Genomic DNA, 56898 nt, shown 5'->3' with positions numbered 1-56898 from the left:
GAAGCCGTGAAAGAGGAAATCTTTTCCGCCATAGCGACCGCGCTGGTGCTATGCAAGAGTTTCGTGCATCTGGAAAATGTTCTGGCTCATAGCCGGATAGATATCATGTATAAACGGAACGGGAAAGGCGAAGTGACCGGGATCAGCTTCAGGAAAGGGAAGTATGCATTCAAGGGAAGCGATATCCACCGGAATTTCTCATTTGCGGGGTTTCAGAAGCGATTCAACGGGGAGCGGGTCGATTTGGCCCGGAGGGTAAAGAGGAGCCGCGGATTGGGCCTATGAGGAAGAAATTTGTTCGCCTGCCGCGGGCTTGCGCCCTTTAGGCAAGGGCCAGTCGGCATTAGTTCAGGTCATCGGCGTTTGATCGGCCCTTGCCCAAAGGGCGCGACTTGCCTACTTTTTGCCAGTGAGCGTGTTCATGTCAACTTCCAGCGCCTCCGCCAGCTTTATGAGGGTGGTCAGCGTGGGATTGGTTTCCCCGGCCTCCAGCCTGCCGACCGAGCTATGTGAAATCTCCGCCTTGTAGGCGAACTCGCGGGTGCTAAGTTTCTTTGCCGTCCGCAGTTTCTGCAGGCGCGCGCCAAACTCAATCAGGAATTTATCGTCGGAATTGGGCATAATTCCCGGAAATTCCGACACTTCCCAAAAAATAATGTACCCAAGTATGGGTACAGTGAATTATTTCACCTATATTGCATACAGAATTAATAGCCGTCCACCTTATACAAGCGGGCGGGAAATCATTAATTTTGTTGCTTTCAAGTAATTGAGGCAATCGCTTTTGATTCTAGTCCAGGGTCTGGAAAACTAAGGATACTAGAGACAAGGGTGGTGCTCACGCTACGGCGTGGGTGCTCGCTTACGTCATCCGGTATTCCAGACCCTGGGGCGGCAAGTAGAGGCTCACGCTTTTTTTATTTCCTCCCCCGCCTGCCGCCTTCACCGTATAAAACAACCACTATGGCGAAGCAAGCGAAGTTCCGTTACAATCTCCCTAAAGTCGTTGCCGTCCTCAACCTGATCGGTGACATATTTCAAACCCGGATTTGCATTGAATGCGGATGGGAGGAAGATACCCTCGATTTCTACATGAAACACCCGGAGCTAATCTCCCGTTCCGACAGGGCAAAGATTAACCAAATCCTGAAAGAGCATCTTTCCAACCTTGCGCAAAATCCTCCACAAATTCCCGCGCGGAAGCCTTTTCCCGTTCACCTCACCCGTTCCGTCAATTCAAAAACCAACCATAAACCCATTTATCATGGAACAGAACCAACCTGATACGCTGGAACTCCACGCCCTGCAAACGTTCGGGCAAATCAAACAATTACATCCGTTAACCTTCGAGAGAGCGGCGGAAATCATTCAATCCGGCCTTACCATCAATATGGTAGAAGATTTCCTGATTGTAACTGAAATGGATATTACTGATTTGTGCTTTGTCCTGAATATTACCGGCGATGGCTTCCGGGAATGGAGGGATGCAAGGATTTTCCCGGTAGAGGCCAGTAATACGATTTTACAGTTGGCTGATATCTATGCCTTCGGGTACGACTTATTCGGCCAAAGGAGAACGTTTAACGGCTGGATGAAGGAGTGCAATCAGTCGCTGGGAGACATCCCTCCATTTTCACTTCTATGCAACGCCCACGGATTGAAGGAAGTATTGTCCGTATTAAAGCGGATCGATCACTTTATGCTGTAGCCATTTTCTTTATATCGTATATATACTTTTCCATGGAGGGGGGCAATCTTGCCCCCTTAGTTTTAGGTAGAGAGGGATTAAATAATTTCTAAATATTTGTTCGTGGATTCCTAAATTTACTTTTCGAAACAACTATACCAAACACCTGAAATCCCTTCAATGCCCTTCTTTAAAAACCTTTTTGGAAAAAGCAATAATCATAAAAAGCAGGATCCCTTAGCCGACATCGAGGTTGTTTCTGGCTTTATTATCCCTCAGGCATTTGTCGACCATTGGCACGAAATAAAGAAAACCGAGAAGGAATTTATTTCGATAAATGCAACTCCCTCAGATAATTTAACGCTTCAGCAAAGCAAATTCGGTCATTATCCGTGTATACCTAAAGGTTTTCCCTATCCATTAGACAGGCTCGGTAATTATATGTTTCCATTGGCCCAAATAAACTGTAGCGAGCTACCGCCGCAATCCGTTTTGCCTGAATCGGGGTATTTGCAGTTTTATATTGGTGGGGGTGATTCCTATACGTACGGCTTGGAGTTGGATAACGGAACCGAAAGTGATTTCAAAGTATTATTCTTTACAGAGCGGCAAGTTGAAAAGCCTGAGGATGATATGTCATTTCTCGATGAGGTGTTAAAAAATAGTAATTCACCCGTTTTTGAACCGCATGAACTTAGATTTCAGCTAAAACATGAGTATGTTGGATATGGTGACTATGAGAGCCGATTTATGTCTGAATTTGATCTGGAGAGTATCATCAGTAAATACCCCACACTCAAGGAAACGTTAGAAGAAAAGGCTCAAAATATATTTACGCCGTTTGGACATAAACTTGGTGGTTACGCATATTTTACTCAAACTGATCCACGGGAGTATGATAATTCAATTAGGGATTTCAAGTTATTATTCCAGATGGATTCAGACGATCGCATAATGTGGGGAGATTTGGGAGTGGGAAACTTTTTTATACATCCCGATGACTTGGCTAAACGTGATTTTTCCACAGTGTTCTATACATGGGACTGTTCGTGAGAAAAGCGGGAAAGGAGTATCCTTCCCCGCTTTTAATCAAGCATCGATTATTTCGCCGCGCTCTAGCCATATTGCCTTGATTTTTTGCCCTGCTTCCTCCGGCGTGATCCGGATATACCGATAAAAATCCCGGAGGCTCTTGTGGCCGCTTATCCGCATAATCAATTCAACCGGCGTACCCGCCAAAAACTCATTCGTACAGAATGATCGGCGGCAGGTATGGGAAGTTACCCAGCCCCATTTCGGGCGAACCGTCACTATATCCTTGTTTCCTTTCTTATGAGTGAACCGCACCGGCTCCACGATCCCCGCCAGCTTCGCTACTTCCTTTATCAGCCGGTTAAACATCACGTTACTGAAAACCGGAACTCCCTCCCGGAACCGTTCCACAAATATTTCTTCCGCCTGTTTCCGTAGCGGCACCACCACCCAATGATCCGACTTCTCCTGTTTCTTATGTAGCATCCCTTTCCGTATGTCGCTACCCTTCAGTGAGGTGAAATCCGAGAAACGTAGCCCCGTAAGGCACCCCAAAACGAACAAATCCCGGCAGGGGGCCAGGTCTGGCCGGTCAGCCAAGTCTAGCCCGTAAATGTGCATGATCTCCGCCGAGGTGAGGTAAATAGCGTCTGCATCCTCGTCCAGTATCTTGAAATCCGATAGGTCAATGGGAGGGATGATCTTCCGGCGCATCCGGTCGCGGAGGAACAGGCGGAGGTGTTTCACGGTTTTGCCAATGGAAGCTAGCCGCAGCCCCTTTGTAGGGATTTTCCGGCGGGGTTGGATGTACTCGTAGGTCAGGAAGTCCACGAACCCCTCGTAAAACGAGTAATCGAAGCTATCAAAGGTGATCGGGGCTTCCCGGTAAGTCTCGTAAGCCAGTACATGCTCCTTCATGGTCTTGAACACGTTGATAGTAGCCGGAGACACCTTCCCGGTCTTGCATTGGATATAATGCTCGATCTGGAAATAGATATCGAGGTTGATACCGGGATTGGTTTTCGCCGCCAGCTCCGCCGCCTCAAATAGACCGGAAGGATCAAAGTCCGGACGGAAGGTCTGTTTCAGGAATGCGCCTACATCCGGAATCTTCTCTTTCACCGCATAGGAAATAATGTCCTCTACCATCCGCAGCAGGGAGGCCAGCCGCGCGCCCAGGTCAGCGGCCCTTCCGTATCGGGCCGGTAGGTCAGGCATAACCCGGAGGAATTTCCGGTTCCAAAATTTGGGAGGGATGGCGATTTCCGTATTCAGCAGCACCTTTTTATTGTCGGCGCCGCAATACTGGATGAAGATCAGCCCCGTGCCATCCCGGCGTACCTTGTTCTTTGGGCAGATCGGTTTGATTGGTAACAACATAGTTTAGTCGATTTTTTAGTCGAGTTCAATGTTGTCAACCTCAATAAAGGTACTATGAAAGAAAAGAGAACGGTGTTATAGAATGTTGAAAATCAACACCGTAACGGTAGCTTATGTAAACCGCTGCATACTTCGATTTGATACCCGTAGTCCCGTCCGGTCCGCAGAAGGGGACAAATCATCTAAAAAGTGATTGTCCCCTTTTTCGTTTTTAGTCAATTCCCTCTGCAGCTGCGCGATTCGGACGAAAAGCGGATTGATATTTTCGGTTCGATAGCCGAACAATGTATCAATAAGAGAAGTGCGATAATCGCCTCCATCCCGCAAATCTTCTCCGACACCCCTGCTTGGCGCTGATTTTATTTATTAAGTCGAGTTTCCTTTTGTTTTCAATGATCCTGAAGTTGTCTGACTGCTGCCTGGATTATCGCTTAATAGATAAAATAATGCTGCATATTCAACGGTTGCCTTGTACGGAAAAATTTAACAGGATTACGATAATCCCGACATTTCCCGGATTAAAATGTAAATCCCCATCACCAGTACAAACCATCCAAATGTTTTTTTCAGCTTTCCTGCCGGGATCAACTGGTTGAGGTAGCTTCCCACCAGAATGCCTGCTATCGCCAAACCGGTTATGGTAAGTAGAAAACGCCAGTCGATATTACCTGCATGTACATCTCCTGCAAATCCAATCAGCGAGTTCAGCGCTATCACGAGCAGGGAGGTGCCAACCGCTTCTTTCATCGGCAAATGCAATAGCAGCACCAATGCAGGAATTAGCAGAAAGCCACCTCCAGCACCCAATAACCCGGTTACCAAACCAATGCCCGTCCCATACAGGACGAGCTTAAAAATATTTGTATGACCGGAGTCGAATTTAGTCTTGGCAGCCTTCCTTTGTTTCCGTACCATGAAAACGGACGAAATCAACATCAGTACGGCGAATAACACCATAGTAAGCCAATCCTCCGTAACCTGAAATCCATGAATATCGGCTATGTGCTCAGGAATATGCGGCACCAGCCATTTCCGGGTGAGAAAAACAGTGATCATGGAAGTTGCCGCAAACAATAATGCCATCCTGACGTTTACTGCTCCCTGCCTGTATTGTTTGGCGGCACCTACCAGGCTGGTGGAACCTACTACGAACAATGAATATGAAATCGCAGTCACAGGAGACAACCCAAAAAAATATACCATCACCGGCATCGTCAATATTGATCCGCCTCCGCCTATCAGTCCCAAAGACATACCGATCAGCAAAGAGGCTATGTACCCAATCCATTCCATGTAATGATGTTTTTTGCAAAGTTGACAATCATCGCACTTTTCGTCAGTGACCCAAGTCACCACGCCCCATACCGGTATTGATGCCCGGTGTGTGACACATATCACCGACGGTAAAAGAATGGTGTTCGATCTTTGTGGAAACAAAAAATAATTGACGATGTATTTTCAACATATTTATGATCGGGGCCTCGCACAGGGGAGCTACTTCATCGGTTGTCAGAAGGCTGGTATCGCCGCGGTAATCGACCCTAAAAGGGATGTAGACACTTACATACAAATCGCACAGGAGCAGAAAATGAAAATCACCCATGTTATGGAAACGCATATCCATGCCGATTTCCTCTCTGGAGCGAGAGAATTGTCTGCACTCACCGGTGCGGACCTGTATCTGTCCGATGAAGGCGGACCTGACTGGCAATATGAGTTTGATCACATTGGGCTGAAAGACGGCAGCAGGATTCAATTGGGAAACCTCACATTTGACGTACTGCATACACCCGGACATACCCCGGAAAGCATTAGCTTCCTGCTAACCGATCATCCGGCAAGTGAAGCGCCCGTCATGTTGTTTACCGGGGACTTCGTATTTGTAGGAGATATCGGCCGGCCCGATCTTTTAGAAAAGGCCGCCGGTCTTAAAGGGACGCAGGAGGCGGGAGCGCACCAGATGTTCGCTTCGCTTAAAAAATTCAGTGCCTTACCACCTTTCGTTCAGGTATGGCCCGGCCATGGAGCCGGCTCTGCCTGCGGCAAGGCGCTGGGAACAGTGCCTTCCACCACTACCGGATATGAAATTGTAAGAAACTGGGCATTCCGGTTTGAAGAAGATGAAGCAGGTTTCGTCCGGTATCTGTTGGCGGACCAACCCGAGCCACCCCGTTATTTTGCGAAGATGAAGCAACTCAACAAGGTGTCCCGGCCATTGCTGACGAAGGTGCCGGAGATCAGGGAATTAAATTATACAGAACTGAAATCCGCGCGCGAAAAAGGATATATAGTAATCGATACCCGGAATAAGTCTGAGTTCGCCAAAGGATATATCCCGGGCAGTATCAATATCCAGCACAATAATTCCTTCAATACATGGGCTGGCTGGCTGTTGGATTATGATACGCCGTTTGTATTAATTGCTGCGCCCCACGAGTTGGATGATCTGACCCGTAAATTGATGCGTATTGGGCTGGATAACATATATGGTTATATACCTTCCCTGGAAATCTGGCAGCAGGCGGGTGAGCGGCTCGATCACGCACAGTTAATATCGTTGCATGAATTTGAAAGCCTGTATGAACAAAACGGAATACAGGTGGTTGACCTGCGGGGAGCAACCGAATATAATGCCGGGCACATTCCGCAGGCTGAACATGTTTTTGTCGGCAATCTGTTGAATAATCTCGACAAAATCAGCAAGGATAAGAAAGTAATTATTCATTGTCAGGGAGGTGACCGGTCATCTATCGGGTATTCCCTGCTGGCAAAAAAAGGCTACACGAACATCCTGAATTTCGCATCAGGTATGCATAAATGGATAGAAGCAGGAAAACCTGTAGCCCAATAAAACCCATTTAAAAATCATTTATCAACATGTTTATAGTTAAAATTATGAAAATAGCAGAGTTAATAGACGATACAACAATTTTCGTCGACGTCAGAACACCGGATGAATACCAGGAAGGCCATATTCCGGGTGCCCTCAATATTCCGCTCCCTGATATTTTCAACAGAAAGCAGGAGATACGCGGCCTCGGTGAAAAGCCGGTAATATTTTATTGCAGAAGCGGCAGCCGGAGTGGAATGGCTGTTTCTCAATTACAAAAAGAGGGTTATAAAGAAATCTACAACGGCGGCGGTATAGCGGCATTGCAGTCTGCCTTGTTGGAAAAAGGAAACCATTAAAGCACTATCAATGAAAAATTTATTCCAATTAAAGAACTGGACAATTATGCGGTTCGTCAGGTTGGCGGTCGGTTTGGCTGCGGTGATTTATGCTATTGTCGACCAGCAATTGCTGCTGGGTGTTGCAGGCGTGATGCTCATGTTGATGGGTATTTTTAACGCAGGCTGTTGCAGCGGTGCGTCGTGCCCGGTGAGAGGCCGGTCGCGTTGCCGCTGATGTGCCGGGCTGCCGGTCAGTGATTCAGGTCACCGACGGCGCCTCATTTACCCATTAACTTGCAAAATAAACACAATAAATAATGCATGTCTTACAACAACCCTGGCCATGGTATATTGCTGGAGCCTTGATCGGGCTTATCGTACCGGCGCTATTGATACTGGGCAACAAACATTTTGGTATTTCCGCCAATCTCCGCCATGCATGCGCGGCCTGTTTCCCTTCCGGTATCAAGTTTTTTCAATATGATTGGAGAAAGGAAATATGGAATTTCTTCTTTGTGGGAGGGATCATCGTGGGGGCCATTATAGCTGCTCAGTTGATTCCCAACATCAGTCCGGTCGAAATCCATCCCGCGCTCGCCAGTGAACTGGCTGGTTACGGGATATCAGATCACACGGGCCTGCTGCCGGCAGAACTTTTTCCTTCGGGAGCCTTTTCAGTTTGAGGGGGCTGATTATGCTGGTAGGGGGCGGATTCCTGGTAGGATTCGGTACGCGATATGCCGGCGGTTGCACATCCGGGCATTCTATAATGGGATTGAGTAATCTTCAATGGCCCTCGTTAGTTGCCACGATCATGTTCATGGCTGGCGGTTTTATCATGGCAAATCTGATCTTGCCTTTCATCCTTCAATTGTAAAATTAGAAAACATGGATTCAACTACATATAAGACAGCGCAGCAAAGCGACATGGAAATACGTTCACAGGATACGATTTGCATTAACGAATCCCAAAAAGTGCATCCCTGGTGGTATAATCTTAAATACCTTGCAGTGGGAATACTGTTTGGTGTCGTTTTCGTAAAGGCTGAAATCATCAGCTGGTTCCGTATCCAGGAGATGTTCAGGATGCAAAGCTTTCATATGTACGGGGTTATCGGTACGGCCATTGTGGTCGGTGCCATTTCCGTTTGGCTGATCAAAAAATTAAAAATAAAAACGATTCATGGAGAGCAGATCGAATTTCATCCCAAGAAATTCAATAAAGGGCAGATCTATGGAGGATTCATTTTCGGTTTGGGATGGGCGCTCACCGGCGCATGCCCCGGGCCTTTGTTCGCCCAGATCGGAACCGGGGCCCTGGTTGTGGCGGTAGTCCTGCTGAGCGCTATCGCCGGCACATGGACGTACGGATATTTTAGGGAGAAACTACCGCACTGAGGTGACCGGGGAAATCGGTAATCGTTCCAAGGTGCTCGCCCTGCAACTCCAGGGGCCGCAGGCGGCTGAGTTATATGATAATGAAATTTTCGGCGAACAGATCCGCATGTTGGAAAGTCGTGTACTTTTAGGCGGCCTTTTCCAATGTTTTGTTTTTATGCAGACATGCGCGCTTACTGATTTAGATATATGGCAACGTGTCCGCCAGGACGATGGCGCTGCCTTTAAAGTCCTGTTCGACCGGTACTGGGAAAAGCTCTACGTGTACGCCCTCAACCGCCTGCCATCCGAATCCGATGCGCAGGATGTTGTGCAGGATGTAATGATCAGCCTCTGGTCGCGCCGAGCGACCGTCAACATAACCACCACCCTGGCCGCTTATCTCCACGCTGCTGTGCAATATGAAGTGCTGGCCTTCCTCTCCAGGGCCAGTAAATTGGCAGGCAGGAAGGAAGAACTGGAGAAAACCGTCCTGCCTGCCTTCATCTCATTCCTCGATCCCCTTCAGCTGAAGGAATTCCAGTCGCTCGTAGAGGCGGAAGTATCACGACTGCCGGAGAAAATGCAGCAGGTGTACCGCCTCCGGCAGGAAAAAGACCTCTCCGTCAGGGAAATCTCCCGGCTCCTCGACGTCTCCGAACAAACGGTCCGTAACCAGCTGAATGCCAGCTATCACAAACTCCGCAAACATCTCAAAGAAGCCATGCTCACGGCTATTTTCTTCCAGCATTTCTAAGCCATCCATTTTGGTAATGATTTGGTAACATTTGCCGATGGTTGAAATCACCCCTTTCACACGCATATAGGTAGGGACGAAAACCTTCCTTGCCATATGAACATCGAACAATTGGGAGACATCATCGACAGGTACCTCGCTGGTACGGCTACCGATCCGGAAAAATCCTGGGTGGAGCAGTGGCTGCAGCAACGGCCGGAAGACCTCCAATCCCTCGCCCCCGAAACCCAAAACGCGGTACATGACCGCTTGTGGCAGTCCTTCGCCGCGCGCGCCGGTTGGCAGTCCGCCAGGCCCGCGCGGATTTTCCCTGTTTCCAGCAAATGGCTGGCCTATGCGGCAGCCGTGGCAATCCTGATCGCGTGCGCCCTTTGGCTGCGGCCTGCAACCGACCACCTGCCCGTAGTCCAGACTATTTCTGCCCAACCGGGTTCCCACAAGAAAGTAACCCTGCCCGATAGCACCGTGGCCCATCTGTTCCCCGGTGCCACGCTGACCATTCCCGACGATTACAATACCAAAGACCGGCGCATCGCACTAACCGGACGGGTGTTCTTCGAAGTGAAGGCCGATGCTGCCCGGCCATTCCAGGTGACATCGGGAAAGATAGTCACCAAAGTACTGGGCACATCCTTCGAAGTGATGGCGACCGACAGCCTGCATGCCGCCATAACTGTGCGAACGGGTAAAGTTGGCGTGCATTTCGACGGTCGCCCGCTGGCTGAGCTGACGCCCGGCAAACGGCTTAGGCTGCATGTGCAGCGGCAAGACTTCTCTATCGATGACGTGAATGCCGCCATGCTCTGTGAATGGTGGAATAAAGGCATGGTCTTCCACCAGGAGCCGCTGGAAGAGGTAGTGCAGGCATTGTCCGGCTGGTACAACATCCCCATCACCATTACCAACGAAAAATGGAAAACGGAACCCGTCACCATCCGCCTCAGGAACCTTTCTGCCGGGGAAGCGGTCTCGTTACTCTCGCAGACGCTGGGTTTCCGCTATAAAAAGGACCGTAACAACATCATTATTTACTAACCACGCTAAAAGCTATCGAACGCATGCACTGAGAATTACGCCAAAAAGAAACCGGCCTGTGGTAGCAGGCCGGCTCACGCTGCCGGGGTATCTCACCACCCAGGACAGCCATTGTTAAACGTACCGCACCAAAAAGCGAAGCAACATTTAATCACCTAAAGTTATGCAAATCAAGATACATTGTATCGTTGTTTTTATTGCCGGTCTGCTGGCTTCCGGCGGCTCAAGGGCCCAGGATATGGCCCGGCTGATCACGCTGCCCAGGACTGAGCTGAAAGGGAAGGAAGTGATCGCCCTGATCGAAAAGGCGGAGTCCGTTCAGTTTACTTTCGGAAAGGAAGTGAGCGGACGGCTGGAGCAACCCCTGCATTTTAAAAACGGCCATCCTTCCATCAAAGAATTATTGAACACCCTGCAATCTGCGCTGGGTATTACACACAGCGCCAGCGATATGGGCGCTATCATTCTCAAACCGGTTGCCGTTAACGACGCACCGGCGCCGGTTACGCAACGGGCGGACGGCCGCATCTCTGGCAAGGTGATCGACGAATCCAGCGGTGAGGCACTTCCTTTCGTAACCGTTCGCGTGGGGAATAAGGGTACCACCACCAAGGCGGACGGCTCTTTCGTCATTGCCCTGCCGCCCGGGAAGTACGAGGCGGAAATATCTTCCATCGGCTACGGCGCCAAACGCATCACGGATATCGTAGTGAAAGACGGGCAGACCTTCGATCTGAACGTAACGCTGAAAAGGCAGAAAAGTACCCTGAGCGGGGTGGTGGTTACCTCTTCCGCCAGCCGTGAGTCTGTAGCGTCGTTGTACGCCCGGCAGAAAAATGAAGCCGGTATTTCAAACGGTATCAGCCGCGAACAGATCTCCGTGCTGCCCGACAAGCATATCGGCGAAACCCTCAAAAGGATCTCCGGCGTCAGCACCAATGATAACCGCCGCGTCGTGATCCGCGGTATCGCGGAACGGTACAACCTCGCGATGATGGACGGGGCCATCCTGCCCAGTACAGACGTGCAGGTTCGGGATTTCGAGTTTGATATCATTCCCAATAACCTGATCGATAACGTAGTGGTGTCCAAGACCTCCACGCCAGACATGAGCTTCGGCTTCGGCGGCGGTCTCGTCCAGGTAAATACTTTCGCCATCCCTCATCAGAACTTTACCACTATCAGCGTAGGCAGTAAATATATTTCCGGCGTTACCGGGAAAGAATTCCTGGGTTACGGACGCGGTAAGACCGACTACCTCGGATTCGACGATGGCGGCCGTGAACACTTTCCCGACAACATGATCCTGTTCGACGGCAGGAACTACAACCCCAATAATCCCTACGCTACCCCGGAACCCGGTCAGACGCTGATTAAACCGGAGCAGATCGCGGAGCAGAATAAGAGGATTGGTGGACTGGAGCGGATGGGAACCCGCCGCTACAAAGCCGCACCTGGACAGAACTACCAGTTCAGTCTCGGAAGGAGCTACAATATCAAAAATAGCCGCATCGGTTTCGTTGGTTCCATCAGCTACCGGAATGAGCAGTCGATTGATGATATCTCCCATTTTGAAAGGGGGAATTGGGAGAAGCTGAATAACCGTGTATATGACGCTGTTACAGGCGCGGAAATAGATCCGACCTATTCCACCCAGTATAATTTTAATACGACCTGGGGGGCTTTGCTGAATGCGGGCTGGAGTTCCAAAAAACACAAGATCACCGTACGCAACTTTTACTCCCGCGTTTTCAATAACCAGTTCTCCCGGATTGTTGGCTGGGGCAATGAGATCGGTTACGGCGAGCTTCCTGCTATCCGTGAGTATGATCGCCCTAAGTTCATGGATATGTTGCAGAACCGCATCAACGGCGATCATACCTTCGGCAATTTCCGATTCGAATGGAACGTTGCGCGTAACAAGCTGACCAACGTGGAGAAGGATGCGGTGGAAGCCTGGCTGGCACCCATTAAGACCCTGAACGAGACGGTCTACAATGTAGGCCCTTCCGCTATCAACCAACCCGGCACCGGTACCTTTAACCGTGCGCAATACCTGTATGAAGAAACCAACCGTATCGCGGAAGGCGCCCTCAGCTACCAGGCCAAATTGTTGGGACATAAACAGATCGCCAAAGCGGGATTTCAGTATATGCACCGTCAGGGATTTTATGACTGGATGGTGCTCCCGATAGGTGTATTGCCCACATCCAACGGAGTATATGGATTTATGCCAGTACAGGAATGGAATAAGTTCCTGGAGTACAAAGACCCGCTGAATGACCTCCTGTATTACCCCGCTGCTTTCTCACGCAGCGGTTATGAAGGGGAAAATACCAATAAGGCGGTTTACCTCATGCTCGATAACCGCTTCACCGATTGGCTGCGCCTGGTATGGGGTGTGCGTGCCGAATATTATAAATATGAACGCATCCGCAACGGCGCCAACGATCTCCTGATCGAAACGCTGATCAATGAAGGCGCAAAGACCCGGTATGTAGACCCGGAAACCGGGAAGATCGTCAGCGCCTTCGCCGACCCGACCAACGAAGAAACGGCCTGGCGCTACCTGCCTTCTGCCAGCCTGACTGTCACCCCGTTCAGGGATTTCAACATCCGCGGGGCATACGCCCAAAGCGTAGTACGCCCTTCGCTGATCGAAAACTCCCGCATGATCCGCTATGACCCCACGCTGGGGGCCTATCGGATGAACGAAGGCGTACTGTCTACCCTCATCGACCACTATGACCTGCGCCTGGAATGGTATCCCAATCCTGGTGAAGTCATCTCCTTCGGCTATTTCTATAAATACTTTGATAAACCGGTTGAGATCTATCGCGACCAGCCCGATGCCACCGGCAGGGTATATGTTAAAACCAATAACTCCGAATGGGCTAAAGTGCATGGATGGGAATTTGATATCCGCAAAAACTTCGGATTCATCAATCCCGCCTGGAAGTTCCTGCAGGATATCTACCTGAGCGGCAATATAACGATGCAGACTTCGACGGTACAGGCTGCCCAGTTCGGCGGGCAGGGGCTGGCGGACGATAAATATGGTTACAAATATTCCTACCGCACCAAGAAGCTGATGAAGGAAAAACGGCCCCTCTATGGTCAGGTGCCCGTGTTGTATAACATCGCCATGCAATACGCAGGCAAGCGCCTCGGCGCCAACCTGGCGTTCAACCACATGGGCTACAAAACCTTCACCACCGGTTTGTCACCCAATATCGTGGAGTACGAACGCCCCCGCGATCAGCTCGATGCACAGCTGAGCTACGCCTTCCTCAAAAACAGGCAGCTGATGGTGCGCCTCAATATGAGCAATCTTACCAACAGCGCTTACCGCTTTTACATCAACAGCGACGATACCTACAAGTTTCAGGATAAATGGGCCGGCATGGCAACTTCCGCGATCCCCGCCACAGAGTGGAACGATATCTATGAATGGAAATTCGGCTTCTCGCAGAAGTACGAAGCAGGATACCTGGAAAGCGCGGACGGCGGGAAAACCAAACGCAGGATCGGCGACCAGGACACCTTCATCCGTAAAGTGGGTACCTCGTTCAGCCTCTCTATCGGTTACACATTCTGATTTTCCGGACTTACAAACATCAAACCATGAAAACGATCAATTTACGTATTGCATTGCTGGCGTTCCTCGCGTTTTTCGCTTCCGCCTGCAATAAAAGCGATGATTTTCTCTATAATCCCGATATGACGCCCATCAGCTTTTCAGGTTTCAACGGCAGCGGGCAATCGCTACGGGTGCAGGTGGATACCCTGTCCAAAACAATCGAACTCGTTAACGGGAGATTTAATGTTAGTGACGCCTATACTTTCCCTGAAGGGCAGAAAAGCGTGAAGGTGACCGTTCGGGAAGGAACGGGGAAGGTGATCATGGAAAAAGAGCTGAGGAAGGATGATGGTTCCCTGAAAGTCAATTTCTCTTACCTCAATGGTAAAGTCGGGGATATGCCCGAACCGCCCACCTTCGAGGAAGGGAAGATCAAGCTCACCTATATGTGGATGCCCGTTATGACGAAGTACGACGGCCCGGTGGATTTTGCGGTAGGTAAGCTTTACTTTACGCCAAAAGTATTCGAAGAGCTGGCGCGGGTAAAGAATGTAATGCCGGGTGAATTCTGCGAAACGATCACCATCGATCCGTTCCCTACATCCGGACAAACTTACAATGGCCAGCCTACCGCCGTTTTGCTTGTTATCTATATCTATAAGGCCGGTACCAACGAGTTCTATACCGCGGGAACCGGTTATAACTGGAACATTACAACATCCGCACCGAAGCCCAACGCCAACCTGGCCTCCTCCAAACTATATATTATCACTGAAAATCCTTCCGGATCGACGATGACTTTCGTGAAGAACCTGGAATTATAAATATGATTATCATGCAAAAGATCCTTAGAAACAGATTGATCGTTTTACTGCTTGGCTTGATGCCACTGGTATTTCTCGCCTGCGGTAAAGACGAAATGGCCATGGGAAAGGCGATGCAGGTTGTCGTGACAGGTTACAACGGCTCCGGGTATGCGTTGCAAGTGTCGGTGGATACGTCCGTGTATGACGTAACGGTGAGCAACGGAAGCTACATTATAAAGCCGGCTTCTATCCTGCAATTTTATGCCGTTCACCGCTATGATCCTAAACGGAAGGACATGATGTTGGTTATCACGGATACCGTGACGAAGGCCGTTGTTCTCAGCAAGCCGCTTCCTGCTGCCGGCTCAAAAGCACATTTTAATTTCGTGTATATCGATGGAAAGGAGATACCCTCTCAGCCGCCTGTCCCTGATCCGAATACGAACAAGCTGGGTTTTTATGTGCGGTATATGGAAGGGGATGAACCGTTCGATATTTTTCTGTACCGGCTGGATGAGACCACCGGGCAGGAGCACCGCGTTTACTTCGCTAAAAACGTTAAAGCGAATGGGTGGGTATATGGAGATTTCGCGGGATCGGAATGGTTCGCCGACAAGACCATGTACGATAAGGCTTATGTGTGCTTCACCAAAACCGGCACCACGGATCAATGGGCTTTCCGCGACTCCGAAAACCAAAGCCGTCTTTCGGCAGGCGGGATGCTTTTGCCCCTGTTGGCAGAGCGGGGCGTAGTGCAACAATTTTTCGTAACGCCCGGCGAATACGGCCTCGAAGTTTCCAGGATGTTCTTCATTCCGGACAGGGTGAGGTAACGTAATCCCGTTCAGTTTATCCTATGTGCCAGGTCGCCGCAAGGCGGCCTTTTTTATATAGCGGCCGCGCTTACCTGATCATCGCAAGCACCTGCTCCCTTCGCGTCTTCACATCGCCTGCTACTTCGATCATCTTCATATTGAAATCCGGCAGCCAGTCCTGCAGGATATCATCGACCGCGTACCTTAATTCCGCCAGGTGCGTTTCTTCGTTGGTACAGAAATCCTGTTTTTCAATCGGGACATATATCAGCACATCTATCTGTTCCAGCCGCTTCCAGTTCATGGTAGGGCTCGATCACCAGTGCATAACCGGGAAGATGTTCCAGCAAGTCTTCCGCGAGGGTAAATTTCAATTCCAGGTAAGCCGTTCCCCCGGATGGCTATTCGGGAAATGAGCAGGTGGTATCATTGATCGCATAGATAGAAAGCAACGCTACGGTAACTTTTCGTCTACGACAAATTCCGTAACCAGGAGCTCTATCACGTCGTGGAAACCTTCATAGGAATCGGGTTTGGTAATCGTGCGGACGGCCCCCAGCTGGATGCACTCCTTCATCAGCCGGTTATCGTTATATGTCGAAAAGATGACTACGGGGATACCGCTCAGCAGGGGACTGGCTTTAACGTACGCCAGGGCTTCCTGCCCGCTCATCTGTGGCATATTCTGGTCCAGCACGATCAGCGCCGGGAGCTGGCCGCCGCCGCCGGATAGCGTATCCAGCAGCTGGATCATCAGCGAACCATTTTCCACCATTTCGAAATCAAAATCGTGCCGCCCCTGTAACTGTCTGACGATCTCCTCGAAAATCATCCTGTCATCCTCATCATCTTCCGCCAACAATATTTTTCTGAATTTCGTCATGGTTTGCGCTTAGGTTAATCCTGCCGTACAGGTAAAATTATATGGAATGCAGCGCCTTCACCTTTACTTTCTGCCGAGATCAGTCCCTGGTGGTTCTCCACGATCTTTTTGATGATGGCCAGCCCGATGCCGGTCCCTTCATACTGATCTTTTGAGTTGAGGCGCTGGAAGAGGTCAAATATACGGTTTTTGAACTGTTCGTCGAACCCGATCCCATTATCCCGGATCGTTATGGCATACCAGTTTCCTTCGGGGTCAGGAGGGGCAGCAAATGATTTTTCCTGTATCCGGACCGCGGAAACGGAGATAACGGGTTTCCGGTCTGGCGAGCAGAATTTCAGAGAATTGCCCAACAGGTTTTGGAACACCTGCTGCATCTGCGTGCCGTTGGCCATCAGTTTCGGCAGGTTTTTCGTTTCAATGACCGCGCTTTTCTCGCCGATCAGCACCTCGAAATCTTCCTGTACGTCGGCCAAAACAGCTTCCAGGTCCACCCACTCATAACCGCCGGCAGCGGCGGAAAGCTTCGAGAAGTTGAGGATATTGACCATGAGCGATTTCATCCGCACCACGGCGTTCATGATCTTGTTCAGGTAAGTGACAGTGGTTTCCGGCAGGTCTTCCATATGCCGGTCGCGCACCATCTTAGAGAACATATGGATCTTGCGGAGCGGCTCCTGGAGATCATGCGAGGCCACGGAGGCGAAGAGCTGCAGCTCGTTGTTGCTGGCTTCCAGCTGCTCATTGGATTCCTGGAGCTGCCGCGTGCGGTCGATGATCTTCTCCTCCAGGATTTCGTTAATCACCTTTTGCTGGTGGATGTCTACCAGCGTGATCACCCATCCGGGAGCGATATCGCCGCCGGATTTGCGGGATTTCGCCCGCAACAGGTTCCAGTGATAGCCGTCCGCGCCATTGCGCACCCGGATTTCGGTCGTGAAATCCTGCCCGGTAAGGCCGGCTTCCCGCCAATAATTCATCAAAGGCGGCAGGTCCTGCGGATGAACGGCGCTTTTCCATCCTTCCCCGATACTTTCATCGTAACCCATGTCCGTGTACATTTCGAACTGCCGGTTAACGAAATCGAGCACCCCCGGCCGGGTAGACGTCCACACCACCAGCGGCATCGATTCGGCGAGGAATTGCTTTTCCGCGATATTGGTGGCGATGGCCGATTCCGCTTCCTTGAGCGCCGTAAGGTCCATAATGGTCCCGAGCATCCGGTAAGGCACGCCGAACTCATTATGGAGGATATACCCGCGATCCAGCACACTGGCGTAGTGCCCGTCGCTTTTTATCAGCCGGTACTCCCGGCTCCATTGGTTCTTGCCGTCGTTGATGGCTTCGTATATGCTGCCAGACACCATGTTGCGGTCGTCCGGATGGATGAACTGCGTGCTGTCGCGGCGCGACATGTCTTTGCTTTCGTGCCCGAAAAGTTTGCCGAACGCCTCGCTCCACCACATGCGGTCGTCGGTCAGGTTCCAGTCCCACAATGCGTCGTTGGTGGCTTTGGCCACCATCCGGAAGCGTTCTTCGCTGAAGGCGAGCTCCCTGGTGCGGTTGCGCACTTTATCTTCCAGCTCTGCATTGAGCCGGCGGAGGTTTTCCTTGGCTTCGGTGAGCTCCGCGTAGTTCTGGCGGATTTTCTGCAGGGAGCGCTTCTTGTCCGAAATATCGGTGAAGGTGATGACCATCCCGCCCGGCATCCGCACGCCGCTGAGTTCGTACCAGGCCTGCCGGGTATCGATGTACACGTCGCGCTGCAGGATCCGGTCGTCTTTGATCACCTGCAAATATTCCTGCAACAGCTCATCTTTCATTAGTTCGGGAATGGCTTCGCGGAGAGATTCTCCTTCCAGCGTGCTTTTGTTGCCGCCAAACCATTCCCTTGCCGTCCGGTTCAGCGTCGTGATGCTGAAGTCCATGATGTCGCCATGTTCCGACGCTCTTCCTTTCAGCGCCAGGATCGCGCTCTGGCTCGCATTGAATACGCTCCGGATAATATTGTTGAGTTGCGTGATAACGGATATGTCGACAAACGTAATGATAATGCCGGCATGTTTGTTTTCGCGCGTGAGATAAGGCAGGATGCGCATGAGCATGTTCTTGCCCTGCGTGAGCTGCACTTCTTTTTCAACGGTTTCCCGGTTCTGCAGCACATGCATGATATCTTCGATCAGCCTGTCGTATTTGATATTGCTGGAAATATGCGCGATCGGCCGGCCCAGGTCCGATTCGATGATGTTGATCATGCGGGTGGAGGCTGGGTTGAACTTGCGGATGTTCAGCTGCTCGTCCAGGAAAATCTGGGCGATATCGGTGCTGCGGAAGTAATTGTTGAGATCATCGTTCAGCTCCTGCAATTCCCTGATCTTCAACTGGTGCTCGGTATTGAGCGTGTACAACTCTTCGTTGAGCGATTGCAGCTCTTCGTTGGAACTTTGCAGCTCTTCGTTGGACGAGAGCAGCTCCTCGTTGGAGCTTTGCAGTTCTTCATTGACGGTTTCCAGTTCTTCCACCGCTTCCTGCAGGTTATTCCTCACTTCGTTCAATTCACTTTCCAGTTCATGGATATAGCCCTGGTCTACATGCCCGGTTGGGGGGATCGCCGGTAGAAGCAACGATGGCGCGGGGCTCCGGAGTATCGTCACCAGCGTCATATCCGGTATGTTGGATAATGGGTGGATGGAAACCTGCAAAAGGCTGGTGGCCCCGTCGCGCTCCAACGGCACGTTGTGCAGCGTTTCCGGTTTGTTGTTGCGCCATGCCTGGCGGATGGCTTTGTCGATCGCCATGCCCGTTGCCGCAGGGAGCATCCTTACCAGGTTGAGGTTGAGGATCTTTTTAGGCAGCGCCAGCATCTGTTCATAATTGCCGATCGTTTCCCGGATTTCGAAGTTGCGGTCGATGTAGCAGGCCACGAATCCCAGGTCTTCCGTCAGCACCCGGCGGGTGTCTGTCCAGATCGCCGCCTGGCTTTTCGACTCAAATGCCTGGCGCGCCGATCCTGATTTTTCGTAATTCCCTTTGTGGGGAGCCAGGTAAGTATCTGCCAGGCTGATCCGTGGCCGGATATCCAGTTCTTTACGGAGGATTTTCCATTTAGTGCTGATATACGAAAGAATGCCCTTGGCCAGCGGAGGGTTTTCGCTGGGCCCCAGGAACAGGATGCCGCTTTTGTTCAATGCGAACTGCAACAGGTTGTACACCCTGTCCTGCAACACGGGATTCATGTAAATGAGCATGTTCCTGCAAGAAACGAGGTCGTTTTTGATGAAAGGCGGATCCCGCGTGATGTCGTGCCTGGCGAAAACGATCTGTTTCCGGATGCGGGGAATGACGGTATATTGTTTCCCGCGGTAGGTGAAATATTTTTCCAACACGTCCCTGGGAACGTCGTTGGCGATGGTGGCAGGATAGGTGCCCGCGAATGCGATTTCCAGGTTGGATGCATCGATGTCGGATGCGAAAATCTTAACCTCCACGCTTTTTCCCATTCTTTCCAGCACCATATCTAGTAAGATGGCGATGGAATACGCTTCTTCTCCCGTACTGCATGCGGAAACCCAAACCTTGAGGGGTTCTTCGCGTTGCCGGGCGGTGAGCAGCGCCGGCAACGCTTTCGTTTCCAGCACGGCGAACGCGTCTTTATCCCGGAAAAAACGGGTGACGCTGATCAGGAAATCATGGGCCAGGGCCTTGCTTTCCTCCGGATTCTTCTGCAGGAATGCCAGGTATTCGACGGGGTCCTGCAGTTCGTGCTGCTGCATCCTTTTGGAGATGCGGCGGAGGATAGTTGGTGTTTTATAATAATGAAAGTGCTGTCCTTCCGAGGCTGCAATCACCCGGAAGATTTCGTTCAGCGTTTTTTCGTCGGGCTCGCCGGGGAAAGGCCTGATTTCACCGGTGCTGGAAATGGATTCTATGATGGATACCGCCAGCTCGGCGGGCGTGCCAGTCATATCGGCATTCCCGGAGGCGATGGCGCTGTTGGGCATACCGTCGAACCGCGCCGATGACGGCTCCTGCACGAAAACGGCGCCGCCGTTTTCTTTGATGCTGGCAATGCCCCTGGTCCCATCCGTTCCCGTTCCGGAAAGGATGACGGCCATCGCCAGCTGCTTCCGGTCGTCGGCCAGCGAATGCAGGAAAACGTCGATCGCATTGTTGGGCGACTTGTCATGCGCCTTGTCCGATAACTGAAGCCGGCCCCTGGCGATCCGGATTTGCTTGGTGTTGGGGATAACGTAGATGCATTCCTTTTGCACCGGCTGGTCGTGCGATGCCTCCACCACCTGCATATGGGTATGCCGCGCCACCAGTTCCACCAGCAGGCTGCGGAAATCGGGCGAAAGGTGCTGGATGATGACAAACGAAATGTTCTCAGCATGGGGCATGTTGTCGAAGAATTCCTGGATGGCTTCCAGTCCTCCGGCAGATGCGCCAATCGCTACTACGTAATGCTGAGGTTTGCCTATAGTCATATGTCACGGTTATCTTGCGTGGGGGATAAGAATGCGAAGATGAAGCTCCGCAGGTTTTCGGCGGCCTGGATTTCTTCGGGGCGCCAGGGGCTGGAGTATCCTTTCACATGCTCCTGCCACAGCTTGAAGGAGTGCCGCGGGTGATAGATCTGCGGGTCCTTGTCAAAAAATATCCTTTCTTCCGGATTACCGCCCCAACGCGTGGTTTGAATATGCTCGTTCCGGAAAAGGAGGATGTACTCGTCCTGCTGCGCCTGGATGGGGATCGCCAGCAGTCCGCTGGCGATCTCCGCGAGCGAAGCGGAAATCTCATACGCCGCGGCCAGGGAATCGGTATGGAAAACGCGCCGGCCGTCTTTCAGGTGCAGCCACAGCGTAAGATCCTCGATCTCGGATTTTGACGGCACCGTTCCCCAAAAACGCACTTCCCGGTTCATGATCACGGCCATGCCCGTGGCTTGCAGCATGTTCATGAGGATGGGCGCGCCATCGCCGGCGGCCAAACCGTCCGACAGCTTATCGTTTTTATAAATATTGGCGATCACCTGCGTATAACAGTTGTTCAGCCGGGAATTGTAGTCGAAATAGCCTTGCAGCTGCAAGGTGTTGATCCGCGCCGAAATAATTGTGGATAATAATTCCAATTTGGTACACAGCTGGTGGTCGATCACGCGGGCGGTTCGATGGTGGCAGGCGATCAGGCCCCAGAGCTCGCCGTTGATCATCAGCCTGACCGACATCGAAGCGCCGACCTTCATATTCTTCAGGTATTCCACATGCACCGCCGCAACGGCCCGCACGTTGCAATCCGACATATCCAGGAAGGCATGCGTCACGGGGTTGATGACCGGGTACAGCTTCACCGGCTCGAAGTCGCGGTCGGGGATGAAGCGGTATGGATTATTTTTATAGATATCCCTGGCGGGCTTGGGAATGTCGGAAGCGGGAAAGGTGAATCTGAGATAAGCTTCCATTTCTTCCTCCCTGGCTTCTGCCATCACATGCCCGTTCCAGTCTTTGTCGAAGGCGTAAATCATGACCTTGTCGAAACCGCTGACTTTTTTCAGTTCGTCCGCCGCCACGGTGCAAACGCTTTGTACATCGTTAGCGGTATCGATCCGGTGGATGGTTTCCCGCATATCGCGGAAGTGCTCCATGAAGGTGGCGCCTTCGCGGGCGGCGATGCCGGTTTCTATTTCCAGGAGGATCAGTTCTGGTTGGAAGTGCGCGATCACGTAATGCCCGTCCCAATTCGTCGTGAATCGCTGTCCGCCATTATTCTCGCGCAAGCCGGCGATCTGTTCCGCGAACGCTTCGCTAGTCAGTTCCTGGAGGGAGATATCTATTAACTCCCGCGCGTTTTTTCCGAAGATGACGTCCACGTTCTCGCTGACCTGCCGGATCACGAGCTGGTGGTCCAGCACCACGAGTACGGCGTACGTCTGAACGGTATTGATGATATGGATAGGAATGTTCCCGCAGAACTCCGAATCATATTTGGAATATTGGCTCATATGCGATCGCCCAATCTTTAAATGTCAGGAAAGTATTTTTGGCGGCTTCGGCGGCTGGCTGGCGGTCATTTTCCCCCAGGGTGTCGAGATATTCGCGGAATTTTTTCCACATTTCCCCTGTAGCTGCACCGTAACCGTTAAAGAAGGAAAACCCCTCCTCCGCCTGCATCCGCAATTGGCCGCTGATCATGCCTGCAATAATTATTCCACCCAAAGTAGACCCTTCGAGTACGTATGCCGCCCCAAGCGCGGCGGCGCGTCCGGAAATAGGAGGGACTTCCGGTCGGAGGCCCGTCTCCGGGAGCACGCCCCCCAGCGCTTTAATGTCTTCCAGGATGGACGCGGCTTTCCTGCGTGAAAGAGCGTCGGGGATATCCAGCCAGGGCGCCATGGCGGATTCCAACGCGTGGTAGTAATAATAAAACAATCCTAAAAGGCGGATGTAATCTGTAGTACTGCGAACCTGTTTCATCCTCCGCACCAATAATTTTTCCAGCGCCTGGTGTTCGATGTGGGTGTAACTTTTTAAATAAGCGGAAATACCCGGTTGCCGGGACGGGTCTGTTTCTTTCATTTGAATCTTTGGGAATTTCTACTAAGATACATAAAATCATGCCGTTGTGAATGAAATGCGCACAACCGGAACGCCGCAAGCCCGGTTTTTGTATCTTTAAAAAACACCGAAAATCCGATAACCCATGCGCATATCCCCCGCTTTAGTCTTCCTGGCCACCGCTATCTTCCTCACCGCCTGCCGGCAATCCCCCGCCGCCCAGGCGCTCCTCTTGCAGGACGTCACCCTCATCGACGGGCAAGGGCAAACGCCCCGCGAACATGTCGACATCCTCATCCGGGGCGACAGCATCGCACAGATCGGCCAAAACCTCGACAGCAACGGGGCGCAGGTGATGCGGCTGTCCGGGAAAACCGTTATGCCCGCGCTCATCAGCGCGTACGTGCACGTGGGAACGCTGCAGGGAACGGAGAACGACGGCCGATTCTACACACCGGAAAATGTAACCCGGCATCTCAATAAATATCAGGATTACGGTGTTTTGCAGGTGCTCGTCATGGGTACCGACCGCCCCATTCTTTTTGAAAGCGGGCTCGCCGATTCTTCCATGAAGGGCCTGGCGCCGGGGGCAAGACTGCATTCCGCCGGATATGGTTTCGGCGTCACCGGCGGCGCGCCACCCGCGGCTTACGGGATGGACCTCGTCATGCGACCGGCTACGAAGGAGGAAGCGGATCGCGATGTGGACAAGCTCGCCGGCCTTTCCGTCAAAACCATTAAAATGTGGGTCGACAATGCCGGCCCCGGGAAGCCAAAAATGGATACCGCGGTATACCATGCCCTGATTGCCGCCGCCCATCGCAACGGTATGAAAGCCGCCGCCCATCTGTACTTCATCGCAGACGCCAGGCAACTGGTGGCGGATGGGATCGACATCATCGCCCACAGCATCCGCGACCAGGAGATCGACGATTCCCTGGTGGCCGCTATCAAAAGGAAAAATATCATCTATATCCCCACGCTGGCGCTCGATAAATTCGCCTACGCCTACGGCGACACGCCGCCCTGGCTCGGCGATCCCTTCTTCAAAGCTTCGCTGGAACCTGGCGCTTACGAATTCATCACTTCTCAGACCTACAGGAATAATATCCGCAACAACGGCAATTACCCGGAAAAGTCCCGCGCTTTGGCGAATGCATTGAAAAACGTCTACAAACTGCACAAAGCCGGCGTGCTCATCGCATTGGGGACCGATTCCGGCGCCAGTCCGGCCCGGGCGCAGGGTTTTTCCGAACATCTGGAACTCGAACTTCTCGTGGAAGCGGGTTTCACCCCGCTCGAAGCCATCACCGCCGGTACCCTGAATGCCGCCAAAGCGTTGCGCGTGGCGGAGGATTTTGGAACGGTGGAACCGGAGAAGAAAGCGGATTTGCTTGTGCTGAATAATAATCCCGCGACGGATATTCGCGGTACGCAAAGCATTTACCGCGTTTTCAAAGCAGGGAAAGCTGTGAGCAACGGGCCTTTGGCACAATAATTCGGCACCATGGGTATGGAAAAACAAATTTTCAACAGATCCGTTTCGGTGGATGGCGTGGAGATTTTCTACCGCGAAGCGGGGAACCGCCGCCGCCCGTCGTTACTGCTCATGCACGGTTTTCCGTCATCTTCCCTCATGTTCAAAAACCTCATGACCGCGCTGGCCGACCGCTACCATCTTATCGCGCCCGATTACCCGGGTTTTGGGTTCAGTGGTTTCCCCGCTCAGCAGGATTTCCAATACACTTTTCAAAATATCGCCAGCCATATCAGCCGCTTTACCGACCGCATCGGGCTCAGCCATTTTGCGATTTACCTGCATGATTACGGTTGCCCCATCGGGTTGCGCGTGTGCCTGAATCAGCCGGGAAAAATATCCGCGCTGATTGTGCAGGACGGCAACGCATATGCCGAGGGGATTGGCCCGCAATGGGATGAAACGATCGATTACTGGAACCATCCCACGCCGGAAAAGAAGGAAAAGGTCGCCGGTTTTTTAAGTGAGGAAGGAACAAGGATGCAATACACCGCCGGTGTTCCCGAGGCGCTGCTGGAGCGCATCAGCCCCGAATTGTGGCGCTTCGACTGGCTGCGGATGCAACGGCCCGGCAATATCGATATGCAGTTTGCGCTGAATTGTGATTTCCAGGATAACATCGGGATGTTTCCCGTCTTCCAGCAATATTTCCGCACACACCAGCCGCCCGCGTTGATATTGTGGGGGAAGCATGATGTTTTTTTCGGGGCGGAAGAAGCGCGCTGTTACCCGCGCGACCTGCGGGATACGACGGTGCACATCCTCAACGGAGGTCATAAACTGCTCGAAACGAATTTCGATGAAGTGCTGAGTCTCGTCTCGGATTTCCTGGAGCGGAAAGTATCCACGTAAAAAAGCCTGGCAAATAATTGCACAGGCTTTTTTATGTCGTTGCTGGCGGGGTGTTATCTGCCGCAATCTGCCGTCCAGGTGCGGCCGTTGCGCGTAAACCCGATTACGAGTTTGTCTTTGTTGATGGTGATCAAACCGGTCCCGTCGCTGCCGGTGCTGATGAGCGTGTTGTCGTCTTTCTTGGAAAACTCCACACCCGTCAGGTCGGGGATGCCATCCGAAAACCGGAAGTTGTACCGGGCGTTCACTTTGGTGACAAACACGCTGCCGTTGTCTTGCGTGATATTCTTTTCTGCATCTCTGTAGGCTACACTTCCTCTAAAGGTGCCGGCAAATACGTCTACGTCAGCGGGGTCGGTGTCTTTACTGCATGAAGTCATCACGAAAGCGGAAAACAACAGCACAGCCAGACTCTTGAGCATTAATTTCATAAAGATCGGTTTTAGTTCAATAAAGATGTTCTTTCCTACTCATTTGCAATTCCTGTACCAAAGCGGCAACGTGTTGATGCTGAACCGGTAGGCGATTTTTCTCTACAGTTGATTGTGGTGCTGCCGCTTCTTGTGGCATAGCAACCACGGTGCGGTTGTTTCGCACTAAAAAGCGAAGCCTCCCGGACGGGGAGGCTTCGCGGTGCAAAATATAAGCATGCTTAATATACTTTCATCACAGCGATCACCGGGCGGTGGTCGGAGGCATACACTTTCAATGCTTCGTGCCAGCCACTCGGCGCAACATAACTGGATACGCTGAATTTATTGGTGGGCGCGGTCATGATGTAATCGATGGTGCGGTTAGGCTGGTTGGAAGGAAATGTGAGGGGGCATTGCTGCGGGCAGCCGAGGTTCAACACGGATCTGACAACGGCCATGGTCCGGGAATCGGGTGTGGCGTTAAGATCGCCGCCTGCGACCAATGGGAGATCGAGCGATTTGACGATCTTGTTGAACTCCGTTGCCTGGAGAATGCGGTTGTCTTCTTGCTGCAAATGATCGAAGTGGGTGGATGCGAAGTAGAATTCGCGGTCCTCCTTTTTACTTTGATCATCGCTACCGATCGCGTTTCACCGCCGATTTCCGGGTCAACCGGCAGGGAATACGATTTGGCGGAAACGATCGGTAACCTGGACAATACTGCGTCGCCGTACATACCGCCCTGGAGATCCATCGCCTTTGCGAAATGCCAATCCATGCCTGTCAATGCGGCCAGTTCCTTTGCCTGGTTAACGGTAGCGCCGGTCCGCCGGGTATTGACGTCTACTTCCTGGAGGGCGACGAGGTCGGGTTTAGCGTCGTTGATGATCTTGGCGAGCGCCTGCAAATCAGCAGGTGTGCCGGCGGAAGCGCGCGCGCCGTAGATGTTGTAAGTCATGACGGTGATCTGCGGCCCTTCTTTCCCGGGAGGAGGAGCCGGCGCATCTTTATCATCTTTTTTACCGCAAGCGAATGCAAACACAGCCAGCGGGATCAGGAGGAATTTTTGCATAACGGATCAGAATACATTAAGCTCGGCAAAATGGGTTAAATAGACATCGCCCTGGCTGGTATTGATCGTTACTTTAAAATACCGCGCTTCGGGCGGATAGGCGAGGTAGATCGTGTTCAGCTCGATATTGTTGAGGGTGAATTCCTCGCGATAGGGCCATTGCACCCCGTCCGCGCCAGCTTCCACCACGATTCCCTTCGGGGTGCCGGTAGGCCGCATGGTGCCATTGGCGACGCGCGCGGTAAACGTTAAACCGTGCAGTTTTTTCGTTTCCTTCATATCGATGATGATATGATGCGGCGGACCGGGTTTGGCGGCTTTCCACTGGGTGGTCCAGAAAGTGGCGGGATTGTTGTCGAGGACGAAAATGGCGCGGCCGTTGTTGGCGCCCTCCCCGGTAGTTTCCTCCGACGAAATACCTTTCACTTCCCAACCGGTGCGGTCGTACATAGGGAAAGGGTTTTCCTCGTACAGGGCTTTCACGAGGTAGTAGGTGGTACGCAGGCTCTCGTTAATTTTCTTGTCGGTTGAAACGGTAACGGGGAGCAGATATCCGCCTACGCCTTCCAGTTTGTCGAGGTGCACGGTGATGTTCATCGGAGGCGTTGCTACTTTACCTGCGGGGATAGTAGCTTCCTGGCTTTCGAGTTCGTAACTGCCAGCTGGCATAACCGGGTACCGGGTGAAAAACTCGTCGTTGAAGCCGCCTGTTTTGCCGGGGTCCACGGAAAAGCTGACGCGAATGTCGGCCCCGGGATTGTGGGGCCCGCCATAATTGGCGCCATATACCATCCTGGCGCTTTGCGCGCTGCGTTGAAAAGTATATTCCGCCGGGAGGCGAATGGCCTGCGGCATGTATACCACTGCGGATGAGTCGGAGATGTGATCGATAAGATCCGCGTCGGTGCGCCCGCAGCTAGTGAGCGCGGCGACTGCGAATAGTATGATGCTGATGTGTGATGCTTTCATAATCTTCATGCTTTTTCCGGTTTACCATCCGGGGTTTTGAACAAGGTTGGGATCGCGGTCGATTTCGGATTGCGGGATGGGCTGGAGGTAGTAACTCTTCCTGAATATCCTGCGCTCGAAAACGGTCCTTTGGTAGAATACGAGGTCGGTCAGTTTGGTGCCTGCGTCTACATTCATACCGTAAAATGCGCCGCCATCGGTCTGCTCTGCGATCTTCCACCGGCGGGTATCGAAGTAGCGGAGGTTTTCCAGGCAGAGCTCTACGCGGCGCTCATGCCGGATTTTGGCGCGCATTTCCAACTGTCCCAAACCTGCCGCCACATTGGGCAACCCTGCCCGGTCGCGGATTTCGTTGAGGTACAGGGCAATATCGGCATGACCCGGCGCATATTCGTTCAGCGCTTCGATATAATTCAGCAATACTTCTGCATAACGGAACATCACGAACGGCCGCGCCACGTATTGCGAAATCCTGGGATTGCTGTTGGGATGAAGGTTTTTACGCGCGATGTATCCCGTCCGCGGAAAATCCCAGGAGCCTTTCTTTCCCGTGTTTCCGGTAAAGAATGTTTCGATGAGCTTGGTGCCCTCCGATGTATTGATCCACGGACTGCCGTTGTAACTCACGTTGACGTAGAAACGGGGCTCGCGGTTCACGTACATCATATAAGTACCAGCAGGGGAGAACCGGGTGGCGGCGGTAGAAAATCCCGTTTCCTGATATCCGGAAGTCGGATCGTTGATCGGTAACCCGTTGGCCATCTCGAATTCGTCTACCAGCTGCTGCGTCACCGCCACGGCTGCATATCCGCTGCTGAGGCGCGGCGAAACCGAACGCTCCCAGCCTGAAAGCCCATGGTTGTTCTGGCGAAGATGACTTCACTGTTCCAGGGATCGAGGAAAACGTCGCGGGTGGAGAGGTAGGGGTCAAAGGAGCCGTCGGGTCCGTTTTTCCGGTACAACGAAAAATCGAATCCGTCGATCACCTCTTTGGCCGCATCGGCCGCGCGTTTCCACTTGTTGGGGTCATATTGGGTGCTAATGAGCTGCTTGCCGTCTTTGTTATTGAATCCTGAATAGTCGTTGTTGCCATTGAACTGTGCGCTGGCGGCATACAGCGTCACCTGGCTTTTGACGGCTTTGCAGAATGCCTGCGTAACACGGCCGTATTCGGTTTCAGATTGATCGGTGAAATGGGGAGGGAGGTGCTGAGCGGCAAGATCGAGCTGCGAAACGATGTAGTCCACACATTCGTCGTAGCTGTTGCGCGGCAGTTGCATTTCGGCTGCTCCGGGCTCGAGGTCCCCCGCGATCGGGGTGTCTCCCAGCAGGATGACCGGACCGTACTGGCGTACGAGGCACCAGTAATAGTAAGCCCTCAGCGCCCGCGCTTCAGCGGCATACTGCGCGATCAGATCGCCGCCGTTGGGCAGCGCCAGGATCTCATCGTTACCGCCGATATTTTGCATGAAGAATGTGGCGGAACGGATGCCCTGGTAATATTTCGACCAGTAATTGAAGTAATTGGACGCGGCGCTCCAGTTGCCAAGGTTGGCAGGGTAGGTGTCGTACCCGGCGCCCGGCCGGTCATAGGTAATGTCTGCGTCGTCGGACATGCCCTCCCAGGGAGAAGTATTGCGATACGCATCGTTGGGAAGCGTGTTATAGATATTGGCGAGATATTCTTCAGAATATTTCCGCCGTTTGAAGACTTGCTCAATGGTAATGCGGTCGTCGGGCACCTGGTTGAGGAAATCCTTATTGCAGGCGGGCGCGAGCATCACGGCGGCAATCAGGAAAAGTGGATATTTCAATTTTTTCATAGCGTTTCACGTTGATTTTGATCAAAAATTGACGGCGATGCCGGCAGTGTACGACCGGGTGCTGGAATAAGCCGCGCCGCGGCCGTTGCCTATTTCCACATCCCACAAGTCGAATTTGGAGAAGGTCAGCAGGTTAACACCCTGAACAAAGAGGCTGGAAGATTTGATGCGCAGGCGCTTCATCCAGTTCTGAGGCAGGTTGTAGCTGAGCTGAAGGGTCTTGAGCCGGAGATAGTTGCTGTTTTTTACCCACCAGGTGCTGGCGGTGTAGTTTTCATTCAGCGATCCGGGCATGAGGCGTGGATAAAAGGCGTTTGGATTAGGGTTTTCTTCCGTCCACCTGTCGTGGATGTTGCTGAAGAGGTTCCCCCGCGCCAGGCCCTGCTGGAAGGGCATGGTGCCTTCGCCATTGAGCAGCACGTCCACGTTTGCCGCGCCCTGGAAAAGGGCGGACAGTGCAAAGGACCGGTAGCCGGCCGTGAAACCGAAACCGTACATGATCTCGGGTACGTCGCCGTAACCGATGGGCACCTGGTCGTAGGAGTCGATGACGCCGTCGCCGTTGATGTCTTTATATTTAATGTCGCCCGCGCGCACGTCGCCGGGCTGGCGGGGCGAGTTTTCCACTTCCTTGTCGCTTTCGAACAAACCCAACGCCACATATCCGAAACGCTGGTTCACTTTCTGACCTTTCCTTTCCAGCCAGGGATACTTCCAGGCAGGGTCGTCGTTTTCCACCACTTCGTTGCGGTTGTAACTGAAGTTGCCCATGAGCTGGAGCGACAGGTCGCCAAAGCGTTCATTGTAGGTCAGCGATACGTCGATGCCTTTGTTATCGATGATCCCTACGTTGCCATAAGGTGCGTTGATCATACCAACATAGCCCGGCAATGACCGGCGGCGAAGGAAAATACCACTGCGGTATTCGCGGAACAGATCTACCTGCACCTGCAACGCTTCATGCAGTACGCGCATATCGAAGCCGAGGTTCGTTTTGCGGGAGGTTTCCCAGGTCACGTCCACGGCGTATTCACCGATATCTTTACCGGTAAAGGTGTTGGTGGGGTTTTTACCGAAGCTGTAGGCGGATTTGTTTGCGACTGTCGCCAGGTACGCAAAGCGCCGCCCGTCGATCTGGCTGTTGCCGACGATGCCGTGCGAAAACCTGATTTTGAAGAACTCCACGATGTTTTTCAACGGGCGGTAAAATTTCTCTTCGGATACTACCCAGCCCAGGCCGGCGGAGGGGAAGAGGCCGTAGCGCTGGTCGGGGAAGAAGTTTTCGGAGCCGTTGTAACCGAAGTTGGCTTCCAGGAAGTAGCGGTTGTTATAACCGTAGGTCGCCCGGCCGGCGAGGCCCTGGAAGCGGTAGGGCATAGACGATTCGAGGTTGCCTGCGAAGGTGTTGATCTTGTCGTTTTTATTGAAAAGCAGCATCCCGGAAACGTCGTGCTTGCCGTAACTCTGGTTGTAATTGAGCGCCAGTTCTGTATATAATGTGCGCTCGCCGATGTTGGACTTGTCGTAGCTGAGGAACTCGGTACCAATAGCCGTTTGGTCATACAGCAGCTTACCATCGCCGTCGCGGCCGGTGGCCAAATAGGTGTCGGGCGATTTGGTGTAGCGGTTGCTGGTATAGTTATAGGCGTCGAACGAGAACATGCCGGTCACGGAAAGCCCTTTCAACAAGAATGGCAGTTCCTGAGTAAGGCGCAGGTTCGAGAAGATCTGGCTGCGCCATTGATTGGCATAACCCGTTTGCGTAAGGCTGGCCCAGGGATTACTGAGGCCACCGCTCCGCACGTCGGCCACCTTGCCGTCGGCGTAGCGCGTGGGGATCAGTACGGGCGTCATGAAGTATGCGTCTTCAAATATGCCGCCAACGCCGGTGTTGGGCAGATTCACGTTGGTGAGGTACCCGCTGATGCCGAGCTTCACGGTGGTGGTGGCGGAAGGTTGCAACGTGAGGTTGGATGTTACGTTGTATCTTTTCTGGTAGATAGATGAATTGTATTTCGCGAGCTCGTCGATATTGTAGAGCCCTTTTTCGTCATAGAATCCCAACCCTACATAATATACCGCCTTCTCGCTGCCGCCGCTGATATTGGCGTTGGCATTGCGCATCCGGCCGTTTTTGTTGAACAATTCCTTAAACCAGTCCACATTCGGGTACAGCTCAGGATCGCTGCCGTCGCGGGTTTTCTGGATGGCCTCGTCGGAATATTGTGGTGTGTTGCCGCGCGTGCGCAGTGCTTCATTGGACATTTCCATATACGTGGGCCCATCGGCGAAAGAAGGAAGCGTCGTGAAATCCGTAGCGCCTTCGGTATACCGGAGGTTGTAGCTGGGCTTGCCCGATTTACCCGACTTGGTGGTGATGAGGATCACCCCGTTGGCGCCTCTTACGCCGTATACCGCTGTTGCCGCGGCGTCTTTCAGCACCGAAAAGCTTTCAATGTCTTCCGGGTCAACATTGGCGATGGCGCGGGGCACACCGTCTACCAGCGTCAACGGCTGGCTGAGGCCGGCTGTAAATGTGGAAATGCCTCGGATGTAAATGTTCGCGTCATTGAATCCCAGCTCGCCGCTCCGTTGCACGCTCACCATCCCGGCAATGCGGCCGCCGAGGGAATTGGTGAGATTGGAAACCGGCTGCTTGAGGTCCTGCGGCGAAATAGTGGTTTGCGCGCCTACCAGGCTCACTTTCTTCTGCTGGCCGAAACCGACGATCACTACTTCTTCCAGGGCGGAGGATGCTTCCTGCATCACCACGTCCAGCTTATTGCGGCCCGCCACGGGGAATTCCTGCTTGCGGAAGCTGATCATGGAGAATACCAGCACGTCGCTGTCATCTACCGAAAGAATGTAGCGGCCGTTAATGTCTGTTCCGGTCCCGCGCTTGGTGTCTTTCACCGCGATGGTAACGCCTACCATAGGCTGCCCGGTGGTGTCGCGCACAATACCGGTGATCTCGCGCCTGCCGGCGCCCGGTTGTTGGGCAGACTGCCCGCTCAGTGTTACGGAAATGTCTTTGCCACGGGTAAGGAACTTCAGCTGCGTGCGGGTTTCAATTTCGGTTAACAGCGCAGGCACGCGGATCTGCTTGAAATCAAGGGAGATCTTTCCTGCACTGGCTTTCAGGGAGCCGTCGTACAAAAACCGGAAATCGGTCTGTTTTTCAATAATGCGGAAAACTTCCGTGACATCGGCGTTGGTTACGCTGATGTCTACGGTCTGCCCGGACCGGCCGTCGTTCTGAGCCGCCGCCGTAGCTGCGGGCAGGCACAAAACGAGCGCCAGGAGCCGGCGGAGCAGCTTCATGTGTACTTTTTGATACATCTTTGATTTGTTTTGAACGTGTAGAGCTTAGTTAATTCTTATAGATACGAACCGTGTTGTCTTTGATGGTATATTGAAGGTGGAATATGAAACAGATTGCATCCAGACAGGATTCCAGTGATTTGACTTCCTGGCTGCCGGAAAGCTGGTATTCCCCGATGCCGGGCGTTTCCAGGATGATCTTCACCCCATACCAGCGTTCGATGTCGGCGCATACGTCGCGGAGCGTCCGGTCGAGACTGATGATGCCACGCTGCCAGCTGCTCATACCCGAGGGGTCTTTGTGGATCCTGGTAAATTGTTGCGCGCCGGCGTCGTATACGGCCTGCTGCCCGCGTTCCAGGATTACGCTTCCGCCGTTCCCGTCTTTCACCCGTACTTTACCCGAGACCACGGCAATAAATGGCCGCTCCCGCGGGTAAGCCCGCAAGTCAAAGGAGGTGCCCAGCACTTCAGTTCGCAGTCCACCGCTTTCCACTACAAACGGCCGCGCGGCGTCCTGCTGCACATCAAAGAAGGCCTGCCCCTCAAGGAAAACCGTCCTTTCCCCTTCCTCAGCGCCCTCATTAAACCGGATAGCGCTGTGGGCATTCAGGGTTACGAGCGTACCGTCCGATAAGGTGATTTTTTTGATTTCACCCTGACCGGTATGTACTTTCAGCGCATCACCGTGCGGCCAGAAAACAGTGCGCAGTGTCATAATGGCTAAAAATACGGCGGCCGCCACGCCGTAAGGAAGCAAACGGTGCGCCCATGGGCGAACCGGCCTGGCATGCTGCATAATACTGGCTTTCAGCCGTGCGGGCAACGGGCTTTCGGGCGCACGCTCCCAATCGTGGAAAGGCAATAATTCTTCCGGCGGCGCTTCCGTGAGCGCCAGGAATCGGCGAAGCTCATCCGGACTGGCGGAACCATCACGTACTTTTTCATAAAGTGCCTGCAAAGACACGGAGAGGTCGTTACTCATGGGAATACTGTATCCTTTCCATTATATACACGGATTAGGATTCGACTACTTAGTGGATAGGAAAAAAAGTGGGATTATTCAAGGATGGATAAGAAAACAATCACCACAAACCCGTCTTTCAGCTCGGTGCGCAGGAATTTCAAACTGCTGTGGATATGGGCTTCCACCGTGCGGACGGATATCCCCAGCCGCTCGGCGATTTCGCGATGGGAGAGTCCTTCTTCCCGGCTCATCTTAAATACGATGCGCTGTTTATGCCCCAACTGTTCCAGCGCCTGCCGGTACTGGCGGAGCAACTCGTTATAGGTGAAGTTATGGAGGATGCCGTCGGTTTCCGGGAGATCGGCTTCCTGCGGCGATGCGGCTGCCAGTTTGCGGACAGCGCTGTTCCGCATAAAATTCAAGATGTGATTGCGTGCGATGGTAAACAGCAACGCTTCAGGATTTACGTCGGCGTCCAGCCGGTTACGGTATTGCCAGAATTTCAGGAAAATGTCGAGCGTCAGCTCCTCAGCGTCTTCGTTGCTACCCGTCTTCTTTTTACAATAACCCAGCAACCTGGGCCCGAGTGCGGTCAGCAGTTCCCGGAGCACCGACTCGTCGCCCCGTTGCAGCCGTCGGATCCAGTCGGGCCATTGTTGGTTCTCACTACGATCCATGTCAAAGCAAAATTATTCAGCCATTATAATCGCTCGGTTATATTCTTAACGGTGGAATTGCCAGTCTTTCAATCCGGAAAATGTGTATTGATCTGAAATAACCGGGTCAATATTAGTAAATATTCATCAGAAATATTGCCGCTGGATTCGCATGCCTGAGCCAACAAGACCGCGCAAAGCGGATAAAATTGTATCGGAAAAACAGCATTAAGCTGGAATCGGACTGTACAGGATACGCCATACAATGATGCCCCCTTGTTTGAGAATTGCGCTATCGCACTGTATAATGGTTCGCTGCTGCGCCCGGCTTTGGTGCGGGAGTTGTATACGCCCGCTGAAGCGCCCGGGGGATTCGAAATAGGCCGGGCGGCATATCTTATACTCCTTTGCAATTTCGATACGGGCGATATGGAGAAGATAGGGGATGTGGTGCCGGAGGCGCTTTTCCGCTGATTACAATGGCAGCCGGAAGCCGAATACGGGCAGTTCGCCCTGGAGAAAATCGAGATCCTCCGACCGGAGGAACCCCATTCGCTGGTACATGCCCCAGGCCGTGCGCATCGAGCGGGTGGAATGGATGATGACCTGGTTCCGGCGCGCCTGGCGTGCCCGGGCAATACAGGTTTCCGCCAGCAGCCTTCCGATGCCTTGTTTCCGGAAGTTCGGGTGAACGGCCAGCAGCCTGAACCCGGCGGCTTCTTTCTCTTGTGTAGCCGTGCCACCCGAGCCATAAAACTGGATGTCGTTGAAATACACGACGGCCCCGGCGAGGCGTTCGCCGCTGAGCGCAACGATCAGCTCCGCCCCGGGGCGCGAAGCGAGCTCGCCCACATTGGCCAGCATGGCGTAGTACGCGGGTTGTTCGGAGATGCCGGGAAAGCCTTCCAGTGCGGAATATACCTGGATCATGAGTTGCCCGATGGCGGAAACTTCGGTGGTACGGGCATTGCGGACGGTGATTTTTTCGTTTTGCATATTTCGTTCGTCAGATTAACAATACAGGAATGCGGGCCGAAAGTTCCGTCAGGGAATCCGGATTTCGGCCCCATCTGGCCTGAACCGGCAGTTTTCCGGTGCGGGATGCGGGAATGGGGGTTGGGTAAAAGGCATTCCCGCGAAATTCATTATCGACAAAGAAGGGAATGTCCGTTATGCCTTTACCGGCTTCAGCGGCAACACAGATGAAACTTTAACCGAAATAGACCTGTTCCTCGAAAGCCTTTTATAAGATCCACTGTTTGAATTTGCTGCTAGAAGCAAAGCCTTGCCGCAGATGCGGCAAGGCCTTTTGTTTTAGGTATGGGATCATAGGACAGGTAGTCATTGGGTAGTAACGCACGCTACGTCTTTCAGCGCCTCTATCTGTGATTCTGATTCGTGTAAAAGTTGGCCAAACCGGGCGTCCGGGATGATGCCCGCCTCATGGAGCTGCCGGTAATAGGCGATCCCTTTCCCCAGGTTCTCCCGGAAAACTTCCAGCTGCTTCATCATCTTGTCGCCGGTGCATTGCTGCAGTTGCTCCGCCAGGTAAGCGATGTACAACCGCAGTTCGTTGATGAACATATGCGGACGCTCGGTTCCGGACAAGAGGTCTCCGCGCCCGTAAATATGGTCGCACATCTCCTGCAACGAGGCTTCCCGGTTAAAGAAAGCAATGTTGGGCCCGGGGCATATCGTAATGGCGGATTGGTTTTTAACGAGGGTCGTATTGTACAAAGCCGCCGCGGAGTTGCTCAGCCCTGTGCAAAGGCATTCCTTGTCCAGGACCAGCTTCAGCTGCGCCTGGTACTCGTTTTCCGGAAGCTGCGCTTTTTGCAGCTGGTCGATTTTCAGGCGCTGATATTGGATGGAAGCGGTGCAAATAGGCCGTTCGGTGAATTCGGTGTTGAAAGACAGGTGCTTCTCCGTGCAGGGGCTGCCCGGCTTGCCTTCCTCGAAGCGGCGCAGGCGCTCCGCTTCGCCGCTGAGGCCTTTGAGGTAATGGAAACGCACGCCCATGGGGGAGGAGTGGCTGAGGGCCACATCGTCTGACTTGGCCCTGGCCAGGTGGCCGAGGGTGTCCGCGTCTACCGTGGTGGCTTCAGGAACGAGCAGGAATGGCGTTCCCCAACCTGTCGTTGATAACTGGTAATACTCCCGCAGCATCTGGTGCTCGTCGTGACTGCCGATACCGCCTTGTGCGGTGACGAGCATGGGCGGAGGCTCGCCGGGAACATGGGCGCCCCGTTTGCCGAGCGCATCGGCATACAGCTGGAACAGCGCGGCCGTAAGTTCGGCTTTGCCAGTGCGGAAATCTTCGAGGATGGGCCCCATCAAAATACCGTCTGTCGCGAAAGCATGCCCGCCGCAGTTCAGCCCCGATTCGATGCGGAACTCGCTCACCCAGATGCCCTTCTTGGCCAGGAATTTCCCCTGGATGAGGGCCGACCGGTAATCGCTCACTTTCACGATCACTTTCTTTTGCATGACGCCATTGGCGTCCGCATCAAATTGCCGGCATTTTTCCAGGTAACTGTAGAGCCGGGGATTCATGCCCGCGGAAAAAACGATGGAGGAACCGACGAGGTCGCTGTTGGCATAGCCTCTCAGCGCCGCCACTGCGTCTGACCCGTCTTCGATCGGTTGCCCGTCGGCGCCGTAATTATTCTTGTCGGTTTTGGTCATGATGTTGACGTCGATCGCCCCCGGTGTGATGAGGCTCCGCAACTTCGCTTCGAGCGCCGCGCGCGCTTCTGTGCGGGTGGCGGCGTTGAACTGGTTATACAGCAGTTTGACGTTGCTGTTGTCGGGCAGCATCTCGAAGTATTTCACGATTTCGGAACCCTTCTCGAACGCCGCTGTCCGCAGCTTTTCGACCTGCTCCTGCACGATGCGGTTCACGAGGTTGAGGTAATCGGTGATGCGCCGGGCGCGGTAATCTTCTTCCTTGGAGGAAATCGGTTCGTAAGGCTCGTTGCGCTCGGTGTAGTAATGCTTTCGCATCATCTCGATCAGGCGGTCTTCAATGATGGAAATGACGGAACTAATGCCGAAGCGGGCCACTTTAACCGGACTGTCGATCGTGTAAGCCAGCCCCATGACAGGGATGTGAAATTCGTGCACCATATTTTCGGATTGAGTAGGTAGGGCAGCGCGCTGGAAAGTTGGCGTATGCTGCTGAAAATTGATTGCCTCGGTTGGCGATGTAAAGGTATTTAAAATAAGGATAAAAATATCCTTATTTAGTATCTTTGCGAAAATTAAAAATTAGATGATACGAGTGACTAAAATTTTCCGGTTCGAGACGGCGCACGCATTACATGGCTATCACGGTGCCTGCCGGCATGTGCACGGGCATTCGTACCAGCTGCATGTGACCGTCAGGGCGGAGGAACCCGACAGCTATTTCCCCGCGCCGGGTATGCTGATAGATTTCAAGGAGCTGAAGCGGATGGTGAACGAAGCCGTGGTGAGCCGGCTCGACCATACCCTGGTGGTTTCTTCCGCTTACCTGCAAGCCAATCCCGACCTGCCTTCGGAAGAAAACGTACTGGTGATGACCGCAGAGCCCTCGGCCGAAAATCTCCTCCTCTTCATTCGCGACGCCCTCCGCCATCAACTCCCCGCAGGCATCACCCTCGCCGCCCTGAAACTCTTTGAAACGGCGGATTCGTATGCGGAATGGGTTTTATGATTAATTTGCAGCCAAATCGAACGCCATTATGCTGTCCAAATCTGCGGAATATGCGCTCCGTGCCACTATCTACATTGCGTTGAAAGGCTCGGAAGACAATAAGCTCGGAATAGACGAAATCGCCACGGCGATCGATTCGCCGCAATCCTTCACCGCCAAGATCCTCCAGCTGCTCACCAAAAACAACAATGTTGTCAGCTCCGTGCGCGGCCCCAACGGAGGCTTCTACCTCACCGAAGCCGCCCGGAAGCTCCCCGTCCGCGCCGTGCTCGAAGCGGTCGGGGAAAACGGCGTCCTCACCAAATGCGTGCTCGGATTGAAAGAATGCTCCGAAACCCGGCCCTGCCCCATGCACGAACAATACCGCACCATCAAAGCCCAGCTCCGGCAAATGTTCGAGAAAACCACGATCCACGACCTCGCCGAAGAAACGCGGAAAGGAAAAATCGTCATCAACAACCGGCTCGTTAAAAAGAAGTGAACCATCAACTTACAGGTCTTTCTTCTTAAAAATCCGCAACGCCAGCAACAACGGCGCCACGATCCAGATCAGCATGCAGCCCACCGCGAAGATGCTGCCGGAGGAAGAGCCCAGGAACTCCTTGAACAAAGCCCCCGAATATCCCATCAGCACCGCCACATCCAGTTGCAACAGCATCAGTATCCGCGCCAGGTCCACCGGGTTCAACCCGATCATCGCCACCACGGCCTTATCGATCGGGTATTCGCTGAAGGCGAAAATGAAGGCCATCATCAAACCGTCAAACAGTAAAGTAAAGAACAGCGACACAATGATCGCCGCGCCGATCCCGCGGGTCTTGTCGCGCGAAAGCACGAAAATCAACAACCCGATCGATGTGAAAACAAACGTCAGCATCACCCCGCACAAAATCAGGACGAATGACGCGCCCACCGGCAGCAGGATCATCAGCGGAACGCCCACGCCCGCCACAAAAGCAGCGGATAGCGACAGCGCCATCCCCGCGTATTCGGATAATAGAATCCCCGTCCGCTTCACCGGCTGCGACAACAGCAGCTCGATGAATTCCAGCGAGTTGAAGAAGTAAATGGCGGAAAACAACGTCGTGATCACCGGCACAAACAGCAAGGTGATGTTCAGCAGGCTCAGCAGCCCCTTGGCGCTGTTGCCGTCGAGCCCCAGCAGGGTAAACGACAGCACCGCCAGCACAAGCGTGTACACGAGTATCGACCTGTTCTTCAGCAGGTCAAGAAATACATATTTGCTTACGGTCAGCATTTTTCAGAATGTTTGCGATGATTTTATTGAGTTTCGTTTCGCCGGTGCGCTCCTGCAACTGCCCGATGCTCTCGTGGAACATCAGCTGGCCGTCCTGCAGGTAAATGATGTGGCTCGTCAGCCCGTCGAGGTCGCTGAGCACATGCGAGGTGATCAGCACCAGCTTGCCTCGCGCGCATTCGGTCGCGATCTTGTCTTTCAGCACCTCGTTGGCCACCGGGTCAAGGCCGGCGGTGGGCTCGTCGAGGATGTAAATGTCAGGAGAGAAGAGGAAGGCAATGCAGGCGCTCACTTTCTGGCGCGTACCGCCTGATAGTGTCCGCATCTTCTTGTGTTTGATCTTGTCCAGCCCGAAACTCACATACAACTCCTCGTCGTACTCCGTTTGTTCCTTGCGGATGTCTTTGATCATATGGATCACCTGCTCGATGGTCATATTGTCGGGGTAGCGGCCGATCTGCGGCATATACCCGATGTTGGCGCGGTAGGAGGGATGGTTGCGGATGAGCTGCCCGTTGATGGTGATGCTGCCCTTCTCCGGGATAACCAGTCCCAGTATGGATTTGATGAGCGTCGTCTTACCGGATCCGTTGGGGCCGAGGAGCGAAACGGCCTGTCCTTTTTCAAGGATGAGGTCGATCCCGTCGAGCGCCCGGAACTTGCCGAAGGATTTGGTCAGTTTATCTATCCGGATCATAATTTCCATTTTTTCGTTTGAGGTGAATCGTCCCGGAGCTGGTCGGGGATGATGGACGGCATGATTTTCTCCGCCTGGTCGATGATGTTGGTGAGGAAACTCCTGTAGAGAATCATGGTGGAAGGGATTCTTTCAGAAAGAATCGAATAGACGCTCACGGGATGGTAGGGCACGTCGCCGGTGCCATCGCGGTTGAGGTCGTATCCTTCGTATTTGTCCCAATAGTTATTTCGCCAGGTGTTGAGCATGAGCGTGCCGTTGGTGGCGACGTCAAAGGAATTCTCGGTGAAATTGTTGGTTTCGATGGTATTCCCCTCGCAGCTGGCCTGCACACGCATGGCCCAGCCGTTGGCGTTGAAGGTATTCCGGAGCACATGGATCCGGTTACTGCCTTCCATGAATATGCCGATGGTGTTGTGTGCGAATTGGTTATGTTCGATCCGGCTGTCGGAAATATCTTTCAGCAGGATGCCGTAGGAAGCGTCTCCCCAGTGCTCGCCGAAGGTATTGCCGACCATGACCACATGCTTGGAATACATCACCGCTACACCGGCGCCGTTGTGCCGGAAGGTGTTGCGGCTGTAGCCGTCGTTATGGGAGAACATGAAGTGCAGCCCGTAGCGGACGTTGTTGGTGGAGATGTTCCCGATGATGGCGGACCCGGTGACGAACTCGAAATAGATGCCGTCGCGGTGCCCGGAGATCTTGTTGTTCCGGATGAGCAGGGAGTCCGACTTCCAGGCGTGGACGCCGTTGCCGGCCTGTAGCTCGTCGGTGGCCGAAGAGCGGATCTCGTTGTTTTCGATCACGCAGAACTTACTGCCCTGGAGGTAGATGCCGTAAGTGGTGTTCAATACCCTGCAATTACTGACCGTCACGCGCGAAACGTTCTGGAGGCGGATGCCGGCCATGTCGACCATGCTGCTGCGCCCGGTGTTTTGTACGGTAATGCCCTGGATACGGACGTTGTCGGCGGATACGATGAGGATCTGGTATTTGTTTTCCCCGTCGAACACCGGGTAGCTTTCACCGATGAGGGTAACGGGTGTGCGCACGACGATTTCGTGCTGTTTGTAATGGCCGGGCGCCACGAGGATCGTATCGCCGGGTTGCGCCCTGTCGAGTGCGTGCTGGAGGAGGCTGTCGGGCCCGGTGCGGATCACCGCCGCCGAAAGCCCCACGGGTACGAGGAGGAGAAAAAATAATATGGTACGGATGCAGGTCATGGCAGGGATTCCCAGGTGAGCAAATTGAGCCCGAGACTGTCTTGCAGCGCTTTGGCGGCAGCCGCGTCCGCGAAGGCGGGGAGGTTGCCTGCCATGGGGCTCTTGAACGATTCGTGATGGAGGTACACGGCTTTGGTGGCATCCAGCGGTTCGGCGGAATGGCCGGCATAGTCGTTCACGAACAGCAGGCTGCCGGTGGTGAGCTCGGCCGTATAGGCTTTCAGGCAGGTGATATCGTCGAACTTGAACACGCGGCCTTTCTCATTCACGATCTCCGCGGCGAAACGCTTGTCCATGATTGTCATTTTGCAATGTGCGCAGGCGTCTTTCCCATAGTTGATCGGTTCATACTTCCTGCCGCAGGCGCTGGCCAAAAAGATAAGCAGGGTCAGCGCCGGTAGATACATCTTCATAAACCCATTTTTTTCGCGCGCCGCCATTCGTAGACAGATGCGCCGGTGAGCAATAAGGCAGCCGCCACAAAGAACCATCCGCCGATATCGGGCTGCGACAACGCTTCAAAGTTCAGCATCTTTTTGTAACCGATCAGCGGCGGCTGATACGCCATGCCCGGCACTTTGATCGGCGCCGTGGGGTCCAGGTTATGGCCGTAGTCGTATTCCCATTTCCAGAAATCGTACATCGAAACCAGGGCGATCAGCAGCAACAGGCCGGTCCAGATGTAGAAACCGATCCGCCGGTTCAGGAAGAACACCACCAAACCCAGCGCACAGAAGATTCCCAGCGCGATGGGCATGTAGACGAATTCCTTGAAATCATTTTTATGGATGGTTTTCATACCGATATAGTGGTTCAGGCCGTTGATGATTTCCACATCGCCCTTGACGTCGTTGATCCAGATATTCATGGATATCCCTTCGGGATACTGCGGCGCGGCGAGGTCGATCCTCCACATGGGCGTGAACCAGAGCGCGATGATACAGGCGATGGCTACGAAGATGCTCACTTTCGCGAATGCGCTTAGTTTTCTGTTCATAACTGGTAGTAAAGAAGGCAGTACGCCCCGTAGGACGCACTGCCTTTGGTGTTATAAATTATTTAGCGGTGGTGTCGGCGCCGGCTCCGGGAGCGGTATCACCGATGCCCCATTTCAGCGGCACGTTGCTGCCTTTCGCAGAAACTCTCATGTAACCCTGCATCTCCTGGTGCAGCGCCGAGCAGAAGTCGGTGCAGTAGAAGGGATAGATGCCGGTCTGCTTGGGCGTGAATTTCAGGGTGGCGGTTTCGCCCGGCATGACCAGCAGTTCCGCGGTGGGAGCGTGCTTGATGGCGAAGCCGTGGGGAATGTCCCAGTCCTGTTCCAGGTTGGTGATGTGGAAGTACACATCATCGCCCACCTGGATGCCTTCGATGTTGTCGGGTGTAAGGTGAGAACGGATCGCGGTCATGTAAACGTGGACCTCGTTGCCTTTACGCTCTACTTTCGTCGCTTTCTCTCCTGCCGCCACATAAGGGTGCTTGTTCTTGGCGATGTCGAAGAACTTGACGCTCTGGTCCTTGATCTTCTCTGCCGGGATAGCTTGCGCGTAGTGCGGCTCGCCGATGGTGGGGAAGTCGAGCAGCAGCTGCATCTTATCGCCTTCGATGGAGTACAGTTGCGCGCTCTGCGCCAGCTCGGGACCGGTGGGCAGGAAGCGGTCTTTGGTGATCTTGTTGTAAGCTACCACATATTTGCCGTATGGCTTTTTGGTGTCGCCGCCGGGAACCATGAGGTGACCGATGGAGTAGTAGGTAGGCACACGGTCGAGCACTTTCAGATCTTTAATGCTCCATTTCACGATCTCGGAAGACACGAAGAAAGAAGTGTAGGCGTTGCCTTTTCCATCAAACTCGGTGTGCAGGGGGCCGAGGCCGGGTTTCTGCACTTCGCCGTGGAGCGCTGCTTCGTACTTGATAACGGGCAGGCCGTTGTATTCGCCTTCAAACGCTTTGTCTTCGATGGCTTTCACGAATTTCTGGTACGCGAACACGGGGATCAGCGCCGCCAGTTTGCCGGAACCAACGATGTACTCACCGGAAGGGTCCACGTCGCAGCCGTGCGGCGACTTGGGGCAGGGGATCAGGTACACGAAATCCTTCAGTTCGGTGGGATCCAGCGTCAGCACTTCCTTGATGATCTCGGATGTGGCGGAGTGGGTTTCTTCGTTGAAGGTGTTGTGATAGTACTCGGTCGCCATTTTCTTGGCTTTGCCGGCTTTCACGTATTCTTCCGCTTTTTTCCAGTTTACAGCCACGATAAAGTCCTTATCCTTCTGGGAAGCGTTCACTTCCTTGAGGGTGCTGGCCTGTTCGGTGTTGTAGGTGGAGAAGAAGAACCATCCGTGGGAAGGCCCTTTACCGGCGCGGCTCAGGTCGAGGTCCATACCGGGGAGGATGATCTGGAAGGCCACGTTCATATGGCCGGAGTTTTTGTCGATGTTGATGAAAGAGGCGGTGCTTTTGAAGTTCTTTTTGTAAGAAGCGTTGTCGAGCGCCGATTCCTGGTTGCCGATGGGAACGGAGAAGCGGGTGCCTGCGATCACGTACTCGGTGTTTTCGGTGAGGAAGGGGGAAGAGTGGTTACCGCCGGAGTTGGGCAACTCGATGATTTCCATTGTCTTGAAAGCCTTCAGGTCGATCCTGGCCACACGGGGCGAGTTGTTGGCGTTGGCGAAGAGCCAGCGGCCGTCGTGCTCGCCGTTGGTTTGCGAAAGGGCAAGGTGGTGCTGGTCGTCCCAGGGGATGAAGCCCTGGGAAGTGTTCAGCATGGGCTTGGTTTCTTCGCTGTAACCGTAACCGTTTTCCGGGTTTACGGAGAACACGGGCAGCACTTTCAGCAGGCGGCCGGAAGGGATGCCGTATACCGCCACCTGGCCGCTGAAACCGCCGGAAACGAAGTTGTACAGTTCATCGTATTTGCCGGGAGCAACATAGGTACGGGACGCGGCGTCTCCGCCCACGGCGGATTCGGTGCTCTTCATCTTGCAACCCTGCACGGCCAGCGCAGCAGCGGCAGCCGTCAGTAGTAAGTGAGAAAGTTTCATAAAAAATATATTACGGGAATGAATATGCTTAATTCTTGCCGTCGATTTTGCGCATGTATTCCAACACGGCGCGCGCATCATCGTCAGAGAGGTTCTGGTTCGGCATTCTTACCATACATACTTCCAGCATGGCTTGTGCTTCCGGATCTTTGTCGAGCATTTCGTCAACGTTGGTGACGAAGTTCATGATCCATTCCGGGGTGCGGCGGTCGGTAACGCCTTTCCAACCGGGGCCCACCAGTTTTTCTTCGGTCAGTTTGTGGCAGGAGGTACATTTCACCTCGGCGACTTCCTGGCCTTTTTTCACCATGGCTTCGTCGAGCGGATGGGTAAGCTGGACGTCCTTGAATTTACCAATGCCTTTCGGATCGGTGGAAGCGGCGGCGCTGTTGCCGGCTGCGGGGGCTTCGGATTCGGGCGCTTTTTCGCCGGATTTTTCCTGCCCGCCACCGCCGCAACCAGCGGCCGCAATGGCAATGGCTAAAGAGAAGACGAAGAGATACCTGAGCTGTTTCATATTGTGTATGTTTAGTTCAAAGGTCGATTTCGGCGCATGGATACTTTATGACGGCTGTCATCGATTTTGATGACAGTAGGCATCGGTGCCGGTTGTTTTGTATGATCTGTATCGGATTTTGCCCGGCCTGAAGCGAAGAGCAACCCCCTCCCCGTCCTGCGCCGGGGTGATAAACTGTAAAGCAGCATCGGAAAGAACTGTCAGAAGCGTCAGGTGTGGAAATGCTTTGTTTCCGGAGGACGTACCATTGCGAGGGGAAGCGCGGCGCTCCCGGCGGGCTACAGTAGTTCCTGGCCAGATGAAAACCTGAAGGAATAATGGTCTTGCCGCACTTGTCATCATGCATCCCGGAGGCCGGTACTTCGCTGACGCAATCCGCCGGTGTTCATGATGAATAATTTTCAAGTTATTAATTTATGTATTACAAATTCCTTGTCGATTTGTTGGCGAAGGCCCAGGTTTTTACCTGATTTTCTTTCCTGAGGTGCTAAAACGCGGTACTTGGGGGCGTATTACGGCCGGGAGGTTTGATGGGCAAATGCGTTTTCCAGGTCAGCCGCTTTCGGAAACAGGATGTTGTTTTCCAGATGAATATGCAGGTGCAGGTCTTCCTGGAATTCCTTCAGCAGTGCGTAGGTCACGCGATAAGTGTTGCAGCCGTCCGGCGGTACCGTATAGTCGTTGCTGAGGCCCTGTATTTGCCGGAAGCGCTCTCCTTCCTGATCGTGTTCGTGCATCATCATGGAAATGGGATTGGAAACGGTGCCGAAGTGGGGCGGGTGCGCCGGATTGCCGTTCTGTTGTGCCACCACCATTTGCCGGATATAAGGAAAAAGGACAAGCTCTTCCTTTTTCATATGCATCGTAAGCTCGGCAGCGCTTTCATTGAAAAGCTGGGCGATCTGTACCAGTTCCGGGTGTGCGTCTCCGTGTACGCGCGACAGTTTGTGGAGATAAGCCTGCAAAACGGGGATTTGGTTGGAGACGTATGCGTGGTGACGGTCAACAATGTGGATCGCCAGCACGTCGGGCTGCCAGCTATTGTAATCGGTACCGGTTTCGGGCTGGATGCCGAGCACGGCCTGTAGGTCGGAAGTGACCGCTGCGATGTCGATCTTCTTCTGGGTGCAGGCTTCCTGCACGGTGCGGTTGCCGTTGCAGCAGAAGTCGATGTGATATTTGCTGAAAACAGCGGCGGTGCGGTAATTATCTGCTACCAGCTGGCCAATGATGGCTTGTTCGAGGTTGTTCATGACGAAATTTTTAATTGGTGTTCTAATTAAATACAAAAATGTCCTTAATGAAGGGCGGATAAACAGGGCAAAGTTAATGTATAAATGCACATAAAAGGATAAAAATGTCTTTAATAAAAGCATTGAAGGGAGGATGAAATCCTCTGTGGTGGCGGAGTATGATTAAAATCATTTTTTATTGAAGGGAGAATCGTGGTTTCGTACGGGCAAAAAAAGGCCCGCACGGAAAAGTGCGGGCATGCTTTGTCTGAAGCTAAAAGGGACCACCGGTGCCGCTGTTCCCCCCGGAACGCACGGTTGCCTGTTGCCAGGCGGACCGGTGGTCAAGGTCTCACCATAAGCATAATTAAAAACCTTGTATCATTTTTCAATCTGCAAAATTCTGTAAATGATTCCGGCGATATGGTGACTTACATCACATATAATCGCGTTTGCGTCGGGTATCCTGGTGAAAAACGCTTTTTCGGCGGTACTTTTTTCACAGAAGGGATATTTACAGGGCCCGATGCATTACCGGTGCTCATGCGTTGGTCAGTTTTATTTGGTATTCAATCGTTTCTATGACCCCGCGCAACGCATCGTACCCATGCAAATGCGCGGTCAGGCGATCGCGGATTCTTCCGGACTACCCGTTTTTGACGTGAAGACCGCCATCGCCGTCTACGATACCCTCATGATCGCGAAACCCCTGTCGGAAGTGCTCCCGGGCATGCCCATGATGCTCGCGCAGGTGCGGCACCGGGCTTCATTCCGGATATACCTCACCGGCCGCGAAAAAGACGGCGTCACGGAAAGCCTTTTCCGCAAAGCCGTGCGGGAGCTGAATAAACAATTATCTAAGGTGGTAGCGGATACCAGCAGATTTGTGATGAAGGTGCATAACCGGTAAAAAGGACGGGGTTTTTCCGCGTAGGTTTTCACCCGGACTATCATTTTTCTTCTCTTTTTATCTAAACAATATGTTGCCGCGTTTCCTTCCGGCAGGGCGGCGGGGTACGTTTAAAAAAGATAAAATGAAAGTTATTGGAAAACAGCATATTGAAACGCCGAAAGTTTCCCTGAAACTTCCTATCTGGTACCTGATTGTGTCCAGTGTGATTGCTTACGTGTTGATAATAACAGGTACGCTGTCTCTTGAGCATAAGCAGGTGCTCTGGGGCAAAGTGGAGGGGAGCTGGTTGTCTTTAGGTTGCTTTCTGTGTGGATTGGGCATCCTGGCGGGCAATTTTTTCTTCGCGCGCGCCATTTTTAGAATATTGCAGCAATCGGAAAAGGATTTGATACGACAGTACGCCGCATATCAGGAAAAGGTAGCGGCGGCCGTCAAAAAACGACAGCGGGAGCAGCGGAAATTTGACGAATCGAGTATGAGAAACGCTATCGAAATGTTTCGGATCTCCGGCAAAATGTAACATGACTATCCTGAAATTCATATTAGGTCAGATAGGTGCATCCCGTGATATCATCCAAAAGCCGGAAACAGAGGAAGAGGTGATCAAAGCAAGGCATAGGAAGAATATTCGGGATAATTACCGGCTTGCATTTATGAATCTCTTTATCGCGCTGTCCGCTTCCGGGCTAGTCATTTTAATGCTTTGGTATGTGTATAAATCGTACCAACCGGTGAATTTGAACGCAGGAAAAGTTTGGACATGGGCAGACATATAAGTGTATTTTTTAAAACGATGGGAGATCATGTGCGCGAGCCTCGCACTGGACGCAATCGCCATTTTCTTTTTCCGGGAATATCGAAAATGCTGCAGGGATCGAAAATATTACCAAAGTAAAATGGCCGATATCGAAATGACGATATTGGCACTGCACCAGGCAAAAGAATTGGGAGACAAGGAATTGGTCAGAACGATCACCCTGTCTTTATTAAAGCCGGAGCCGTTGCAGGATGCCGGCGTATTATGTTGATTTCGGTGACATGGCCTGCCCGGCGGAGCGGCCTTTTTTGTTATCTTGCCGCTATGAATACCGCTTTTCAACCAACCATTTCATTCGCCGCGGCCCAGGACATGTCCGACGGGCTCGCTTCCTTCAAATCAAAATTCCACTTCCCGCAACACGAAGGTAAAGACGCCATTTACTTCTGCGGCAACTCCCTCGGTCTGCAAGCCCGCTCCGTGGAAGCCGCCATCCGGCAAGAGCTGGAAGACTGGCGGAACCTCGCCGTGGAAGGGTACTTCCGCGCGAAGAACCCCTGGCTGTTCTACCATACCCATTTCAGCGAAACCATGGCCGGCATGATGGGCTGCTCGCCCGAAGAAGTGACCGTGATGAACACCCTCACCGTCAACCTGCACCTCATCCTCCAAAGCTTTTACCGGCCCACCAAAGAACGCTACCGCATCGTGATGGAAGCCGGCGCCTTTCCCTCCGACCAGTACGCCCTCGAAACCCTCGTGCGCCTCCACGGCCTCGATCCGGACGATGCCCTCGTCGAAATCCATCCCAGGGAAGGGGAGAAGCTCCTCCGCACCGAAGATATCCTCGATACGATCGCCCGCCAGGGCAACAGCCTCGCGATGACGCTCATGGGCGGCATCAACTACTACACGGGCCAGTTCTACGATATCCCCGCCATTACCGCCGCGGCGCACCAGCAGGGCGCTTACGCCGGATGGGACCTCGCGCACGTCGCCGGCAACATCCCCGTGCAGCTGCACGACTGGAACACGGATTTCGCAGTGTGGTGCTCCTACAAATACCTGAACGGCGGCCCCGGCGCCGCCGGCGGCCTCTTCGTACACGAAAGGCATGGCAACGATCCCGCCTTCCCCCGCCTCGGCGGCTGGTGGGGCAACGATGAGAAAACGAGGTTCCGCATGGAAAAAGGCTTCGTCCCCAAGCCCGGCGCCGCCGGCTGGCAGATCAGCACGGCGCAGGTCTTCAACATGGCCGCCCTGAAAGCATCACTCGAACTTTTTAAAGATGCAGGTATCGAAAATCTCCGCGCCAAAAGCCTTCGGCTCACCGCATACCTCGAGTTCCTGCTCGGGCAAACCTCGCTCCCCTGCGAAATCATCACCCCCGGCGATCCGCAGCAGCGTGGGGCACAGTTGTCGCTGTTTTTCCCGAAAGACGGGACGGCCATCCACGCCCGCATGATGGAAAGCGGCATTATCTGCGACTACCGCGAGCCCGGCGTGATCCGCCTCGCGCCAGCGCCGCTGTATTGCTCCTATGCTGATGTCCTCCGTTTTCATGATGTATTAAAATCTTTCTCATGAGTACCGCCACCAAAAACTGGCTCGCCCTCGGCGATTCCTACACCATAGGCGAAGGCGTTCCCCTGTTCGACAGTTTCCCTTATCAAACCCTGCAATTGCTCCGCGCGGGCGGCATGCAGCTGCAGGCCCCCGAGATCGTCGCCAAAACCGGGTGGACCACCGGCGAGCTGATCGCCCATCTCCACGAACACAGCCGCCTGCTGCCGCAATACGACTTCGTGTCACTGCTGATTGGCGTCAACAACCAGTACCGCGGACTTTCCGAAACGGATTATGCCGAGGAGTTCCAATGGCTCGCGGAAAAGGCCCTGCAACTCGCGCCGGGCGGTAAAGTGGCCGTCATCAGCATTCCCGACTGGGGGGTAACGCCCTTCGCTGCCGGGCGCGACATCGATGCCATCTGCCTCGCGATCGACCAGTTCAACGGCATCAACCGCGAAATCTGCGGCCGGCTGGGCATACCATATATAAATATCACGGAAGACTACCGGCTGGCCGGTGGCCGGCCCGAAGGCCTCGCCGAAGACAAGCTGCACCCCTCCGCAGGTATTTATGCCAGCTGGGCGGAAAAGCTGGCTACCTTGTTTGCGGGAACCTAATCCGCACACGCACAGAATTTTTTATATGATAAATCCCCGCCCTCTGAGGCGGGGATTTTGATTAAGTAAGAATTATCCTACATTTGCACCCCTGACCCACCGGCAACAACCGGTTAGGTCACTTATGCGATCCCTGTACAAGAACAGCCCATTGGGCGCAAGGCAGGGTTTACTATCTTTATGAAGTACTTTAACCTTTATTAAAACTGTTTATGCAATTTCTGGATTTTGAAAAGCCGATTGCGGATCTGTACGAACAACTGGAAAAACTGAAGGAAAACGGGGAGAAGTCCGGCGTGGACGTTTCCGCTACCGTAAACGAGTACGCACAGAAAATCAACGACACCAAGCAACAGATCTATAAAAATCTCACCAGCTGGCAGAAAGTGCAGCTGAGCCGCCATCCCGACAGGCCTTACACGCTCGAGTATATCGAAAGGATGACGGAAAATTTCGTGGAGCTGCACGGCGACCGTAATGTGAAGGACGATAAGGCGATGGTAGGCGGATTCGCTGACCTTGACGGTGAGACTGTGATGTTTATCGGTCAGCAGAAAGGGGTGAATACGAAAATGCGCCAGATCCGGAATTTCGGGATGGCCAACCCCGAAGGTTACCGCAAGGCGCTGCGCCTCATGAAGCTGGCGGAGCGTTTCAACAAGCCCATCATCACCCTGATCGATACCCCGGGCGCATATCCCGGCCTGGAAGCGGAAGAGCGCGGACAAGGCGAGGCGATCGCCCGCAACCTGTTCGAAATGGTGAAGCTGCGCGTGCCCGTGATCTGCGTGATCATCGGCGAAGGCGCTTCCGGCGGCGCGCTGGGCATCGGCATCGGCGACCGCATCTTCATGCTCGAAAACAGCTGGTATACTGTTATCTCCCCTGAAAACTGCTCCACCATCCTCTGGAGAAGCTGGAACTATAAGGAAAAAGCAGCCGAAGAACTGAAACTGACTTCCGGATACATGAGCCAGTTCGGACTGGTAGACGGCGTGATCCCCGAACCCATCGGCGGCGCGCATTCCAACCACGAAGAAATGGCCGAGATACTCAAGAAGCGCCTCAAGGAAACCCTGGCCGAACTCAGGAAGATCGACCCGGACGCCCGTATCGAACAACGCATCGATAAATTCTCCAATATGGGCTTTTTTGAAGAACGTTAATTAAAAAGGAGGGGTGACGTATTGCCGGAACCAATCCAATTGACAATCTTTGCATTTTCCAAGGCAGCATTGCGGCCATTGACCATTTGAAATATGTTACAGGAACAATTACGGGGCACCGGCGTGGCATTGGTGACACCCTTTGCCACGAACGAAGCGATTGACTGGAACGCCCTTGAAAGGCTCATCGATCATGTGATTACCGGCGGCGTGGATTACGTCGTAACCCTCGGCACCACCGGAGAAACACCTACACTCTCCTCTGAAGAAAAGCTGGATCTCATCCGCTTTACCTTCGAAAAAGTGAACAAACGCGTACCCGTTGTGGTAGGCATCGGGGACTACAACACCCGCGACGTCGTGAAACGGCTGGAAACCTGCCCGCTCGACGAAGCCGCCGCCGTGCTCAGCGTAGCGCCCTACTACAGCAAACCCACGCAGGAAGGCATCTTCCAGCACTATAAAGCCGTTGCCGCGGCATCTCCCAAACCCATCATCCTGTACAATGTTCCCGGCCGCACCGGCCGCAACATGACGGCGGAAACCACCCTGCGCATCGCGCATGAAGTGGAAAACGTGGTGGCGATGAAGGAAGCTTCCGGCGATATGGCCCAATGCATGGCCATCGTGCGCGACAAACCGAAGGATTTCCTCGTCATCAGCGGCGACGATGCCGTGGCGATGCCTCAACTGGCCTGTGGCATGGACGGTGTGATCTCCGTTGCCGCCAACTACTTCGCGAAGGAATTCCCCGCGATGGTGAAAGCCGCCCTCGCCGGCGACTTCGCCACCGCCCGCAACCTGCATTACCGCATGCTCCAGGGCTTCGACCTCATGTTCGCGGAAAACAACCCCGCCGGTATCAAAGCGTTCCTGCATGAAGCCGGTATCCTCGAAAACGTGTTCCGCCTGCCGGTGGTGCCCGCTACGGACGAGCTTCAACAACAGATCAAACAGTATCTTTCCAAATACTAACCCCGGATTTTCCGGAAAGCGGTAGGGCTGACGGCCGGCTTCGATGCCAGGCGTCAGCCCTTTTTCGTTGCCGGCCCCACCGGATACAAAAAGGGCCGCTTCCCGAAAGAACGGCCCTGAGATATAGGGTTACCAGGATAATAAACAATTAGTTGACCAGCCGGACGGTACCTTATTTCTCCTACCATCCTTCTACCATCCTTCTGCCATCGTTCATCCAAACACCCTCAAACCCTTGCTGGCACAGAACAACCTTATAGGATCATTGAAGGATGTCAGTAGGGTGTCAGGAAGTTTTGCAAAACTGCTGTTTGGTGAAATTAGGGCATCACACGTTTATAACCAGTGTTTAGAAAGCAAATCCGACGGTGAGGCCAAGCCCGCGGACGCCGAGGAACGGCATCCTGATATCGGCGCGGATGCCATCGTCCCGTACTTCAGCAGTGATGTTTTTTTCACTTCCACCCAGGTCGATCAGGTCTTCCAGCTCGTTTTTCAGATCCGTGCGGTCTTGCTCATCCAGATCGCTGAGATCGGTGAGGCCGTTCACCTTACCGGTCATTTTACCATAGTGGGCGCCGATGATGTAGAGGTCTACCACCACCCGTTTGGCGATCATGAACTGCCCGCCCATTACCACACCGCCGCCGAAGCCTTTGGTGTTGCCTTTGAGGGGCACGAGGGTTGTGGTTTCGTCGGGTTTCTCGTAATCATACGGATAATCGTACTTGAAGTTGCTGTAACGGCCGTAAATGCCGGCGTAAAAGCCTTTGGCGCCGGGACGGCGGCCGGTGTAGAAGCGGAACTCCGCGGTGAGCGCGCCGCCGCTCATTTGCAGCTTGTCGAGCTGATTCTGCAAATCGTCGTCACCGTCTTCCTTCACATAATCCATTACCGTTTCGCCGAGCATGCTTTTAGTCAGGGCGCTTTTGGGCATGTACCGGTAGCCCAGCGAGGCGGAGATCTTACGGGCAAGCAAGCGCTCGTACGTCAGGCTGTAGTTGTTGAGTGCGAGGCTCGACAGGTTGGTTTTTACGATGTTGGAATACATCGGCTGGTTGCGGAGCCTTTCCTTGCGGGGCGGCTTTTCGGCGATTTCGGTATCGATTTCCAGGGGTGCGGTTTGCTGCGCCATGGCTGCAGTGCCGAGGCACAGGGCAAAGGCGAACGTTAGTGCTGCGTGTTTCATGTTATAGGAAAAAAGATTAATGCGTAAAGATAAACGCGGCTATTTTTTTCTGCAATACACCATTTTAGGTATTGTTTATTTTATTGTATTATGTTTTAATGTGTGGTTTGGCTAGATGATGTAGGTGGTGCCTTCGAGCGCGAGTTCCGTTTGGGGGAAAACGGGGATGCTTTCGTCGAGGAACGGCTGCAGCTCGGTGTATTTGGAGGAGAAGTGGCCGATCAGCAGCCTCCTGGCGCCGGCCATGCTGGCAAGGGTGGCAGCCTGCACGCTGGTGCTGTGGAAGCGGTCGGCGGCACGCTGGCGGAGGTCGTCGAGATAGGTGGTTTCGTGGTAAACCAGGTCGGCGTCTTTCATCCAGGGAAGGAGATCTTCGTCGTAAATGCTGTCTGCGCAATACACATACCGCCGTGCGCGGAGCGGTGGGAGGGTAACCCAATCGTTGCGGACCACCGAGCCGTCTTTCCTGATATAATCTTCACCTTCGGCGAGTTGGGTGAAGAAGGCGGAGGGGATTTCGTAAGCGCGGGTTTGTTCGGGGATGATGCGGCGTTTTCTCCGCTGCACGCTGAACGAAAAGCCGTAGCAGGGGATGCGGTGGCGGGTAGGGAAGCAGCTCACTTCCATGTCTTTATCGCGCAGCAGCACCCCGAGGGTTTCGGGCGTGAGAGGCTTGAATTCCAGCTCGAAGCGCAGCGTGGTGGCGGCGTGGCGGAGTTGCAGCTCGAGGATGTCCCACAACGCGGGAGGGCCGAAGACGGTCAGCGGGTCCGTCCGCCCGAGGAGGCTCATGCTGTTGATGAGCCCAATGAGGCCGAAATAGTGGTCGCCGTGGAGGTGACTGATGAAAATATACCGGATTTTGCTGCGACGCACCTTGTAACGGGCAAGCTGTGTCTGCGTGCCTTCACCGCAATCGATCAGCATGAGCTGGTCGTTGTACGTGAGCACCTGGGCGGTGGGATGCCGCTCCGGCGTGGGGATTGCCGAATTATTGCCGAGTATGGTAACCGCAAACATGTTCCGCAAATTAATCATTATTCATCTCCAAGATCCAGCTCGCGTTCCAAGTCTTCCATCATCACCATGTCTATGGCTTCTGATTCGGTGGGCACGATATTGAGCATTTCGGGATATTGATCCGATAGTTGGGCTGTTAAAACCTTGTTAAGTCCGGCTACCGCGGCGGAGAGGCCCTGGTCGTAGCGGTGCTGGTACACTGTAAAAATGGCTTTCAGGGCTTCAGGGGCGGCGGATTGGAGGGAATGCAGGTCCAGTATGAGGTTGGAGCCTTCCAGGCCCGGAGCGGCAAGTATGGTATTTTCGAAATCCGCTGCCATTTTAGCATCCAGACCGGCTTCTTCCAGCCTAAATATCACAATTTTCTCTTTGGTATCAATTTTGAATTGCATACGGCGGATGTTATCATTCAAAAACATTATAAAAAAAGGATTCGGCAAAAAGGAAACCCGTCGAAGAACGTACCTGGAGAAGTAAAAAAATCCAATCGTCAACATCCCTCTTCTCGTAGATATATTCAGCACACAAGGCCCTTCAGCGCAAAAGTAAATCTTAACCAATAATGTACAAGGATAAAAACTAAATCCAAATTTATTTGGTAATATTGTATAAGCATGCCCCCGTAAGGGTTTAACAAAATCAACAAACAATGGATCAGAATTTTTCACCGCAAGTAAAGGAGATCATTACGTTTAGCCGGGAGGAAGCTTTGCGACTGGGTAATGATTTCATCGGTACGGAACACCTGCTTCTGGGTATCATTCGTGAGGGTGAGGGAACGGCTGTAAAAATCCTACAGGCGCTGAACGTTGATCTGTATGAGTTACGCAAGGAAGTGGAATTGGCGATAAAAGACAAGACAGGCAAGAACATTGCGAACATCAACAGTCTACCCCTGACCCGCCAGGCAGAAAAAGTGATCCGGGTAACCGTGCTGGAAGCGAAGGCGCTGAAAAGTCCCACCGTGGAGACTGAGCACCTGATGCTGTCCATCCTCAAGAATAAAGAAAACGTTTGTACGCAAATCCTTCAACAGTTTGATGTGGACTACGATACTTTCAAAAACGAACTGGGCTTCGTAAAATCTGCAGATCCGAAAGCGGAATTCGATGACCCCGGAGAAGAGGAGTTCGAAGACGAGCGCAAAAGCTATGCTTCCAAACAGAAGCAGGCAAATACCAAGTCGAAAACTCCCGTTCTCGATAACTTCGGCCGCGACATTACGAAGCTGGCCGAAAGCGGCAGCCTCGACCCCATCGTGGGCCGCGAAGCGGAAATCGAACGCGTATCGCAGATTCTTTCCCGCCGTAAAAAGAACAACCCCATCCTGATCGGCGAACCCGGTGTAGGTAAAACCGCCATCGTGGAAGGCCTCGCCCTCCGCATCGTGCAGCGCAAGGTTTCCCGCGTGCTGTTCGATAAACGTGTGGTAAGCCTTGACCTCGCCGCCCTCGTGGCCGGTACCAAATACCGCGGCCAGTTCGAGGAAAGGATGAAGGCTATCATGAACGAGCTGGAAAAAAACCGCGACGTGATCCTGTTCATCGACGAGATCCACACCATCGTTGGCGCCGGCGGCGCTTCCGGTTCGCTGGACGCTTCCAACATCTTTAAACCCGCCCTCGCAAGAGGCGAGCTCCAGTGCATCGGCGCATCCACCCTGGATGAATACCGCATGTACATCGAGAAAGATGGCGCCCTCGACCGCAGGTTCCAAAAGGTAATGGTAGACCCCCTCCGTGGAAGAAACCATCCAGATCCTCAACAACATCAAACCGCGCTACGAGGAATACCATAACGTTTCCTACACCGACGATGCCATCGACGCCTGCGTGAAACTCAGCGACCGGTACATGACCGACCGCCTGCTGCCCGACAAAGCCATCGACGTGCTCGACGAAGTAGGCGCCCGCGTCCACCTCAAAAACATCAACGTTCCGCAAAATATCCTCGACCTCGAAAAACAGATCGAGGACATCAAGCAGGAAAAAAATAAAGTCGTGAAGAGCCAACGCTTCGAAGAAGCCGCCGCCCTCCGCGATACCGAAAAGAAACTCGGCGAAGACCTCGAAAAGGCCAAAGCCGTGTGGGAAGAAGAAGTGAAGCACAAACGCTACCCGATCGACGAAGAAGCGATCGCCGAAGTGGTGAGCATGATGACCGGCATCCCCGTGAAACGGATGGTGCAGGCCGAAAACGAAAAGCTCCGCCGCATGGGCGAAGACCTCAAGTCTGCCGTGGTAGGCCAGGCCGAAGCCATTTCCAAAGTCACGAAAGCCATACAGCGTAACCGCGTAGGCCTGAAAGACCCGAAGAAACCCATCGGTACCTTCATCT

The 56898-nt window shown here is 53.2% G+C and carries 56 protein-coding genes and 2 pseudogenes (2 of these 58 only partly in view); 28 read left to right on the top strand and 30 right to left on the bottom strand.

Annotated features, from left to right (window positions below):
- Positions 1-285, top strand: the final stretch of a protein-coding gene (locus tag WJU16_RS08270) for a relaxase/mobilization nuclease domain-containing protein (protein ID WP_341837849.1). The gene continues 486 nt to the left of window position 1, outside the view; only the last 285 of its 771 coding nucleotides appear in the window; the start codon falls outside the window, past its left edge; it ends in the stop codon at positions 283-285.
- Between the two features lie 111 nt (positions 286-396).
- Here the strand turns inward: WJU16_RS08270 and WJU16_RS08265 are convergent, their stop codons facing one another.
- A complete protein-coding gene (locus tag WJU16_RS08265; protein ID WP_341837848.1) occupies positions 397-621 on the bottom strand; it encodes a helix-turn-helix transcriptional regulator in 225 nt (74 codons plus the stop codon).
- Between the two features lie 342 nt (positions 622-963).
- Here WJU16_RS08265 and WJU16_RS08260 point away from each other — a divergent pair, with 342 nt between their 5' ends.
- The 3 genes from WJU16_RS08260 to WJU16_RS08250 all read left to right on the top strand — a co-directional run bounded on the left by WJU16_RS08260 (position 964) and on the right by WJU16_RS08250 (position 2740).
- Positions 964-1284, top strand: coding sequence for a hypothetical protein (locus WJU16_RS08260; protein WP_341837847.1), 321 nt, complete (start codon positions 964-966; stop codon positions 1282-1284).
- A complete protein-coding gene (locus WJU16_RS08255) occupies positions 1265-1708 on the top strand; it encodes an antitoxin Xre/MbcA/ParS toxin-binding domain-containing protein (protein WP_341837846.1) in 444 nt (147 codons plus the stop codon). Before WJU16_RS08260 ends, WJU16_RS08255 begins: the two co-directional genes overlap by 20 nt.
- 159 nt (positions 1709-1867) lie before the next feature.
- Positions 1868-2740, top strand: a complete 873-nt coding sequence (locus WJU16_RS08250) for a DUF1963 domain-containing protein (RefSeq protein WP_341837845.1) — start codon at positions 1868-1870, stop codon at positions 2738-2740.
- A gap of 36 nt (positions 2741-2776) precedes the next feature.
- Here WJU16_RS08250 and WJU16_RS08245 read toward each other — a convergent pair whose 3' ends face one another.
- Both WJU16_RS08245 and WJU16_RS08240 read right to left on the bottom strand, forming a co-directional pair.
- Positions 2777-4099, bottom strand: a complete 1323-nt coding sequence (locus WJU16_RS08245; RefSeq protein ID WP_341837844.1) for a site-specific integrase — start codon at positions 4097-4099, stop codon at positions 2777-2779.
- 492 nt (positions 4100-4591) lie between these two features.
- Complete coding sequence (locus WJU16_RS08240; RefSeq protein WP_341837843.1) at positions 4592-5392, bottom strand: sulfite exporter TauE/SafE family protein; 801 nt, start codon at positions 5390-5392, stop codon at positions 4592-4594.
- Positions 5393-5549: 157 nt separating this feature from the next.
- Between WJU16_RS08240 and WJU16_RS08235 the strand changes: the two genes are divergently transcribed.
- The 11 genes from WJU16_RS08235 to WJU16_RS08185 all read left to right on the top strand — a co-directional run bounded on the left by WJU16_RS08235 (position 5550) and on the right by WJU16_RS08185 (position 15658).
- Positions 5550-6950, top strand: coding sequence for a rhodanese-like domain-containing protein (locus WJU16_RS08235; protein ID WP_341837842.1), 1401 nt, complete (start codon positions 5550-5552; stop codon positions 6948-6950).
- A gap of 44 nt (positions 6951-6994) precedes the next feature.
- On the top strand, positions 6995-7288 hold the full coding sequence (locus tag WJU16_RS08230; RefSeq protein ID WP_341837841.1) for a rhodanese-like domain-containing protein: 294 nt from the start codon (positions 6995-6997) through the stop codon (positions 7286-7288).
- A gap of 10 nt (positions 7289-7298) precedes the next feature.
- On the top strand, positions 7299-7505 hold the full coding sequence (locus WJU16_RS08225; RefSeq protein ID WP_341837840.1) for a hypothetical protein: 207 nt from the start codon (positions 7299-7301) through the stop codon (positions 7503-7505).
- 82 nt (positions 7506-7587) lie between these two features.
- Complete coding sequence (locus WJU16_RS08220) at positions 7588-7953, top strand: YeeE/YedE thiosulfate transporter family protein (protein WP_341837839.1); 366 nt, start codon at positions 7588-7590, stop codon at positions 7951-7953.
- Between the two features lie 11 nt (positions 7954-7964).
- A complete protein-coding gene (locus tag WJU16_RS08215; RefSeq protein WP_341838652.1) occupies positions 7965-8147 on the top strand; it encodes a YeeE/YedE thiosulfate transporter family protein in 183 nt (60 codons plus the stop codon).
- Positions 8060-8668 carry a DUF6691 family protein gene (locus WJU16_RS08210; RefSeq protein ID WP_341837838.1) on the top strand — a complete coding sequence of 203 codons (609 nt, stop codon included), beginning with the start codon at positions 8060-8062 and terminating at the stop codon, positions 8666-8668. Before WJU16_RS08215 ends, WJU16_RS08210 begins: the two co-directional genes overlap by 88 nt.
- 157 nt (positions 8669-8825) lie before the next feature.
- Entirely contained in the window at positions 8826-9404 is a 579-nt protein-coding gene (locus WJU16_RS08205) for a sigma-70 family RNA polymerase sigma factor (RefSeq protein ID WP_341837837.1), read from the top strand.
- Positions 9405-9500: 96 nt separating this feature from the next.
- Positions 9501-10439: a FecR domain-containing protein gene (locus WJU16_RS08200; protein ID WP_341837836.1), complete on the top strand. Its 939-nt coding sequence runs from the start codon at positions 9501-9503 to the stop codon at positions 10437-10439.
- 163 nt (positions 10440-10602) lie between these two features.
- The gene (locus WJU16_RS08195) at positions 10603-14037 is read left to right on the top strand and encodes a TonB-dependent receptor domain-containing protein (protein ID WP_341837835.1); all 3435 of its coding nucleotides are present in this window, start codon (positions 10603-10605) and stop codon (positions 14035-14037) included.
- 26 nt (positions 14038-14063) lie between these two features.
- Positions 14064-14843, top strand: a complete 780-nt coding sequence (locus WJU16_RS08190; protein WP_341837834.1) for a hypothetical protein — start codon at positions 14064-14066, stop codon at positions 14841-14843.
- Positions 14844-14854: 11 nt separating this feature from the next.
- Positions 14855-15658 (top strand): hypothetical protein, encoded by an 804-nt coding sequence (locus WJU16_RS08185; protein ID WP_341837833.1) that lies wholly within the window; start codon positions 14855-14857, stop codon positions 15656-15658.
- Positions 15659-15728: 70 nt separating this feature from the next.
- Here WJU16_RS08185 and WJU16_RS08180 read toward each other — a convergent pair whose 3' ends face one another.
- The 5 genes from WJU16_RS08180 to WJU16_RS08160 form a co-directional block, all read right to left on the bottom strand.
- On the bottom strand, positions 15729-15944 hold the full coding sequence (locus WJU16_RS08180) for a hypothetical protein (protein WP_341837832.1): 216 nt from the start codon (positions 15942-15944) through the stop codon (positions 15729-15731).
- 150 nt (positions 15945-16094) lie between these two features.
- Entirely contained in the window at positions 16095-16523 is a 429-nt protein-coding gene (locus WJU16_RS08175; protein ID WP_341837831.1) for a response regulator, read from the bottom strand.
- Between the two features lie 14 nt (positions 16524-16537).
- Positions 16538-21010, bottom strand: coding sequence for a chemotaxis protein CheB (locus WJU16_RS08170; RefSeq protein WP_341837830.1), 4473 nt, complete (start codon positions 21008-21010; stop codon positions 16538-16540).
- Positions 21007-22524 carry a GAF domain-containing protein gene (locus WJU16_RS08165; RefSeq protein ID WP_341837829.1) on the bottom strand — a complete coding sequence of 506 codons (1518 nt, stop codon included), beginning with the start codon at positions 22522-22524 and terminating at the stop codon, positions 21007-21009. The genes WJU16_RS08170 and WJU16_RS08165 overlap by 4 nt, the downstream gene beginning before the upstream one ends.
- Entirely contained in the window at positions 22502-23098 is a 597-nt protein-coding gene (locus tag WJU16_RS08160; protein WP_341837828.1) for a biliverdin-producing heme oxygenase, read from the bottom strand. Before WJU16_RS08160 ends, WJU16_RS08165 begins: the two co-directional genes overlap by 23 nt.
- Before the next feature lie 124 nt (positions 23099-23222).
- Here WJU16_RS08160 and WJU16_RS08155 point away from each other — a divergent pair, with 124 nt between their 5' ends.
- Positions 23223-24575: an amidohydrolase family protein gene (locus WJU16_RS08155; RefSeq protein ID WP_341837827.1), complete on the top strand. Its 1353-nt coding sequence runs from the start codon at positions 23223-23225 to the stop codon at positions 24573-24575.
- 15 nt (positions 24576-24590) lie between these two features.
- A complete protein-coding gene (locus WJU16_RS08150) occupies positions 24591-25466 on the top strand; it encodes an alpha/beta hydrolase (protein ID WP_341837826.1) in 876 nt (291 codons plus the stop codon).
- A gap of 53 nt (positions 25467-25519) precedes the next feature.
- On the opposite strand, the gene WJU16_RS08145 is transcribed toward WJU16_RS08150, so the two are convergent.
- The 9 genes and pseudogenes from WJU16_RS08145 to WJU16_RS08105 all read right to left on the bottom strand — a co-directional run bounded on the left by WJU16_RS08145 (position 25520) and on the right by WJU16_RS08105 (position 34708).
- Positions 25520-25897 carry a hypothetical protein gene (locus WJU16_RS08145; RefSeq protein ID WP_341837825.1) on the bottom strand — a complete coding sequence of 126 codons (378 nt, stop codon included), beginning with the start codon at positions 25895-25897 and terminating at the stop codon, positions 25520-25522.
- Positions 25898-26118: 221 nt separating this feature from the next.
- Positions 26119-26454 carry an endonuclease/exonuclease/phosphatase family protein gene (locus tag WJU16_RS08140; RefSeq protein ID WP_341837824.1) on the bottom strand — a complete coding sequence of 112 codons (336 nt, stop codon included), beginning with the start codon at positions 26452-26454 and terminating at the stop codon, positions 26119-26121.
- A 101-nt stretch (positions 26455-26555) separates the two neighbouring features.
- Positions 26556-26837, bottom strand: a pseudogene (locus WJU16_RS08135) (endonuclease/exonuclease/phosphatase family protein); the annotation flags it as partial.
- Between the two features lie 120 nt (positions 26838-26957).
- Complete coding sequence (locus WJU16_RS08130; RefSeq protein ID WP_341837823.1) at positions 26958-27920, bottom strand: BT_3987 domain-containing protein; 963 nt, start codon at positions 27918-27920, stop codon at positions 26958-26960.
- A gap of 21 nt (positions 27921-27941) precedes the next feature.
- Positions 27942-28718, bottom strand: coding sequence for a RagB/SusD family nutrient uptake outer membrane protein (locus WJU16_RS08125; protein ID WP_341837822.1), 777 nt, complete (start codon positions 28716-28718; stop codon positions 27942-27944).
- Complete coding sequence (locus WJU16_RS08120) at positions 28709-29743, bottom strand: RagB/SusD family nutrient uptake outer membrane protein (RefSeq protein ID WP_341837821.1); 1035 nt, start codon at positions 29741-29743, stop codon at positions 28709-28711. Before WJU16_RS08120 ends, WJU16_RS08125 begins: the two co-directional genes overlap by 10 nt.
- A 21-nt stretch (positions 29744-29764) precedes the next feature.
- Complete coding sequence (locus tag WJU16_RS08115; protein ID WP_341837820.1) at positions 29765-33082, bottom strand: TonB-dependent receptor; 3318 nt, start codon at positions 33080-33082, stop codon at positions 29765-29767.
- Between the two features lie 31 nt (positions 33083-33113).
- Positions 33114-34049 carry a FecR domain-containing protein gene (locus WJU16_RS08110; protein ID WP_341837819.1) on the bottom strand — a complete coding sequence of 312 codons (936 nt, stop codon included), beginning with the start codon at positions 34047-34049 and terminating at the stop codon, positions 33114-33116.
- A gap of 74 nt (positions 34050-34123) precedes the next feature.
- Positions 34124-34708 (bottom strand): RNA polymerase sigma-70 factor, encoded by a 585-nt coding sequence (locus tag WJU16_RS08105; RefSeq protein WP_341837818.1) that lies wholly within the window; start codon positions 34706-34708, stop codon positions 34124-34126.
- A 255-nt stretch (positions 34709-34963) separates the two neighbouring features.
- Here WJU16_RS08105 and WJU16_RS08100 point away from each other — a divergent pair, with 255 nt between their 5' ends.
- The gene (locus tag WJU16_RS08100; protein WP_341837817.1) at positions 34964-35161 is read left to right on the top strand and encodes a hypothetical protein; all 198 of its coding nucleotides are present in this window, start codon (positions 34964-34966) and stop codon (positions 35159-35161) included.
- On the opposite strand, the gene WJU16_RS08095 is transcribed toward WJU16_RS08100, so the two are convergent.
- Both WJU16_RS08095 and WJU16_RS08090 read right to left on the bottom strand, forming a co-directional pair.
- Complete coding sequence (locus WJU16_RS08095; protein ID WP_341837816.1) at positions 35162-35683, bottom strand: GNAT family N-acetyltransferase; 522 nt, start codon at positions 35681-35683, stop codon at positions 35162-35164.
- A 345-nt stretch (positions 35684-36028) separates the two neighbouring features.
- Positions 36029-37813, bottom strand: a complete 1785-nt coding sequence (locus WJU16_RS08090; protein ID WP_341837815.1) for a hypothetical protein — start codon at positions 37811-37813, stop codon at positions 36029-36031.
- Between the two features lie 154 nt (positions 37814-37967).
- Between WJU16_RS08090 and WJU16_RS08085 the strand changes: the two genes are divergently transcribed.
- Positions 37968-38381, top strand: a complete 414-nt coding sequence (locus WJU16_RS08085; RefSeq protein WP_341837814.1) for a 6-carboxytetrahydropterin synthase — start codon at positions 37968-37970, stop codon at positions 38379-38381.
- A 28-nt stretch (positions 38382-38409) separates the two neighbouring features.
- Positions 38410-38862, top strand: a complete 453-nt coding sequence (locus tag WJU16_RS08080; RefSeq protein WP_341837813.1) for an Rrf2 family transcriptional regulator — start codon at positions 38410-38412, stop codon at positions 38860-38862.
- Positions 38863-38871: 9 nt separating this feature from the next.
- On the opposite strand, the gene WJU16_RS08075 is transcribed toward WJU16_RS08080, so the two are convergent.
- The 8 genes from WJU16_RS08075 to ric form a co-directional block, all read right to left on the bottom strand.
- The gene (locus WJU16_RS08075) at positions 38872-39639 is read right to left on the bottom strand and encodes an ABC transporter permease subunit (protein WP_298707777.1); all 768 of its coding nucleotides are present in this window, start codon (positions 39637-39639) and stop codon (positions 38872-38874) included.
- Positions 39608-40336: an ABC transporter ATP-binding protein gene (locus tag WJU16_RS08070; RefSeq protein ID WP_341837812.1), complete on the bottom strand. Its 729-nt coding sequence runs from the start codon at positions 40334-40336 to the stop codon at positions 39608-39610. The genes WJU16_RS08075 and WJU16_RS08070 overlap by 32 nt, the downstream gene beginning before the upstream one ends.
- Entirely contained in the window at positions 40333-41562 is a 1230-nt protein-coding gene (locus WJU16_RS08065) for a nitrous oxide reductase family maturation protein NosD (protein ID WP_341837811.1), read from the bottom strand. The genes WJU16_RS08070 and WJU16_RS08065 overlap by 4 nt, the downstream gene beginning before the upstream one ends.
- Entirely contained in the window at positions 41559-41975 is a 417-nt protein-coding gene (locus WJU16_RS08060; RefSeq protein WP_341837810.1) for a nitrous oxide reductase accessory protein NosL, read from the bottom strand. Before WJU16_RS08060 ends, WJU16_RS08065 begins: the two co-directional genes overlap by 4 nt.
- Positions 41972-42559, bottom strand: a complete 588-nt coding sequence (locus WJU16_RS08055) for a hypothetical protein (protein WP_341837809.1) — start codon at positions 42557-42559, stop codon at positions 41972-41974. The genes WJU16_RS08060 and WJU16_RS08055 overlap by 4 nt, the downstream gene beginning before the upstream one ends.
- Positions 42560-42617: 58 nt before the next feature.
- The gene (gene nosZ, locus WJU16_RS08050; RefSeq protein ID WP_341837808.1) at positions 42618-44606 is read right to left on the bottom strand and encodes a Sec-dependent nitrous-oxide reductase; all 1989 of its coding nucleotides are present in this window, start codon (positions 44604-44606) and stop codon (positions 42618-42620) included.
- 28 nt (positions 44607-44634) lie between these two features.
- Positions 44635-45123, bottom strand: coding sequence for a cytochrome c (locus WJU16_RS08045; protein ID WP_341837807.1), 489 nt, complete (start codon positions 45121-45123; stop codon positions 44635-44637).
- A 512-nt stretch (positions 45124-45635) separates the two neighbouring features.
- Positions 45636-46376, bottom strand: a complete 741-nt coding sequence (ric, locus tag WJU16_RS08040) for an iron-sulfur cluster repair di-iron protein (RefSeq protein ID WP_341837806.1) — start codon at positions 46374-46376, stop codon at positions 45636-45638.
- 586 nt (positions 46377-46962) lie between these two features.
- On the opposite strand from ric, the gene WJU16_RS08035 reads away from it, so the two are divergent.
- The 7 genes from WJU16_RS08035 to dapA all read left to right on the top strand — a co-directional run bounded on the left by WJU16_RS08035 (position 46963) and on the right by dapA (position 52352).
- A complete protein-coding gene (locus tag WJU16_RS08035) occupies positions 46963-47265 on the top strand; it encodes a hypothetical protein (RefSeq protein WP_341837805.1) in 303 nt (100 codons plus the stop codon).
- Between the two features lie 70 nt (positions 47266-47335).
- Positions 47336-47788: a hypothetical protein gene (locus WJU16_RS08030; RefSeq protein ID WP_341837804.1), complete on the top strand. Its 453-nt coding sequence runs from the start codon at positions 47336-47338 to the stop codon at positions 47786-47788.
- 283 nt (positions 47789-48071) lie between these two features.
- Positions 48072-48296 carry a hypothetical protein gene (locus WJU16_RS08025; protein WP_341837803.1) on the top strand — a complete coding sequence of 75 codons (225 nt, stop codon included), beginning with the start codon at positions 48072-48074 and terminating at the stop codon, positions 48294-48296.
- A 53-nt stretch (positions 48297-48349) separates the two neighbouring features.
- The gene (kynU, locus tag WJU16_RS08020; protein WP_341837802.1) at positions 48350-49612 is read left to right on the top strand and encodes a kynureninase; all 1263 of its coding nucleotides are present in this window, start codon (positions 48350-48352) and stop codon (positions 49610-49612) included.
- Entirely contained in the window at positions 49609-50211 is a 603-nt protein-coding gene (locus WJU16_RS08015; protein WP_341837801.1) for a GDSL-type esterase/lipase family protein, read from the top strand. The genes kynU and WJU16_RS08015 overlap by 4 nt, the downstream gene beginning before the upstream one ends.
- A 212-nt stretch (positions 50212-50423) precedes the next feature.
- Positions 50424-51377: an acetyl-CoA carboxylase carboxyltransferase subunit alpha gene (locus WJU16_RS08010; protein WP_341837800.1), complete on the top strand. Its 954-nt coding sequence runs from the start codon at positions 50424-50426 to the stop codon at positions 51375-51377.
- 93 nt (positions 51378-51470) lie between these two features.
- Positions 51471-52352 (top strand): 4-hydroxy-tetrahydrodipicolinate synthase, encoded by an 882-nt coding sequence (dapA, locus tag WJU16_RS08005; RefSeq protein ID WP_341837799.1) that lies wholly within the window; start codon positions 51471-51473, stop codon positions 52350-52352.
- Between the two features lie 349 nt (positions 52353-52701).
- On the opposite strand, the gene WJU16_RS08000 is transcribed toward dapA, so the two are convergent.
- From WJU16_RS08000 to WJU16_RS07990, 3 genes are all read right to left on the bottom strand, one after another.
- Positions 52702-53541, bottom strand: coding sequence for a DUF3575 domain-containing protein (locus WJU16_RS08000; RefSeq protein WP_341837798.1), 840 nt, complete (start codon positions 53539-53541; stop codon positions 52702-52704).
- Between the two features lie 111 nt (positions 53542-53652).
- Positions 53653-54561, bottom strand: coding sequence for a ribonuclease Z (locus WJU16_RS07995; RefSeq protein WP_341837797.1), 909 nt, complete (start codon positions 54559-54561; stop codon positions 53653-53655).
- Between the two features lie 17 nt (positions 54562-54578).
- Complete coding sequence (locus WJU16_RS07990) at positions 54579-54953, bottom strand: hypothetical protein (protein ID WP_341837796.1); 375 nt, start codon at positions 54951-54953, stop codon at positions 54579-54581.
- Between the two features lie 257 nt (positions 54954-55210).
- On the opposite strand from WJU16_RS07990, the pseudogene WJU16_RS26045 reads away from it, so the two are divergent.
- Positions 55211-56898, top strand: a pseudogene (locus WJU16_RS26045) (ATP-dependent Clp protease ATP-binding subunit) (it continues 841 nt past the right edge of the window).

The organism is Chitinophaga pollutisoli, assembly GCF_038396755.1.
Taxonomy (GTDB): Bacteria; Bacteroidota; Bacteroidia; order Chitinophagales; family Chitinophagaceae; genus Chitinophaga; species Chitinophaga pollutisoli.
Note: the sequence above shows the minus strand (reverse complement) of the source record. Positions and strands in the feature narration are given on the sequence as shown.

Coding starts and splice junctions, on each gene's coding strand:
- WJU16_RS08160 (WP_341837828.1), bottom strand. CDS start 23,098: ATGAAAGAAACAGACCCGTCCCGGCAACCGGGTATTTCCGCTTATTTA.
- WJU16_RS08260 (WP_341837847.1), top strand. CDS start 964: ATGGCGAAGCAAGCGAAGTTCCGTTACAATCTCCCTAAAGTCGTTGCC.
- WJU16_RS08035 (WP_341837805.1), top strand. CDS start 46,963: ATGCAAATGCGCGGTCAGGCGATCGCGGATTCTTCCGGACTACCCGTT.
- WJU16_RS08095 (WP_341837816.1), bottom strand. CDS start 35,683: ATGCAAAACGAAAAAATCACCGTCCGCAATGCCCGTACCACCGAAGTT.
- WJU16_RS08170 (WP_341837830.1), bottom strand. CDS start 21,010: ATGACTATAGGCAAACCTCAGCATTACGTAGTAGCGATTGGCGCATCT.
- WJU16_RS08215 (WP_341838652.1), top strand. CDS start 7,965: ATGCTGGTAGGGGGCGGATTCCTGGTAGGATTCGGTACGCGATATGCC.
- WJU16_RS08245 (WP_341837844.1), bottom strand. CDS start 4,099: ATGTTGTTACCAATCAAACCGATCTGCCCAAAGAACAAGGTACGCCGG.
- WJU16_RS08015 (WP_341837801.1), top strand. CDS start 49,609: ATGAGTACCGCCACCAAAAACTGGCTCGCCCTCGGCGATTCCTACACC.
- WJU16_RS08120 (WP_341837821.1), bottom strand. CDS start 29,743: ATGAAAAAATTGAAATATCCACTTTTCCTGATTGCCGCCGTGATGCTC.
- WJU16_RS08225 (WP_341837840.1), top strand. CDS start 7,299: ATGAAAAATTTATTCCAATTAAAGAACTGGACAATTATGCGGTTCGTC.
- WJU16_RS08025 (WP_341837803.1), top strand. CDS start 48,072: ATGTGCGCGAGCCTCGCACTGGACGCAATCGCCATTTTCTTTTTCCGG.
- WJU16_RS08190 (WP_341837834.1), top strand. CDS start 14,064: ATGAAAACGATCAATTTACGTATTGCATTGCTGGCGTTCCTCGCGTTT.
- WJU16_RS08220 (WP_341837839.1), top strand. CDS start 7,588: ATGCATGTCTTACAACAACCCTGGCCATGGTATATTGCTGGAGCCTTG.
- WJU16_RS08000 (WP_341837798.1), bottom strand. CDS start 53,541: ATGAAACACGCAGCACTAACGTTCGCCTTTGCCCTGTGCCTCGGCACT.
- WJU16_RS08055 (WP_341837809.1), bottom strand. CDS start 42,559: ATGAACAGAAAACTAAGCGCATTCGCGAAAGTGAGCATCTTCGTAGCC.
- WJU16_RS08180 (WP_341837832.1), bottom strand. CDS start 15,944: ATGAACTGGAAGCGGCTGGAACAGATAGATGTGCTGATATATGTCCCG.
- ric (WP_341837806.1), bottom strand. CDS start 46,376: ATGAACAACCTCGAACAAGCCATCATTGGCCAGCTGGTAGCAGATAAT.
- WJU16_RS07990 (WP_341837796.1), bottom strand. CDS start 54,953: ATGCAATTCAAAATTGATACCAAAGAGAAAATTGTGATATTTAGGCTG.
- WJU16_RS08205 (WP_341837837.1), top strand. CDS start 8,826: ATGCAGACATGCGCGCTTACTGATTTAGATATATGGCAACGTGTCCGC.
- WJU16_RS08250 (WP_341837845.1), top strand. CDS start 1,868: ATGCCCTTCTTTAAAAACCTTTTTGGAAAAAGCAATAATCATAAAAAG.
- WJU16_RS08265 (WP_341837848.1), bottom strand. CDS start 621: ATGCCCAATTCCGACGATAAATTCCTGATTGAGTTTGGCGCGCGCCTG.
- WJU16_RS08255 (WP_341837846.1), top strand. CDS start 1,265: ATGGAACAGAACCAACCTGATACGCTGGAACTCCACGCCCTGCAAACG.
- WJU16_RS08155 (WP_341837827.1), top strand. CDS start 23,223: ATGCGCATATCCCCCGCTTTAGTCTTCCTGGCCACCGCTATCTTCCTC.
- WJU16_RS08070 (WP_341837812.1), bottom strand. CDS start 40,336: ATGATCCGGATAGATAAACTGACCAAATCCTTCGGCAAGTTCCGGGCG.
- WJU16_RS08165 (WP_341837829.1), bottom strand. CDS start 22,524: ATGAGCCAATATTCCAAATATGATTCGGAGTTCTGCGGGAACATTCCT.
- WJU16_RS08105 (WP_341837818.1), bottom strand. CDS start 34,708: ATGGATCGTAGTGAGAACCAACAATGGCCCGACTGGATCCGACGGCTG.
- WJU16_RS08175 (WP_341837831.1), bottom strand. CDS start 16,523: ATGACGAAATTCAGAAAAATATTGTTGGCGGAAGATGATGAGGATGAC.
- WJU16_RS08185 (WP_341837833.1), top strand. CDS start 14,855: ATGCAAAAGATCCTTAGAAACAGATTGATCGTTTTACTGCTTGGCTTG.
- WJU16_RS08010 (WP_341837800.1), top strand. CDS start 50,424: ATGCAATTTCTGGATTTTGAAAAGCCGATTGCGGATCTGTACGAACAA.
- WJU16_RS08145 (WP_341837825.1), bottom strand. CDS start 25,897: ATGAAATTAATGCTCAAGAGTCTGGCTGTGCTGTTGTTTTCCGCTTTC.
- WJU16_RS08065 (WP_341837811.1), bottom strand. CDS start 41,562: ATGACCTGCATCCGTACCATATTATTTTTTCTCCTCCTCGTACCCGTG.
- WJU16_RS08230 (WP_341837841.1), top strand. CDS start 6,995: ATGAAAATAGCAGAGTTAATAGACGATACAACAATTTTCGTCGACGTC.
- dapA (WP_341837799.1), top strand. CDS start 51,471: ATGTTACAGGAACAATTACGGGGCACCGGCGTGGCATTGGTGACACCC.
- WJU16_RS08110 (WP_341837819.1), bottom strand. CDS start 34,049: ATGAGTAACGACCTCTCCGTGTCTTTGCAGGCACTTTATGAAAAAGTA.
- WJU16_RS08115 (WP_341837820.1), bottom strand. CDS start 33,082: ATGTATCAAAAAGTACACATGAAGCTGCTCCGCCGGCTCCTGGCGCTC.
- WJU16_RS08045 (WP_341837807.1), bottom strand. CDS start 45,123: ATGAAACAGCTCAGGTATCTCTTCGTCTTCTCTTTAGCCATTGCCATT.
- kynU (WP_341837802.1), top strand. CDS start 48,350: ATGAATACCGCTTTTCAACCAACCATTTCATTCGCCGCGGCCCAGGAC.
- WJU16_RS08235 (WP_341837842.1), top strand. CDS start 5,550: ATGTATTTTCAACATATTTATGATCGGGGCCTCGCACAGGGGAGCTAC.
- WJU16_RS08090 (WP_341837815.1), bottom strand. CDS start 37,813: ATGGTGCACGAATTTCACATCCCTGTCATGGGGCTGGCTTACACGATC.
- WJU16_RS08210 (WP_341837838.1), top strand. CDS start 8,060: ATGGCCCTCGTTAGTTGCCACGATCATGTTCATGGCTGGCGGTTTTAT.
- WJU16_RS08075 (WP_298707777.1), bottom strand. CDS start 39,639: ATGCTGACCGTAAGCAAATATGTATTTCTTGACCTGCTGAAGAACAGG.
- WJU16_RS08080 (WP_341837813.1), top strand. CDS start 38,410: ATGCTGTCCAAATCTGCGGAATATGCGCTCCGTGCCACTATCTACATT.
- WJU16_RS08240 (WP_341837843.1), bottom strand. CDS start 5,392: ATGGAATGGATTGGGTACATAGCCTCTTTGCTGATCGGTATGTCTTTG.
- WJU16_RS07995 (WP_341837797.1), bottom strand. CDS start 54,561: ATGTTTGCGGTTACCATACTCGGCAATAATTCGGCAATCCCCACGCCG.
- WJU16_RS08200 (WP_341837836.1), top strand. CDS start 9,501: ATGAACATCGAACAATTGGGAGACATCATCGACAGGTACCTCGCTGGT.
- WJU16_RS08130 (WP_341837823.1), bottom strand. CDS start 27,920: ATGAAAGCATCACACATCAGCATCATACTATTCGCAGTCGCCGCGCTC.
- WJU16_RS08030 (WP_341837804.1), top strand. CDS start 47,336: ATGTTGCCGCGTTTCCTTCCGGCAGGGCGGCGGGGTACGTTTAAAAAA.
- WJU16_RS08060 (WP_341837810.1), bottom strand. CDS start 41,975: ATGAAGATGTATCTACCGGCGCTGACCCTGCTTATCTTTTTGGCCAGC.
- WJU16_RS08195 (WP_341837835.1), top strand. CDS start 10,603: ATGCAAATCAAGATACATTGTATCGTTGTTTTTATTGCCGGTCTGCTG.
- nosZ (WP_341837808.1), bottom strand. CDS start 44,606: ATGAAACTTTCTCACTTACTACTGACGGCTGCCGCTGCTGCGCTGGCC.
- WJU16_RS08150 (WP_341837826.1), top strand. CDS start 24,591: ATGGAAAAACAAATTTTCAACAGATCCGTTTCGGTGGATGGCGTGGAG.